At 64.6% G+C, this 57,671-nt stretch carries 46 protein-coding genes (1 of these 46 running past the window's edge); 20 read left to right on the top strand and 26 right to left on the bottom strand.

Annotated features, from left to right (window positions below; translation table 11 throughout):
- Positions 1-1,402 carry the 3' portion of a thiamine pyrophosphate-binding protein gene (locus RF638_RS10275; protein WP_368841970.1) on the top strand. The gene continues 227 nt to the left of window position 1, outside the view, so 1,402 of the gene's 1,629 nt are visible here — the last part of the coding sequence; its start codon lies off the left edge, out of view; its stop codon occupies positions 1,400-1,402.
- Between the two features lie 182 nt (positions 1,403-1,584).
- On the opposite strand, the gene fdhA is transcribed toward RF638_RS10275, so the two are convergent.
- The gene (fdhA, locus tag RF638_RS10270) at positions 1,585-2,808 is read right to left on the bottom strand and encodes a formaldehyde dehydrogenase, glutathione-independent (protein WP_129702315.1); all 1,224 of its coding nucleotides are present in this window, start codon (positions 2,806-2,808) and stop codon (positions 1,585-1,587) included.
- A gap of 211 nt (positions 2,809-3,019) precedes the next feature.
- Between fdhA and RF638_RS10265 the strand changes: the two genes are divergently transcribed.
- Both RF638_RS10265 and RF638_RS10260 read left to right on the top strand, forming a co-directional pair.
- Positions 3,020-3,442, top strand: coding sequence for a hypothetical protein (locus tag RF638_RS10265; protein ID WP_315277197.1), 423 nt, complete (start codon positions 3,020-3,022; stop codon positions 3,440-3,442).
- 37 nt (positions 3,443-3,479) lie between these two features.
- Positions 3,480-5,957, top strand: coding sequence for an alpha/beta fold hydrolase (locus RF638_RS10260; protein ID WP_368841969.1), 2,478 nt, complete (start codon positions 3,480-3,482; stop codon positions 5,955-5,957).
- Here RF638_RS10260 and RF638_RS10255 read toward each other — a convergent pair.
- Complete coding sequence (locus tag RF638_RS10255) at positions 5,914-7,221, bottom strand: acyltransferase (protein ID WP_368841968.1); 1,308 nt, start codon at positions 7,219-7,221, stop codon at positions 5,914-5,916. The two genes, RF638_RS10260 and RF638_RS10255, sit on opposite strands and share 44 nt — an antisense overlap.
- A 194-nt stretch (positions 7,222-7,415) precedes the next feature.
- Here RF638_RS10255 and RF638_RS10250 point away from each other — a divergent pair, with 194 nt between their 5' ends.
- The 5 genes from RF638_RS10250 (at position 7,416) to RF638_RS10230 (ending at position 13,414) form a co-directional block, all read left to right on the top strand.
- On the top strand, positions 7,416-8,999 hold the full coding sequence (locus tag RF638_RS10250; protein ID WP_129702316.1) for a sensor histidine kinase: 1,584 nt from the start codon (positions 7,416-7,418) through the stop codon (positions 8,997-8,999).
- A gap of 4 nt (positions 9,000-9,003) precedes the next feature.
- Positions 9,004-9,660: a response regulator transcription factor gene (locus RF638_RS10245; RefSeq protein ID WP_129702317.1), complete on the top strand. Its 657-nt coding sequence runs from the start codon at positions 9,004-9,006 to the stop codon at positions 9,658-9,660.
- Positions 9,661-9,669: 9 nt separating this feature from the next.
- Positions 9,670-10,875, top strand: coding sequence for a DUF4097 family beta strand repeat-containing protein (locus RF638_RS10240; protein WP_129702318.1), 1,206 nt, complete (start codon positions 9,670-9,672; stop codon positions 10,873-10,875).
- Positions 10,876-10,977: 102 nt separating this feature from the next.
- Complete coding sequence (locus RF638_RS10235) at positions 10,978-12,162, top strand: MFS transporter (protein WP_238663302.1); 1,185 nt, start codon at positions 10,978-10,980, stop codon at positions 12,160-12,162.
- Between the two features lie 253 nt (positions 12,163-12,415).
- Positions 12,416-13,414, top strand: coding sequence for a hypothetical protein (locus RF638_RS10230; protein ID WP_259915860.1), 999 nt, complete (start codon positions 12,416-12,418; stop codon positions 13,412-13,414).
- 103 nt (positions 13,415-13,517) lie between these two features.
- Here the strand turns inward: RF638_RS10230 and RF638_RS10225 are convergent, their stop codons facing one another.
- The 3 genes from RF638_RS10225 to RF638_RS10215 form a co-directional block, all read right to left on the bottom strand.
- Positions 13,518-15,632 carry a peptidoglycan DD-metalloendopeptidase family protein gene (locus RF638_RS10225; protein ID WP_368841967.1) on the bottom strand — a complete coding sequence of 705 codons (2,115 nt, stop codon included), beginning with the start codon at positions 15,630-15,632 and terminating at the stop codon, positions 13,518-13,520.
- A 140-nt stretch (positions 15,633-15,772) separates the two neighbouring features.
- Positions 15,773-16,297: a DinB family protein gene (locus tag RF638_RS10220; RefSeq protein WP_315277183.1), complete on the bottom strand. Its 525-nt coding sequence runs from the start codon at positions 16,295-16,297 to the stop codon at positions 15,773-15,775.
- 119 nt (positions 16,298-16,416) lie between these two features.
- On the bottom strand, positions 16,417-17,961 hold the full coding sequence (locus tag RF638_RS10215) for an MFS transporter (RefSeq protein WP_368841985.1): 1,545 nt from the start codon (positions 17,959-17,961) through the stop codon (positions 16,417-16,419).
- Positions 17,962-18,158: 197 nt separating this feature from the next.
- On the opposite strand from RF638_RS10215, the gene RF638_RS10210 reads away from it, so the two are divergent.
- Positions 18,159-18,698, top strand: coding sequence for a TetR/AcrR family transcriptional regulator (locus RF638_RS10210; protein WP_368841966.1), 540 nt, complete (start codon positions 18,159-18,161; stop codon positions 18,696-18,698).
- 156 nt (positions 18,699-18,854) lie between these two features.
- Here RF638_RS10210 and RF638_RS10205 read toward each other — a convergent pair whose 3' ends face one another.
- Entirely contained in the window at positions 18,855-20,048 is a 1,194-nt protein-coding gene (locus RF638_RS10205; RefSeq protein WP_368631093.1) for a M20 family metallopeptidase, read from the bottom strand.
- Positions 20,049-20,193: 145 nt separating this feature from the next.
- On the opposite strand from RF638_RS10205, the gene RF638_RS10200 reads away from it, so the two are divergent.
- Positions 20,194-20,979 carry a VOC family protein gene (locus RF638_RS10200; RefSeq protein WP_315277179.1) on the top strand — a complete coding sequence of 262 codons (786 nt, stop codon included), beginning with the start codon at positions 20,194-20,196 and terminating at the stop codon, positions 20,977-20,979.
- 213 nt (positions 20,980-21,192) lie between these two features.
- On the opposite strand, the gene RF638_RS10195 is transcribed toward RF638_RS10200, so the two are convergent.
- The 3 genes from RF638_RS10195 to RF638_RS10185 all read right to left on the bottom strand — a co-directional run bounded on the left by RF638_RS10195 (position 21,193) and on the right by RF638_RS10185 (position 25,270).
- On the bottom strand, positions 21,193-23,469 hold the full coding sequence (locus tag RF638_RS10195) for an FtsX-like permease family protein (RefSeq protein WP_129702326.1): 2,277 nt from the start codon (positions 23,467-23,469) through the stop codon (positions 21,193-21,195).
- Entirely contained in the window at positions 23,469-24,326 is an 858-nt protein-coding gene (locus RF638_RS10190) for an ABC transporter ATP-binding protein (RefSeq protein ID WP_238663304.1), read from the bottom strand. The genes RF638_RS10195 and RF638_RS10190 overlap by 1 nt, the downstream gene beginning before the upstream one ends.
- Positions 24,327-24,460: 134 nt before the next feature.
- Complete coding sequence (locus tag RF638_RS10185) at positions 24,461-25,270, bottom strand: PaaX family transcriptional regulator C-terminal domain-containing protein (protein ID WP_095798487.1); 810 nt, start codon at positions 25,268-25,270, stop codon at positions 24,461-24,463.
- Positions 25,271-25,495: 225 nt separating this feature from the next.
- Between RF638_RS10185 and RF638_RS10180 the strand changes: the two genes are divergently transcribed.
- The gene (locus tag RF638_RS10180) at positions 25,496-26,827 is read left to right on the top strand and encodes an MFS transporter (RefSeq protein WP_129702327.1); all 1,332 of its coding nucleotides are present in this window, start codon (positions 25,496-25,498) and stop codon (positions 26,825-26,827) included.
- 75 nt (positions 26,828-26,902) lie between these two features.
- On the opposite strand, the gene RF638_RS10175 is transcribed toward RF638_RS10180, so the two are convergent.
- Together RF638_RS10175 and RF638_RS10170 are read right to left on the bottom strand one after the other, a co-directional pair.
- The gene (locus RF638_RS10175) at positions 26,903-27,691 is read right to left on the bottom strand and encodes a response regulator transcription factor (RefSeq protein ID WP_095798485.1); all 789 of its coding nucleotides are present in this window, start codon (positions 27,689-27,691) and stop codon (positions 26,903-26,905) included.
- The gene (locus RF638_RS10170) at positions 27,688-28,911 is read right to left on the bottom strand and encodes a sensor histidine kinase (RefSeq protein ID WP_129702329.1); all 1,224 of its coding nucleotides are present in this window, start codon (positions 28,909-28,911) and stop codon (positions 27,688-27,690) included. The genes RF638_RS10175 and RF638_RS10170 overlap by 4 nt, the downstream gene beginning before the upstream one ends.
- Before the next feature lie 162 nt (positions 28,912-29,073).
- Between RF638_RS10170 and RF638_RS10165 the strand changes: the two genes are divergently transcribed.
- Complete coding sequence (locus tag RF638_RS10165; protein ID WP_129702330.1) at positions 29,074-30,555, top strand: hypothetical protein; 1,482 nt, start codon at positions 29,074-29,076, stop codon at positions 30,553-30,555.
- Between the two features lie 3 nt (positions 30,556-30,558).
- Here RF638_RS10165 and RF638_RS10160 read toward each other — a convergent pair whose 3' ends face one another.
- The 7 genes from RF638_RS10160 to RF638_RS10130 all read right to left on the bottom strand — a co-directional run bounded on the left by RF638_RS10160 (position 30,559) and on the right by RF638_RS10130 (position 38,702).
- Entirely contained in the window at positions 30,559-31,134 is a 576-nt protein-coding gene (locus tag RF638_RS10160; RefSeq protein WP_311198964.1) for a DUF3817 domain-containing protein, read from the bottom strand.
- A gap of 121 nt (positions 31,135-31,255) precedes the next feature.
- Positions 31,256-32,326 carry a hemolysin family protein gene (locus tag RF638_RS10155; RefSeq protein WP_259915852.1) on the bottom strand — a complete coding sequence of 357 codons (1,071 nt, stop codon included), beginning with the start codon at positions 32,324-32,326 and terminating at the stop codon, positions 31,256-31,258.
- Entirely contained in the window at positions 32,323-33,873 is a 1,551-nt protein-coding gene (locus RF638_RS10150) for a hemolysin family protein (RefSeq protein WP_259915850.1), read from the bottom strand. Before RF638_RS10150 ends, RF638_RS10155 begins: the two co-directional genes overlap by 4 nt.
- Positions 33,874-34,496: 623 nt before the next feature.
- The gene (locus RF638_RS10145) at positions 34,497-34,985 is read right to left on the bottom strand and encodes a pyridoxamine 5'-phosphate oxidase family protein (protein ID WP_016997640.1); all 489 of its coding nucleotides are present in this window, start codon (positions 34,983-34,985) and stop codon (positions 34,497-34,499) included.
- A gap of 107 nt (positions 34,986-35,092) precedes the next feature.
- A complete protein-coding gene (locus RF638_RS10140; protein ID WP_368841963.1) occupies positions 35,093-36,505 on the bottom strand; it encodes a TIGR01777 family oxidoreductase in 1,413 nt (470 codons plus the stop codon).
- A gap of 83 nt (positions 36,506-36,588) precedes the next feature.
- On the bottom strand, positions 36,589-37,710 hold the full coding sequence (locus RF638_RS10135; RefSeq protein ID WP_016997641.1) for a Gfo/Idh/MocA family protein: 1,122 nt from the start codon (positions 37,708-37,710) through the stop codon (positions 36,589-36,591).
- Between the two features lie 191 nt (positions 37,711-37,901).
- On the bottom strand, positions 37,902-38,702 hold the full coding sequence (locus RF638_RS10130; RefSeq protein WP_368841983.1) for a carbon-nitrogen hydrolase family protein: 801 nt from the start codon (positions 38,700-38,702) through the stop codon (positions 37,902-37,904).
- A 40-nt stretch (positions 38,703-38,742) separates the two neighbouring features.
- On the opposite strand from RF638_RS10130, the gene RF638_RS10125 reads away from it, so the two are divergent.
- Complete coding sequence (locus RF638_RS10125; RefSeq protein ID WP_368841962.1) at positions 38,743-39,912, top strand: MFS transporter; 1,170 nt, start codon at positions 38,743-38,745, stop codon at positions 39,910-39,912.
- Between the two features lie 3 nt (positions 39,913-39,915).
- On the opposite strand, the gene RF638_RS10120 is transcribed toward RF638_RS10125, so the two are convergent.
- On the bottom strand, positions 39,916-40,308 hold the full coding sequence (locus RF638_RS10120; RefSeq protein WP_016997644.1) for a hypothetical protein: 393 nt from the start codon (positions 40,306-40,308) through the stop codon (positions 39,916-39,918).
- A gap of 79 nt (positions 40,309-40,387) precedes the next feature.
- On the opposite strand from RF638_RS10120, the gene RF638_RS10115 reads away from it, so the two are divergent.
- From RF638_RS10115 to RF638_RS10105, 3 genes are all read left to right on the top strand, one after another.
- Positions 40,388-41,206 (top strand): sulfurtransferase, encoded by an 819-nt coding sequence (locus RF638_RS10115; RefSeq protein WP_368841961.1) that lies wholly within the window; start codon positions 40,388-40,390, stop codon positions 41,204-41,206.
- Between the two features lie 75 nt (positions 41,207-41,281).
- Positions 41,282-42,283: a hypothetical protein gene (locus RF638_RS10110; protein WP_368841960.1), complete on the top strand. Its 1,002-nt coding sequence runs from the start codon at positions 41,282-41,284 to the stop codon at positions 42,281-42,283.
- A 182-nt stretch (positions 42,284-42,465) separates the two neighbouring features.
- Entirely contained in the window at positions 42,466-43,086 is a 621-nt protein-coding gene (locus RF638_RS10105; RefSeq protein WP_344225566.1) for a hypothetical protein, read from the top strand.
- Between the two features lie 136 nt (positions 43,087-43,222).
- Here RF638_RS10105 and RF638_RS10100 read toward each other — a convergent pair whose 3' ends face one another.
- Positions 43,223-44,872 (bottom strand): AbgT family transporter, encoded by a 1,650-nt coding sequence (locus tag RF638_RS10100; protein ID WP_344225567.1) that lies wholly within the window; start codon positions 44,870-44,872, stop codon positions 43,223-43,225.
- 201 nt (positions 44,873-45,073) lie between these two features.
- On the opposite strand from RF638_RS10100, the gene RF638_RS10095 reads away from it, so the two are divergent.
- Positions 45,074-46,369: a hypothetical protein gene (locus RF638_RS10095; RefSeq protein ID WP_368841959.1), complete on the top strand. Its 1,296-nt coding sequence runs from the start codon at positions 45,074-45,076 to the stop codon at positions 46,367-46,369.
- Between the two features lie 159 nt (positions 46,370-46,528).
- On the opposite strand, the gene RF638_RS10090 is transcribed toward RF638_RS10095, so the two are convergent.
- The 6 genes from RF638_RS10090 to RF638_RS10065 all read right to left on the bottom strand — a co-directional run bounded on the left by RF638_RS10090 (position 46,529) and on the right by RF638_RS10065 (position 53,294).
- Positions 46,529-47,362 (bottom strand): HpcH/HpaI aldolase/citrate lyase family protein, encoded by an 834-nt coding sequence (locus RF638_RS10090; protein ID WP_368841958.1) that lies wholly within the window; start codon positions 47,360-47,362, stop codon positions 46,529-46,531.
- Positions 47,347-48,132, bottom strand: a complete 786-nt coding sequence (hpaH, locus tag RF638_RS10085) for a 2-oxo-hept-4-ene-1,7-dioate hydratase (protein WP_344225577.1) — start codon at positions 48,130-48,132, stop codon at positions 47,347-47,349. Before hpaH ends, RF638_RS10090 begins: the two co-directional genes overlap by 16 nt.
- Before the next feature lie 102 nt (positions 48,133-48,234).
- Positions 48,235-49,401: a 3,4-dihydroxyphenylacetate 2,3-dioxygenase gene (hpaD, locus tag RF638_RS10080; protein ID WP_368841957.1), complete on the bottom strand. Its 1,167-nt coding sequence runs from the start codon at positions 49,399-49,401 to the stop codon at positions 48,235-48,237.
- Between the two features lie 111 nt (positions 49,402-49,512).
- Positions 49,513-51,024: a 5-carboxymethyl-2-hydroxymuconate semialdehyde dehydrogenase gene (hpaE, locus tag RF638_RS10075; protein ID WP_368841955.1), complete on the bottom strand. Its 1,512-nt coding sequence runs from the start codon at positions 51,022-51,024 to the stop codon at positions 49,513-49,515.
- Positions 51,025-51,064: 40 nt separating this feature from the next.
- Positions 51,065-51,742, bottom strand: coding sequence for a GntR family transcriptional regulator (locus tag RF638_RS10070; protein ID WP_368841954.1), 678 nt, complete (start codon positions 51,740-51,742; stop codon positions 51,065-51,067).
- A 40-nt stretch (positions 51,743-51,782) separates the two neighbouring features.
- Entirely contained in the window at positions 51,783-53,294 is a 1,512-nt protein-coding gene (locus RF638_RS10065) for a fumarylacetoacetate hydrolase family protein (protein ID WP_368841953.1), read from the bottom strand.
- A gap of 442 nt (positions 53,295-53,736) precedes the next feature.
- Between RF638_RS10065 and RF638_RS10060 the strand changes: the two genes are divergently transcribed.
- From RF638_RS10060 to RF638_RS10050, 3 genes are all read left to right on the top strand, one after another.
- The gene (locus tag RF638_RS10060; RefSeq protein ID WP_368841951.1) at positions 53,737-54,756 is read left to right on the top strand and encodes a thermonuclease family protein; all 1,020 of its coding nucleotides are present in this window, start codon (positions 53,737-53,739) and stop codon (positions 54,754-54,756) included.
- A gap of 257 nt (positions 54,757-55,013) precedes the next feature.
- Positions 55,014-55,424: a rhodanese-like domain-containing protein gene (locus tag RF638_RS10055; protein ID WP_368841950.1), complete on the top strand. Its 411-nt coding sequence runs from the start codon at positions 55,014-55,016 to the stop codon at positions 55,422-55,424.
- Positions 55,425-55,670: 246 nt separating this feature from the next.
- On the top strand, positions 55,671-57,551 hold the full coding sequence (locus RF638_RS10050) for an FAD-binding monooxygenase (protein WP_368841949.1): 1,881 nt from the start codon (positions 55,671-55,673) through the stop codon (positions 57,549-57,551).
- Positions 57,552-57,671 lie beyond the last annotated feature (120 nt).

Genomic DNA, 57,671 nt, shown 5'->3' with positions numbered 1-57,671 from the left:
GTTGCCCGGCGTGGTCATCACGACCTCCGGGCCGGGGCTGCTGAACTCGCTGTCCGGCGCGGCCACCGCGTACGCCGAATCGCGCCCCATGATCCTGCTGTCACCCCGCCGCCCGGTGGGTCAGGACTTCCGGGACATCGGTTCGCTGCACGAGACCAAGAACCCGTCCGCCGCGGTCAACGCGATCGTGGGTCAGTCCCGCCGTGTGACGTCCGGGACCGAGGCCGTGACCATGATTCACGACGCCATGCGCGACTTCGCCCATTCCCGCCCCCGGCCCATCCACATCGAGATTCCGCTGGACATCCTCGAGGGCCCGGCGGACGTGCCTGCGTCCGCGACGGCCCCGCGTCCCCTGGGAGCGCCCCAGCCTGCACCGGCGTCCGACGTCGCCGCGGCGGCTGCTGCTCTCGCCGCAGCTTCTCGTCCGGTCGTCCTGGCCGGTGGTGGCTCGTTGGCCGCGGGTTCTCAGTTGTTGGAACTGGCCGAGCTACTCGAAGCTCCCGTCATCACCACGACCAACGGCAAGGGCGCGATTCCGGAGAAGCACCGGTTGTCCCTGGGCGCGGATCTGAGGTTGACCACGGCACATTCATTCCTGCGCACCGCCGACGCGCTCTTGGTCATCGGCTCCAAGGTGGGCGAGGCCGAGCTGTGGGGCGGCGACATCACACCCCAGGGGCCGATCATCCGCGTGGACATCATGCGCGACCAAATGCTGTGCAACCTCACGCCGGACATCGAGGTACCGGGCAACTCGGCCGCCGTGGTGGCGCAGCTACTGGAGGCCTTGCGTGCGGACGATGGGAGCGACGTCGGCGATCGAGAGGCACCGGACCTACGCGAAGTCTTCGACGCCATGGACAACGAGGGGCGCCAGTGGGCGCCCGACCTGGCCGCGCTCAACGAAACCATCATGGACGTGGTCCCGGACAACACGATCATGGCCGGCGACTCGTCCCAGGTGACGTACATGGGATCCACCACGTTCTTCCGCGCACCCACCCCGCACTCGCTGCTTTACATGGGCACGTACGCGACGCTGGGCTACGGCTTGCCCGCGGCGATCGGCGCCAAGTTAGCCGCACCGGACCGCCCGGTGGTGTGTCTACTGGGCGACGGCGCCCTGATGTTCAGCATCCAAGAACTCATGACCGCCGTGGAACTCGAGCTGGACCTGCCGATCATCTGCGTGGACAACGGCGGGTACGGCGAAATCCGACAGGGCATGGTCGACCGTGACATCGACCCGCTGGCCGTGGACCTCAAGCAGCCGGACTGGGTGCAGCTCGCGGAATCCTTCGGCGCGACCGGGTTGTCCGCGACCATGGACAGCCTGGCTTCCACCGTGGAACAGGCGCTGAGCATCTCCGGGCCGAGCCTGGTGCACCTGCGGATCTGAGGCCGGGCCCGGGGCGCAGCCTGGTCGACGTTACGACCACCTGCCAACACTGCCCGCAAACTGATTGACGTTAACGCCTTGGAACCCGGAAATCCGGGTCCCAAGGTCGATCAGATTGCGAGGTGGCGCACGCAAGGGTCGTAACGTCGATCAGCGTGCGACCGCGAGGTTCTGGCGGCTCCCTATGCCGCAGACGCCCCCAGGTATCCGTTGGGATCCAGAACGAACTTGGTGGCCGCGCCGTGGTCGAACTCGGCGTAGCCCTTGGGCGCGTCCTCTAGCGGAATCGCCTTGGCGTTGACCGCCTTGGCGATGTGGATGCGGTCGTACAGGATGGCCATCATCAGCTGACGGTTGTACTTCATGACCGGACACTGACCAGTGGTGAAGGCCAGGGACTTCGCCCACCCGGTGCCCAACGACAGTGACAGGGAGCCCTTCTGCGCGGCTTCGTCGATACCGCCCGGATCGCCGGTGACGTAGAGCCCCGGGATACCGAGTTCACCACCGGCCCGGGTGATCTCCATGAGGGAGTTGAGCACGGTTGCGGGCGCCTCTTCAGCATCCTTGCCGTGGCCCTTCGCCTCGAAACCGACAGCGTCAATGGCACAGTCCACCTCGGGCACGCCCAGGATCTGCTCGATCTGATCCTGCGGGTCGCCTTCCGTGAGATTGATCGTTTCGCACCCGAAGCTGCGCGCCTGCGCCAGGCGGTCATCGTTCATGTCAGCCACGATGACCACGGCCGCACCGAGCAGCAACGCCGACGCCGCCGCGGCCAGTCCCACGGGTCCCGCGCCGGCGATGTAGACCGTGGAACCAACCGTCACTCCGGAGGTCACGGCACCGTGAAACCCGGTGGGCAGAATGTCCGAGAGCATGGTCAGGTCCAGGATTTTCTCAAGGGCTTGCTCCGGGTCCGGGAACTTCAACAGATTCCAGTCCGCATAGGGCACCAGCACGAACTGCGCTTGACCACCTACCCAGCCACCCATGTCGACATACCCGTAGGCGGAACCGGGGCGATCCGGATTCACATTGAGGCAGATGCCGGTTTTGCGTTCCTTACAGTTGCGGCACCGACCGCAGGAAATGTTGAACGGGACGGAGCAGATGTCGCCGACTTTGATGAATTCGACGTCCGGCCCCACTTCAATGACTTCACCGGTGATTTCGTGGCCCAGGACCAAATCCTGAGGCGCCGTGGTTCGACCGCGCACCATGTGCTGATCGGAACCACAAATGTTGGTGGCGATGGTTTTCAGAATGACTCCGTGGGGGACTTTGCGCCCCACGTTGGCCGGATTCACACCCGGACCATCCTTGAGTTCGAACTCCGGATAAGGAGTGTCGATGACTTGAACTTTCCCTGGACCTTCGTAAGCAACGGCTCGATTGTCGGCCATGACGGATCATCCTCCTGATGAGCTACGCATGTGCTTCTAAGTGACTTGGATCACATAAGGTCCACTTCATGCTAGCAGTCACGTCCGCGGTCCCGGCGGCCTCATGCAAACGTATTGAGGCATCGCTCCTAGTTGGGTAACACTTGACGAATTTGCCTTCACAAACGCGAACAGTGCAGACAAAGGCATGGATGTCGGTCATGGTTAATTCATGAACCGTCCGTTCACATCCATCCTTGAGAAGATTCTCAACTTCCGCAGTAGCTATCCCGAGGCATTCCTGGTCTTCCAACAGCACCCGGAGTCTTCGGACGCTCCACTCGTGGCGGTGACCCGCACCGAGTTCGATGCGCGCTCCATCGAAAAGCAACAACTCTCTGTTCGTCCCACGTACCGCGTCATGTGGGAACGATTCACCGTTCCGGACGCGCCCGCCGTGGGGGACGGCGATCAGCTCTTCATCGTGTTCGAGGGCAAACGGACTCGCCACTCCCACGTCTCCGCGGATCGCAATCCGGCACCCCTGGGAGTCTTCGCCACAGAGAAGGCTGCCCGTGAGGTCAAGGGAGCCAAGTACCTCCGCACAGTGACAGTCGGCTGGCAAGACCTCAGCGTATGGGACCACCTGGACTGATCATGTAAATCGCAGGAACACTTGCTATTCATGAACCATGTCCACGGACGCTGAGCACTTCGACATCCTGATCATCGGTGCAGGTCTGAGCGGAATCGGTGCTGCGTGCAAACTCCGGCAGGAGCATCCGCACAAGACCATCGGCATCCTGGAATCCCGTGATGCCACCGGCGGCACGTGGGATCTGTTCCGCTACCCGGGGGTGCGTGCGGATTCGGATCTGTACACCTTCGGGTACGAGTTCCGACCGTGGACCGGACCGCAGTCCATTGCCGAAGGCCCCGCCATCCTGCAATACATCCGCGACACCGCTCACGAATACGGCGTGAACGAGCTGATCCGCTTCAACCAGCGCATGGTCGCTGCCGACTGGTCCTCCGAACACAGTCACTGGTGCGTCACCGCGGAACGCACCGCCCGGGCGGCGCCCACGCAAGGTGACAGTGCGGCGTCGTCGGCGAGTAATGAACCGAGCGGGACGGGCAAGTATCGGGAGGTCACCGCAACGTGGCTGTTCAATGCGACCGGTTACTACCGCTATGACCAGCCGAACGAACCCGACATCACGGGACTGAGGCAGTTCGGCGGCACCGTGATCCACCCGCAGCTGTGGCCCCAGGACACGGAGGTGACGGGCAAGAACGTGGTGATCATCGGCAGCGGCGCCACCGCCGTCACCCTGCTTCCGTCGCTTGTGGAGCGGGGCGCGAACGTGACCATGGTGCAGCGCACGCCCAGCTACATCATTCCCGTCCCCAAGGAGAATCAGCTGGCCAAAGCGCTCAAGCCGAGACTCGGTGAGGAGCGGACCTCGCATCTGGCGCGCGCGGTGGCCACGCGCCAGCAGCGGTTCCTGTGGAAGACCAGCAAGATCGCGCCGCACCTAGTCAAGGGCGCAATTGCTGCGGTCAACAAGTCGCAATTGCCCGACGACGTCTCCGTGAAGGAACACTTCAACCCGCCCTATAAACCGTGGGATCAGCGCGTGTGCGTGGCACCGGGCGGGGATTTCTACCGCGCCCTCAAGTCCGAGGCGGGACACGTGGTCACGGGCACCATAGACGAAATCACCGAGACCGGCGTGCGCATGGAGAGCGGTGAGGACATCTCCGCGGACATCCTGATCACCGCCACGGGATTCAACGTGTTGTTGTTCGGTGGGGCCCGCTTCAGCTTGGACGGCGTACCCGCGGACCTCACCGAGAAAATCGCCTACCGCGGGGTGATGCTGAGCGACATGCCCAATTTCGCGTTCGCGATCGGGTACACCAACGCGTCCTGGACGCTCAAAATCGGTTTGCTCGTGGATTGGTTCTCGCGCTTGCTCGCACACATGGACGGAATTGGCGCCGCCTCCGTGCGACCGCTCGCGCCGGAGGGCCTCAAGACCAAACCACTACTCGACTTCGACGCCGGGTACGTCCAACGCGCCCTGGACGGCCTCCCCAAGCAAGGCACCCGCAGCCCATGGCTCATGTCCATGAGCTATCTGGCGGACCGTCGCGAACTTCGGTCACGGCCCGTGGTCGACGAGTTCTTGCGGTTCGACGACGCCGCCGCCCCCGTTCTCCAGGAACTGCCCACCTTGCTCGCGGGGCCGGGAGATTCGGGCGCGGAGGAAATCACTGATCTCGGTGACGGCCGCACCATGTGCGTTCGCATCGATGGGCCCGTGGACGGCCCCGCGGTCATCATGATCACCGGCCTGGCCTTCGACCTCACCGCGTGGCCCATCTCGTTCGTGAAGTCCCTGGTCACAGAGGGGTTCCGCGTGGTGCGCATCGACAACCGGGACGAGGGCAGGTCCTTCCGTGCCACCTCCAAGGCGCCCTCCGCGCGACAGTTGCTGAGCGGCGACCTCCCCGAAGACCAGTACACCGTGGAGGACATGAGCGAAGACGTCGCGGACACCATGCGAGCGCTGAACATCGAGCGAGCGGACCTGATCGGTTTCTCCCTGGGCGGGATGATCGCGCAATCCTTGGCCGCTCATCATCCGCAGCTGGTGCGCCGGCTCGTCTCCATTTGTTCAACCACCGGCGATCCCGAAGTCGGCACCACCGCGACCTCCACCGCCGCGATGCTGATGCTCCCCGGAGCGCCCAATCGTTCCGTGTACATCAGGGGCCGCACGATCATCGGACGGCACCTGGCGGGGCCGGGGTACCCCATCGATGAAGCCTACGAGGCCCAGTTGGCCGCGGCCCACTGGGATCGATCGCTCAACCCGCACGGCGAATCGGCGGCCATGCGGCGTCAGATCGGAGCGATCCGTGCGTCAGGAAACCGTGCGGAGGTGCTCTCGGACATCACCGCGCCCACACTGGTGATTCACGGTGACAAGGACAAGATCGTGCGCCCTGATGGCGGGCCCGCGACCGCGGAGGCCATTCCGGATGCCACGTTCATCGAGATCCCCGGCATGGGTCATCAGTTGCATCCCGCGCTGATGCCCACCCTGCTCGGGTACGTCAACGAACACCTCGTGGCCCCGGCACAACGCCCCACTTCATGATGACCAGGCACACCACGGATCCCGCAGCACCCCAGAGCACCAGGGCCGGAGTCAACAGAGTGACGATCTCCAGCAGCGGCGGGACCACCGCGCAAATCAACCCGACGAGGACGGCCAGCGGTGTCAGCCGTAGCTTGCCCCACGGCTTGGCCGAAGCTCGCTCCACTCGGAGCAACGCCGTGGCCACGACCAGCACGGCCACCCAGCACAACACAGCGAGCGGGATCCGCAACAACCACCACTGCGCTGAACCGGGAACCGGATCGTAACCGCCCGCGAAGAACCACGCGGCCATCACCAGGATGATCACCGGCAGGTGCCACAGGTAAATGGTCATGGCACGGGTTCCCACCACATACGTGACCGCCTGAGCGGGCCGCCAGTGCATGAGTCGGTTGAGGGCCGGGGTGAACACCTGCAGCAGGCACGCTTGGGCCAGCCCCAACAACACCATGCACACCGTGGGCGGGTTCAGGTTGGTGAGCATGTCCGGGGCATAACGCCCTGAGAACACGCACACGGCCAGCAGCGCGTAGCAAGCGGCGACGATCAGGAGCAGCGTGAGCGTGCCGCGGGTCGCAAACCATCCGTCCGCCCGGAAGAACCCGAGTTGCTGAATGAGCGGCCACACGAACAGCATGTTCAGCAGCCCCCACCACTGCTGATCCGTGGCCATCCGCAAGAGATCCACTGCGACCATGCACGAGAGCAAGAACCAGCACCACACCCAGCCCATGCGTTCGTGCAATTCCAAGAAGGCGGGCGCCAGCGCTTGCGCGATCAGATACGCCGCCAAGAACCACAGGGACATTCCCATGCCGGACAGCGCGAACGTCACGAGCTCTTCGCCTACCCCGAGCGCCAAGGCCGCCATGGCGCTGATCGCGAAGACCAGCCACAGCACGGCCGCCGGTTGCATGAGTCGCAGCGTGCGTTCCCGCACGTATTCCGCCGGTGCGGCTCCCCTGGCTCGACGCCGCCGCAGCGCCCCCGCCGTGGCTACGCCGCCCACCACGAAGAACAGCGGCATGACCTGCAGGATCCACGTGGCCCACCAGTACCAGGCCTGTTCCTCGGGGACCAGCACGGAAACGAGTTCGTCGGTGTCCGGATCCGCAGTGAGAGTGACCATGAGCAAATGAATGAACACCACCGCGATCACGCATCCCACGCGTGCAGCGTCCGAGGCGAGGTCACGGTCCGCGAGCGCCACGGAGCCATTGGCCCGGGTGGGGGCGGAGTGGGTCTGAACGCCGTCGCTCATGAGCATCAGTGTATGCAGGTACACACGTGTGTTGGAGGAAGCCGCGCGTTGGTGGAGTGAGATGACGCCGCCCGCTTCGACTTCACTGGCCGCCTCCAACGCGAGCCCGAACGCCGGAGGTGGGGAAAACCCCACCCCGACTCGGTGGCTAGCTCTGGCGCGGAAAACAGGGGCAGAACCGTAGCGTTATGGACATGACCACTCCAGACCCGCGCCCGACTCCACCGTGGGAACCCACGGAAGCGATTCCGGCAGACACGCAGCACACCCGCCCCTTGCCGCCGCACGGAACTCCGCAGCCGCCACAGCCGCCGCAGTCTCCGGCTCCTTCACGCGGCTCTTCTACCGTCTCCCAGGACTCCGTACGCGAGTGGAGCACCTTCTCTCCCAAGACCATGTTCTTCGGAGCCACGGACCTGGTCATTGACGCACTACTGAACTTCTTCTGGATCATCGTGATCGGCACCCTGATCTTCACGGGTGTCGCCATGATCCCCGCGGTGGGTCTGGGCCTGCTGGTCCTGGCCGGAACCGTGTACGTGATCTGGGCGGCGGTGTGGCTGGAACGGCGGCGCTCGGCGTCGTCGTTCGGCCTGGACCTGCGTGACCCGCAGCGGCGCCGCACGCCGCGCACGGACTGGGTGCGCGTTCCCCACCAACTGTGGTTGGACGCGACCGACAGCTCCATGTGGCTGGGTTTCCTGCACCTGATCCTCACGTTCATCCTGGGTGCGCTGGCCGTGTTCTCGCTCGTGACCATTGGCGCGGGCATCGTGGGCGCGTTCTCGCCGCTGTTCGCTCCGGAGAACTCCATTGCGCAGCGCTTCTTCACCCCGGTTCAGGGGTGGCCCGAATGGACCGGCGTGCTGGCAAGCATTCTGGGCCTCCTGATCGGCGTAGTCCTACTGGCCCTGCTCACCCTGGCCCACCGCGGCCTGTCCGCTACCCTGCTGCGGATGAGCGAGTCGGCAGCTCTCCGCCGCGAGGCCGCCGAGGCTCGCCGCCAGGTCGAATACGCGACCGAGGCCCGCGAATCCGCGGTCCGCGGCGCCCACACCGAACGCTCCCGCATCGAACGCGACCTGCACGACGGCGTTCAGCCCCAGCTGGTGTCGGTGGCCATGAACCTCTCGATGGCCAAGTCGCGCATCGACACCGACCCCGCCTACGCCAAGGAACTCGTGAGCGAGGCGCACGGAACCACCAAGGCCGCTATCACGGAGCTCCGCCGCCTGGCGCGCGGTTTCCACCCGGCGGTTCTGGAGGATCGCGGGCTCGACGCCGCCATCTCCGCGGTTGCCGCTCAGGCCCCGTTCCCGGTCAACGTGAACGTGAACGTCCCCCGACTGACGCCCGAGACCGAGGCCGCCGTGTACTTCGCGGTCTCCGAGTCCCTCACCAATGCCATCAAGCACTCCGGTGCCCGCACCGCTGACGTGGCCGTCTCCATCCAGGACGGTGACATCCCAGGCACCTCCACCGTGGTGGCGGGAATCCGCGACTACGGCCGCGGCGGCGCACGGGTGGTACCCGGTGGTGGCCTGTCCGGCATCGAAGACCGGATCCGCTCCGCGGGCGGCCAGTTCTTCTTGAACTCCCCCACGGGTGGGCCCTCCGAGGTCATCGTGCAGCTCCCGCTGAACACACCGGCTCGCACCGGCACCAGCGCCAACGCCAACCAACCGGACCGTCACGACTCCGACAGCAACGAGTCCGACCGCAACGTGCGGTCGGGCAGCCGGGCCGCGAGCGACGTCGTCGAAAATCAAGGAGCGTGACCCCGTGCGTATCGTGATCGCCGAAGACGCCGTGCTGCTGCGAGCCGGCCTGGTCCGTCTCCTCACCGACGCCGGCCACCAAGTGGTCGCCGAAACCGACACCGCCGAGGGTCTCGTGAAGGCCGTGGAGGAACACCGGCCGGACTTTGCGCTGGTGGACGTGCGGCTCCCACCGTCCTTCACGGACGAGGGCATTCGCGCCGCGGTCCTCATCCGCTCCGCGCACCCGCAGGTGGCCGTGCTCGTGCTCTCCCAGTACGTGGAGGAGCGTTACGCGTCCGAGCTGATTGCCTCGCGCCGCGAAGGCCTGGGTTATCTACTCAAGGACCGTGTGGCGGACGTGGACCAATTCCTGGAATCCGTGCAGACCGTGGGCGAGGGCGGAACCGTCCTGGACCCCGAGGTGCTGACCCAGATTCTGGTGCGCTCCCGCCAGCGTGAGGACCTGGAACTGCTGTCGCCCCGCGAGCGCGAGGTCCTTGGGCTGATGGCGCAGGGCCTGTCCAACGCGTCCATCGCCACGAATCTGTACCTGACCGAATCGGCCGTGGAAAAGCACATCGGCTCGATCTTCACGAAGCTCGGGGTGACGTCAGCGTCCGGCAACCGCCGTGTGCTGGCCGTTCTCAAGTACCTGGGCTACCCGGACCACTCCCTTTAGGACACCGCCATGAGCACACATTTTCCTCCCTCCCAGCCCGACGGCGCTCCCCACGGATCGCCCGAACCCTCACCCCGGGTGCCTTACGATTCCTCGCGCGCTGCGGGACCGCACCCCACCAACCCGCCCATCAACCGAGGTCAGCGCCGCGGCTGGAACACAGCGACCGGCATCATCGGCGGATTGGGTGCGCTGACCCTGTTGGTGGGCGGCGCGGGTGCCGCAACAGCCGCGGTGATGACCCAGGAACGCACCGACACCTGGACCGCTTCCTCCGAGGCCTCGAAGATCGTGGTGGATTCGGACAGCGCCAACGTTCGCGTCCTCACGAGTCCCACGGTCGAGAACGTTGAGGTCAAGTGGCAGGAATTCGGCTGGGGCCTGGGCGACCAGCGTGCGCCCCAGGAATCCGACGGCGTGATCCGCGTGGACGCAGCCGAGCAGACCTCGCGGTGGAACAGCGCCATCAACAACATCGAGATCACGGTGCCGGAGAGTGACACTGACACCTCCCTCGACCTCACCGCGGAACACGGGCTGGTGCATGTGACCGGTGCGTTCGATGAGATCACCGCCACGTCCAAGTTCGGCTCCGTGAGTGCGGATTCCGTCAAGGCCTCAGTGATTGACGCCCGAACCACCAACGGTCAGGTGCTGCTGGACGGCATCGAGGTCAGCGACCGGTTGGACGCCCACACCCGCAACGGCTTCACCTCGGTGCGGGCAACCGGCGAGGCACCGAAGCAGAGCTCAGTGACTGCCGAGTCCGGGGTCTACGAGCTCAAGCTGCCCACCGCCGACTACTGGTACCCGGCCAGCTCCCAGCAGGGCTTCGACGACCCGCGCTCCCCGGAGACGGTCACCCCCGATCGCAGGCAGTGGAACGATTCGTTTGACTCGCGCTTCGACAACGACGCCGCTCCTTCGCCTTCCGTGAGCCCGTCGGCTTCCGCGAGCGCGTCGCCGAGCGCCGGGGCCTCGAGCAAGGCCAGCGCGGCGCCGTCGAACTCCGCGCGTGACGAGAACGGAATCGCAACCGCCTGGACCAGCCAGGACGCCTGTGAAACCGCGCCCGATGGCCGTCCGTGCTTGTTCGTTGCGGGTGAGCCGGCGAGCGCGCAAGACAGCGCGGACATGCGCTACTGGCGCGAAGAGTGGAGCTCCGCCTACGACGAGGCCATGTCGGAGAACCCCTGGGAGTTCCGGAACAACTAGCTCGTTACCGTCAGCACCCCGCACGGCCAGCGGGCCCGTTCCTCCAGGTGAGGTGCGGGCCCGCTTTCACGTCGTATTGACTCAGGCCATACGCTGGTTCCCGTGAGTCCATCGCGCATCCTCAAAGCCCGCATCGCCGTGTCGCTGCTGTTCCTGACCAACGGTGCGATTTACGCGAACCTGCTGCCGCGGCTTCCGGAGATCAAGGACATGTTCGAGCTGACCAACGCGATGTACGGGCTGGTGCTGATCGCGCTGCCCATCGGTGGTGTGGTGGCGGGGCCGTTACCCGCGCCGATCATCCGACGCTTCGGAACCGCCCGAGCTGCCGCCGTGGGATCCGTACTCCTGGCGGGTTCAGTGTTTTTTGCGGCCTCCATTCCACACGTGGCGGTGTTCTTCGTGGGGCTGCTGCTGGCGGGTGCGTTGGACGCCGTTGTCGACACCGCTCAAAATGCCCAGGGTCTGCGGGTGCAACGTTTGGCCGGAGTCTCGATCATCAACTCGATGCACGCCCTGTGGAGTGTGGGTGCCGTGCTGGGCGGGCTCATGGGCACCGCGGCGATCGCGCTGCACTTACCGCTGCCTTTGCACCTGGCGCTCAGCGGCGTCCTGTTCGCGGCGGTGGCCCTGGGTGCCATGCGGTTCTCCCTCCCGGACAGTCACGAAGTTCCCGCGGAGGTCATGACGGATACCGCTGGTGTGCCCATCATCCCCGCGGGTGCGGGCAAGGCGCTGCTGGCGCTCGTGCCTTTCGCTGTGATTGCGATGTCCGGGGTGCTGGTCGAAGACATCGGCAACAACTGGGGTGCCGTGTATCTTCGAGACACTCTGGACGCTCCGGTGACCGTGATGGGTTTCGCCTACGTGGTGATGGTGAGTGCGCAGTTCATCGGACGGCTGCTGGGCGACCGGATGATCAATGCCTTCGGGGAAGTGAACATCACGCGCTTCGGTGGTGCCCTGATCTTCCTGGGCATGGGCACCGTGATCATCGCGGCCAACGTTCCCATGGCCCTGGTGGGCTTCGGCCTGGCCGGTTTCGGTTGCGCGACCCTGGTGCCCAGCGCCTACGCCGCGGCAGACCGCGCTCCCGGGCTCAAACCCGGAACCGGACTCACCCTGGTCAGCTGGAGCATGCGCGTGATCTTCCTGATCTCGCCTCCGCTGGTGGGTGCTCTGGCGGACTCCGTGGGGTTGCGACTGGCCATCCTCTTCGTGCCTCTTATGGGCCTGTTGGCGATCGTCTTCGCCCGGTCGTTGCGGATCCGCGGCAGGGGCCGCTAGCTCCCCGCCGCTAGTCCGCTCTCCCCACCGCGCCTCCAGCCTCTAGCCTCCAGCCACCAGCCACCAGCCACCAGCCACCAGCATGAGTTAAGGTTCCCTATTACGTTTTCGGAGGCGAAATTCGGTAATACGGAACCTTAAAACTTCACCAATGTCCAGACACAGTTCCGTCACGGAGGTCCTGAGAGACAGGGGAACCGCAGCCTGTGGATAACGAAATCCGCGTCGGCGGGTATTCGCGTAGGTTCCAGGCATGAAACGTGTTCCCGCTCTTGACCTGGGTGAGCGTCCAGTGGTGAAGTCTTTCGCCGACTGGGGTCGCCGGAATGAGCAGCTCATTCGAGACCCCACCATGCAATTGCTCGCCAGAGGGGTCTGGGCGCAAAGTTCCGAGCCGTTGTCTCCCCTCCAGAGAGCGGCGCTTCTGCAGCAGCACCTGCGGACGCGCGATAACCATCTGCGTGTCACCGGACTGAACGCACTCGAACTCTTGGATCTGCCCATCGGGGAAACACAGAGCTGGGTCAATCCGCTGCTGGGCCACCGGGCGGGAGAGAGGGAGTCTGAGTTTGAGACGGCAAAGTTGACTCCCCATCTGTCGTGGCACGGAACCCGCGTTCGGACTTTCGCCGGTCAGCTTCGGATGACCAAGTCCCGCGGTCTCAGCCGTTATTACGGCCCTTGGGGATGTTTTGTCGCGCATCCGGTCGAGGCTCTGGTCGTGGCGGCTCCCTATCTGTCGGTGTGGAGACTCATTGCGTGTGTTGACGCTTTACTGTCACGCAGAATCGTTGTCGATGAAAAAGTGACCCTGCGAGACTTCACCGCGGACGTGATCGAGGATGCACTCGAGTTGTTCCCACCCACTTCGCCGTCGGTACGTCGCGTCCGCGCCGCTCTTCGAGCTGCATACGACCAGGTGTGGTCACCCAACGAAACGCTCACCCGGCTCATCGCGCTACGCCACGGGTTCCCACCACCCAGGACGAACTATCATGTGACGCCGCAAGGACGACATTTCTACATCGATCTGGCCTGGCCCGATTCAATGACCGCGATCGAGTACAACGGGGAAGTCCACTACAAGAAGCGATCTCATTACGAGGACGAAAACTACCGGATCCAGCTCATCCGCGATTCCGGCTGGGACGTGCAAGTGCTTGTCTGGCGCGATCTTTGGGAGCCCGAGCGGCGTCGAACATGGCTCAACTTTCTGGCCAGGAACCTGGGCCCGCCTACGCGAAAGTTTTAAGGTTCCCTATCCCCGATTTTCGTGCCCGAAAAGGGAATAGGGAACCATAAATCCACTACGTGGGTCGGTCAGGCCGATCAGCTGAGCGTGCCAGTCGGGTGGGTCAGCGAGCCGGTGATGAGGCGGGGTCCACGTAGGTGGGGACCTTAGCGAGCATCGTCTGCAACTTGGTGAGTTCCACTGTGGCCGCGTCCGTGAGCTTCTTGTCCTTCGGGGCGGCTGCGGCCTTCTCGACCGCCTCCTGCGTTGCAGTCAGCTGGGCCGTGAACTTCGGATCCTGCTGATCCACCTTGACAGTGACCAATTGCTGCGACAACAACGGCAGCTGAGCGTTTAACTGCGAACCCGTGCCGAACTGCTGCTCCGGAGTCAGCCTTAGCTGCTGATTCACGAACACCTGAGTGCGCTGCTGAAGCTGCTCGAGTGTGGTGAGCGTGGTGATATCTGCTTCGTACGGGTTGACCGTGGGCTTTGCGGGCTTGTCGTTTGACGGAGTATCGCCCTTGGGGTCTTCCGGCGGGGTTCCCGGTTCGACCGGCGCACCGGGGACGGCCGGCTTGGTGGTCTCGGGCTTCGGAGCCTTCGGCGGATCGGCCGGTTGGGTCGGTTCTGCAGGCTTAGTGGGTTCGACCGGCGCCGGCTTCTTCGTGTCAGTAGGCGTCGGCTGCGGCTTGGGCTTGCCAGTGTCAGTAGGCGTCGGCTGAGGCTTCGGCTTGCCGGTGTTGGCGGGAGCGGGCTTGACCGGGTCGCCCGTTGACGCAGGTTCGCTGGGCTCGGAGGTCGTGGCAGGCTGACTCGGCTTCGGCTTCTTGGTCGCGTCGGGCTTCTTACCGTTGTCCTTTTCAGCCGTGTTCGACGACGCGCCGGAGCCGCTTCCCTGCGACGGACCGCCGCTCGGGCGGGACTTCGTGGCATCGGAGGTAGCGCCGGACGGGCTGCCCGCGTTCACCCGACCCTCGGCGTCGTCGTTGGAGCTGGAGGAGCTCCGAGACGGGCTGGGCTGAGCGGAACGGGACTCAGTCGAGGGAGACTGCGAGCCGCCACTCTGATCGGGTCGTGCGGAATGGGATTGAGTGGCCGAATCCCCCGGTTCACGTGACTGACTCGGCTGTGCCTCTGCCGCGCGCCGCTCCGCGACCGGACCAGGCTCAGCACCAGCACCGTCGCCGGAACCGGCACCCGCGCCGTCGCCATCGCCGGAATCAGAGACAGATGACTCTGCCGGCACATCCTCCGCCGGAGCCGTTTCCCGGCTCAGCGCGATGATTCGTTCCTGCTCATCCTCGGGGACATCGGACATGGGGCCGTTGTCGGTGCCGGGTACGGAACCGTTGTCGGTGGTGGCCTGATCGGTCTGGGCCTGATCTTCCAGGGAATACTTGGGTCGGGAGGCGGGGATGATGCCTTCTCCGGTCTCCCAATCGAAGGACTGTGCGTCCACTGCCTTACCCTCGACCCAGGTCTCGAAGTGCAGGTGCGGGCCGGTCACCCGCAGGCCGGTCTGACCAATGGTGCCGAGCTGCTCGGATGCCTTCAAAGGGTCGCCCACCTGAACCATCACGTCTTTGAGGTGGTTGTAAGTGGTCTTCACTCCGTCCGCATGGGAAACCTCAACGCGGTTACCACCCCATTCGTCCCAGAACACCGCGGTGACGGTGCCTTCCAGGGCAGCGACGACCGGGGTGCCCTCAGAGGTGGAGATGTCCGTGCCGTTGTGGAACTCGCGTTCCTTGGTGTCCGGGGCTACGCGCCAGCCGAACTGACCGCCGTCCAGCACCGTGGGCGGCTGGGCAGGGGCAATGATCGTGTTGAAAGGAAGTTCGCCCTCGAACGTGGCGGGGGCCCGTTTGGCAGGAGCCACCGACGACGGCGCGGAACCGGTTCCGCGGTCGGACACGTTATGCACCTGGCTGGCCACGTAATCCTGGGGGGTGTCCTGAACGTCCGAAATGAGTGCGTCATCGGGCACGGCGGCAAACAAGGAGGGCCGGGATTCGCCCTGTTCATCGGCCTGGGGCTGGCCGAACGTACCGCGATCTTGCGGGTTTTCGGACGACTCGCCCGAGGACTCGTTGGCGTACGCGGATTCCCACGGTGCCGGCGCTGAGCCGTTGCTCAGCGCAACGCTGACCGCCACCAAGGCAGAGAACGAAGCGAAAGCGGTCAAGGCCATGGATGGGCGCTTGGCCGCCGTGTGACGTGCACGTGAACGAGCCATAATCAGTTGTAATCTCCCCAGATTCTTGACCTCGATGACGTTTGCCCTCGACACCGATAGTCAGTACAGCAATCCTAGATGAATCCAGGGTTGATAAACAGTGTCGCCTTGCCCACTTAACCGCTTAATTCCGCGACATTTCAGTACTTTCCGTGCCAGGTGTCCTGCACCAGCCCGCGAACGTACGCAGCCTGGCCGAGGTGCTGTGCGGCGTCGTCGATCGTGGAGACGATCCGCACCCCGCGCGTGACGGGCGGATCCCAGGATTCGTCGATGATTTCGTCCAAGTCCGCGTCACTCAGGAGACGCAGATAGTCGACCGTTGCCGCGGTGACGGAGTCCAGATAACCCTGCAGCAGATCTGGGTCGGTCACGTGGACGCGCGCGACGTCCTCCGGGGTGTCACCGAAGCCGAAATCGTCCGCGCCCCGGTCCAGCTCGAACTTCCGCTCCCAACCCTGCGCGGTCCAGACCTGCTCTGCCCCGAAAAGGTGAGCGATCTGCATATCCTGCTGCCGAGCGGCATGCCAGATCAGCCAGGCAATCGAGTTGTGTTTACCCTCCGGCATGCAATTGAGCACGTCATCCGTGATGCCGTCCAGTACCTCGCCTCCCACCTGCGCGGGTCGCTGCGCCGCATCCACCAACAGTTCGTTCGCGCTCATAATTCGCTGCCTTTCCCTCGACGTTTCCGCTGGTCACTTTACGACGACGCCGCTCGCCCCGTAAGGGGTTTCGGTCCCGTGACAGTCGGGGCAGGTCGGCCGGACCCAACGAATCCAGATCAGTTGAACTCGATGCGGTCCGTGGGCAGGGGTTCGTGGAATCGGACCTTTCGGTCCGCGCGAAGGACCCGGAAGATCACGACAGCGACCAGTACCATCGCAATGCCTCCCACCAGGCTGCTGCCCTGCATGCCGTAGGAGAAAGCCGCGGTCGCGCTTTCCATGACGCTTTCCGCCCACGGTCCGCTCTGGGCCACCTCCACGGCGCCGCCCAAGGTCTGGTGAGCGGCGTCGGCCTGCTCGGGGTTGAGTGCCTGGGGAAGGTCCAAGCGCGATTGGTAGAAAGCTGTGGTCAGACCGCCGAGCACGGCGGTGCCCAGAACGGCGCCCACTTCGTAGCCGGTTTCGGACACGGCCGATGCCGCACCACTCTTGGACTCGGGTACCGAAGACACGACCAGGTCGGTCGACAGCGTGGTGGCCAGTCCGCCACCGGCGCTCATGGCTGCAAAGCCCACCAACACTGGAACCGCAGAGCTTTGCTGATCGGTGAAGGCCACGATCATGAAACCGCCCGCGATCAGCAACAGTCCCGCGACGATCGCCGCGCGAACACCGAACCTCACGGCCAGTTTCGCGGCAGCCATACCGGTCACGATGGCCAGCAACAGCCCGGGAACCATCAACAGACCCGCGGTCATGGGGTCCTTACCGCCCACCAGCTGAAGGTGCTGGGTCAGGAAGAACAGGAAACCGAACAGCGCGATGCTGGCCATCACATTGACGGTGAGACCACCGGAGAAGCGCGAACTGCGGAAGAACCGGAGGTCGAGCATCGGGTAGTTCTTGGCCACCTGGCGGCGGGCGAACAGCAGTCCGCTGAGCACACCGAACGCCATGATCAACAGCCCCTGCAGTACGGAACCGCCGGTGGCCATGGACTTGATGGCGTAGACGACCGGGGCCATGGCGAGGATGGCGAGAACGATGGACAGCGGGTCCACCGGCCCCGGGTTGGGGTCACGGGATTCCGGCAGCAGCAAAGGCCCCGCGACCAAGAACGCCACGAGAACCGGAATGGCCAGCAGGAACACCGAGCCCCACCAGAAGTGATTCAGCAGGAAGCCACCGGCAATGGGGCCCAGGGCGGCACCCGCGCTGAAGCCGGCGGTCCAGATCGCAATGGCCAGGCGTCGTTGGTGGTCATCGCGGAACACAGTGCGCATCAAGGACAAAGTGGCCGGCAACAACATGGAACCGAACACGGCGATCCCCACACGGGCGGCCACCAACCACCCGGCGGTGGGCGCGAAGGCGGCCAAGGCAGAGATGACCCCGAAGCCCGTGGAACCAATCATGAGGATCTTGCGCCGTCCGATCCGGTCCCCCAGGCTGCCCATGGGAATCAAAAGGGCCGCCAGGATCAGCGGATACACATCCACGATCCACAACAGCTGCGAAGCCGTGGGGTGCAGGGCCCGGGAAATGGCCGGCAGCGCGAAGCTGAGTGCCGTGTTGTTCACGGATACCAGTAGCACCGGCAACATGAGGACGGCCAGAGCGCCCCACTCTCGGGCACCAGCTTTCTGTCGCTGATCGATCATGGTGGACACGATGAAGACCTCCTCGGTTCTCTGCTGCCGAATGTTCGACATTGATTCGCGAAAAGTACTTCGTCGTACTGCGCGGGCGGTGCCGTAGTCGGCACGGGCCATTTACTTACTGTACCGACTAGACGGTACAGTTAACAATGAAAGCGGGGCAATATTCCCCGGATCCGTTGGGGAGAGGTTTTGCTCACATGCCACGCAAACCACTGGCTCGGGACAAGCTGCTCGAGGCCTTCGAGCGCATCGTCCTCACGGACGGCGAGCGCGCCGCGACCCTCGACGCCGTCGCCGCGGTCGCCGGGGTCTCCAAGGGCGGCCTGCTCTACCATTTCCCGCACCGGCAGGCCCTGGTGGACGCCATGCTGGTCAACCTCGAGTCACTCGCGACCGAGGACCTCGAGCGTCTAACCGCCTCGCCCCGGGGTGCCGCGCGCGAGTTCCTCGCCACCTCGCTCTACGAGGACAGCGCGCTGGACCGCGCCCTGATCGTCGCCTCTCGCCTCATCCAGGCCGGCGACGACGCCGCTCGCGCCGCCTATGCGCGCATCGAGAAAAACTGGTTGGCCGCGGTCCTTGAGGATGTTGGCGACCCCGTAGTCGCTACTGCAGTGGTGTGCATGGGCGATGGGCTGTATCAGCAGGCGTCCATGGGTCTGCTGCCGGAGAGCTCGGCGGAGAAACAGAAGACGCTCGAGCAACTGATGGCCGCGCTGGAGCGCTTGACTGCGTAACTGCCTGGCCCCACGGACATATCTGGCACAGGATTGCGCCTGAACCCCCTCGTTCGCAGCAACCCCGTGCCAATAATGTTCGCGGCCGTGACTCGCTGCCTGAGATGTAGGGCCGCTCGCCCGCCACCCCTCCGGCGGGTCAGTGGCGCGGCCGACTCACTCCGCGGTGTCGGGACCCAGTAGGTCCAGGATCAGCTGGACCTCCAGGGCCGTACCGATGGCCAGGCAGTCCTCCCGCACGTTGAACTTGGGATGGTGGTTCTGGAAGGGGAAGCCCTGCTCCGCGTCGCCGCCGCCCAGGATGATGAAGCAGCCCGGCACCTCGTTGGCGAAGGCCGAAAAGTCTTCGGAGCCGGAGGAGATCTCGCCCTCCCAGGCGTTGTCGTCCCCGGCCACCTTCTTGGCGGACTCGAGCGCCTGGGCGGCCAGAGCGGCGTCGTTGTAGACGATGTCGTAGGCGTCCACCCACTCGTACTCGACCGAGGCGCCGTACGCGGCGCAGATGCCGTTGGTGAGTTCCTCGATGCGACGGAAGGCGAGGTCGGTGTCTTCGGCGGTGCGGGTGCGGACCGAGACGCCAATGGTCGCGCTGTCCGGAATCACGTTGGGTGCCTGACCCGCCTGGATCATGCCGGGGTTGATCACCATGAAATGCGAGGGGTCCACGCTGCGGGACACGATCGTGTTGAGCCCCACGACCACCTGTGCCGCGACGAGAACGGGATCAATACTGTTCTGCGGCATGGAACCGTGCGAGCCCTGGCCCTTGATGGTGATCCAACCGCCACCGGCCAGTGACGTCGCGGGGCCCGGGCGCACCTGAATGGTCCCCACGGGCGCGTTCATCACGTGCAGAGCGAAGATCCCGTCCAGGCCCTCCATGGCACCGGCCCTGACCATTTCCTGCGCGCCGCCGGGATTGAGTTCTTCCGCGTGCTGGAACACGAAGGTCACCGTGCCGCCGAACAGGTCCGTATTCTCGGACAGCACCTTGGCCGCGCCCAACTGCATCGCGGTGTGGGTGTCGTGACCGCAGGCGTGCATCACGCCGTCGACCGTGGATGAGAATTCCTCGCCGGTTTCCTCCTGAACGGGCAGCGCATCCATGTCCGCGCGAAGCCCGATGTTCTTGGCTGGACCCTGACCGGTGCCCTTGAGCACACCCAGCACGGAAGTCGGTGTGGGACGGGAGGTCTCAATGCCCATACCTTGGAGCAGGTCCTCGACCCACTGGGATGTGTTGACCTCCTTGAACGACAGCTCCGGATGGGCATGCATCTGACGCCGCCACTCGATGATCTGCTCGTTGGGAACCGTGAACGACAACTGGTCGTTGGGTCGAACTTCCATGATGAACCTCCTGGGCGCGCCATCGCGCCGCGTTGCCGTTAGCTTGCTCGGAATCTACTCAATCACCCTGGTGGCAACTTTCAAGTGGTCCTAGGCTCGGCAGTGCACGGGCGCGCCAAGCGCCCCACGTGAAAGAAGTACGGTTATGAGCACTCAACCCGCTGGTTCACCCACGTGGATCGACCTGGGAACCCACGACCTGGACGGTGCCGCAGCGTTCTACGGCGAAATGTTCGGCTGGAGTTTCGATGACCAGGGTGAAGACTTCGGCCACTACAACATGATCACCAACAATGGCGCCCCGGTGGGCGGCGCCATGAGCAGCCTGATGGGTCCGGAGGGTCCCACCGAGGAGCCCCAGAACCCCACCGCCTGGACCGTCTATCTGCACTCGGACGACATCGAATCGACCCTGAACAAGATCACGGAGCAGGGTGGCAAGATTTACTACCCCGCCATGCCCGTGGGCGAATTGGGCTCCATGGCGATCGTCGAGGATCCGTCAGGCGCCGCCTTTGGACTGTGGCAGCCCAATCAGTTCGACGGTTTCGAGTTCACGGGCAAGCACGGTTCGCCCGTGTGGTTCGAAGCCATGGTTAGCGATTTCGACGCCGCCCTGCCTTTCTACCGCGAGGCCCTCGGCTGGGATACGCACGCCATGGGCGGGGACGAGAACGAGGAGTTCCGATACGTGACCAACGGTGAGGACCGCGCTGCCACCGCCGGTTTGTGCGACGCCTCCCCGTGGGGCGATATGCCCTCCTACTGGCGCCTGTACATCGGCGTGGACAACACTGACGAGTCGCTGGAGAAGCTCAAGGAGCTCGGTGGCACCGTGCTGGACGGCCCCGAGGACTCACCTTTCGGCCGCCTGGCAACTGTCCAAGACCCCCAGGGGGCATCCTTCCAAATCATCCAGATACAGGAGTAGTGTGCTCCGCGGCGGTGCCGGTACACACGCTGCCGCCAACACCCCACCAGATGGGGAGCAGGGCCCGTCATCCGATGGTCGGTCGGATGACGGGCCCTTGTTCTTCGCGGCCAGTCACGGCCGGTCGCCGCCGGTCACAGCCGAGGACGAACCGGCTGAAATGAATCGGTGAGTCCGTTGCCGGCGAGAGACGAACCGGGGCGACGGGAGCGGCTAGTCCACCCGGGCCATACCCTCCACCGGAGAGACTCGGGTGGCCCGGCGCACCGGGGCGGCCGAGGCCAGCACCGCCACCACCACGGCGGCCAGGATGATCGCCAGGAAGCCGGCCCACGGAACCGTCAGTTCCACGGTCATGTCCTCGGTCACCAGGGACATCACGCCCAGTGTTCCGAAGGCCCAACCGATCACCAGGCCCACGATCGTGGCCACCAGTGAGATCACGAGTGCCTCGCGGCGGATCATGGCGGCCAACTGTCGGCGGGTCAGGCCCAGCGCCCGCAACAGGGAGTTCTCGCGGACGCGTTCGAGCACCGACAGGGACATGGTCGAGGCGATACCGAGCACGGACACGACCACCGCTGCGGCCAGCAGTCCCAGGGTGACCGCGAGCATCACTTCCAGGATGGATACGTAACTGGCCTTTTCTAGGAGCGCGCCCTGGAGATCGCCCGGGGTCACGTTCAGGATGCCGGCGACCTTTTCCTGCAACTGCGCGGCGGCAGACGTATTCAGGGACTGAACAGCGTCGATCTGGGCGACTGCACCGTCCGCGGCGGCCGGGTCGGTGGTCTTGACGCCCAGCACGCCGTCCAACTCCGAGATCTCACGAATCTGATCCGGGCTCACCTGTCCCGCCCCTGCGGGAACGGAGATGTCCACGGGACGTTGCTGATCCAGTTCGCTGAGCAGGTTGGCCCTGGCTACGTGTTGGCCGGTGAGTACGGTGGCCACCAGCAGCACGCCGATCAACAACGCGGTGGCTGTGGTTGCGGTGCGCGCCGGATAGCGGGCGGCGTTCACCGCGGCCAGGCGGGAGGGCTGGCCACCGGGAAGGATTCGTCCCACCCCCTGCACGAGCGGGGGTAGGTACAACCGCGCGGTCATCACTACGCCCAGGAAGCTCGCCAGACCGCCGGCGATGCCTAGAAGGGGTTCATGCACAGCCACCCCGAGTACCAGGGTCCCGGCGCCGGCCACGAGAATCAAGGCGCCCAGGACCACGCGAACGCGGGGAACGCCGTCGGCGGCACGAGAACCACGCAAGCCGTCCAGTGGCGAGGCCCCGTGGGCGCGGCGGGCGGGACCGAGCGAGGCAATCATGGTGAGCACGATGCCCGTGAGGAAACCCACCAGGAGGTCACGAGGAGCCACCGTCACGGTCACCACACTGATCAGACCGGATGCTTTCAGAACCACGGCGAGCCCCCAGACGACGGCCACGCCGATCAGGGCACCCACGATCCCCAGGACCAGTCCTTCGGTGAGCACCGAGCGACGCACCTGCTTGCTCGTGGCACCCACGCACCGCAGCAGTGCGAGTTCACGGGCACGCTGGGCGGTCAGCACCGAGAGCGTGTTGGTCACGACCAGCAGGGCGACCAGGATCGACAGCCCCGCGAAAGCCAGCAAGAACATGGTCAGAACGTTGGATCCTGCCGCGAGTTGATCGATGGTTTCTTCGGTCAACTGCTCGGGGGTAATCACCCGGAGCTCTGGCTGTTCCCCCTGACCGGCCGCCAGAATCCTGGCCACATCGGTGTTCAGTCCCTGGATTCGGGCGTCGTTAGCGGAACCATCCAGCGTGAGTTGGATTGCCTGCAACGGGCGGTCCCCCATCATCTGACCGGGCGAGAAACGGGTCAGGCCGTCGTTGGTGAGCCACAGGCTCGCGAACGCTCCCGTGGCCGAATTTTCGCTCAGGCCGCTCACCGAATATTTCTTGGCCGCCGACGGCGCTCCCACACCTTGGCCGGCCGCCTCACCGTCCCCAGCGGGTGCGCCGGCCAGTTCCTGGAGGGAAACGGTGTCCCCCACTCCCACCTTGAGCTTTTCCGCGAGGGACTCCGAAACCAGCGCCTGGTCAGCTGAGTTCGGAAAGGTTCCCTGCTCGATCTTTGCCGGGAGTAGCGACGGGTCATCCGGCAGGTTGGCCACCGGCGCGGCCGAACCGTCAGCGGCAACGGTGGAGGAGCTGGGGATGGCGATCGTCGAGTACTGGGCCCACACGGAGTCCACCCCGTCCACGCGGGAGATTTCATCAATCTGCTGGGGGGTGGCGCTGAAGCTGGAAGTCGCGTCTGTCTTGGTGGTGACTACGGCATCCGCGTTCTTGTATTGAGCCACCACATCATTGGTCATGCTGGCGGTCAGCGTGCTCGACAGGCCGAGTGCGGCAGTCATGAATCCGGCGGACACCGCCACCACAGCAAGAACCATCAGGTAGCGAGTCCACTGCAGGCGGAGTCTGGACAGGACGACGGCGCGCATCAGTGATCACCCGTCGCGGCGTCGTCGGCCTGGATGCGGCCGTCCCTGACCCGGACCACGCGGTCGGCGGCCTTGGCGACCTCGGGATCGTGCGTCACGATGACCACGGTCTGGTTGAACTCGTCCACGCTGCGGCGCAGCATGCCCAGGACCTCGTGGGAGGTGGTGCTGTCGAGAGCGCCGGTGGGTTCGTCCGCGATGATCACCGACGGTTCGGGAAACAGCGCACGCGCGATCGCCACGCGCTGTTGCTGACCTCCGGACATCTCGTCCGGTCGATGCTCCAACCGGGAGCGGATGCCCAGTGTGTCAGCCAGTGCCTCGAGCCGTTGCGCGTTGACCTTCTTGCCGGCGAGTGACAGGGGAAGTTCGATGTTCTGCCGCGCGGTGAGCGTGGGCACCAGGTTGAATGCTTGGAACACGAAACCCACGTGATCGCGGCGGAAGCGGGTGAGCTGATCGTCCGACAGGCCGGTGATGTCCTGGCCGCCCACCACGATGCGCGTGTTGGGGTCCTTGTCCGGAACGTCCAAGCCGGCCAAGCAGTGCACCAGGGTCGATTTACCCGATCCGGAGGGACCCATTACGGCCACCAGGGTGCCCGCGGGGATTTCAATGCTCACTCGGTCCAACGCCTTGACGGAGGCCTCACCGGTTCCGTAGGTGCGGGAGACGTTCGCGGCGACCACGGCCAGCGAGCGGTGTTGCTGGTGCTGGCCTTGCGTGTGCCGCGCAGAATTCTGGTCCGTGGGTGACGATGCGGTGGAGCCTGCCTGTGTCTGGCCGGTCGGCTGCTGGGTCTGCTGCCCCCACGGCAGGCCCTTCGAGTGCTGGGTTTCGGTGCGAGTCGTGTTCATGCTTCAACTCTGTCCAATTCAAGACACGAGCACATCGGGCGGGGGTACCGAACCCGCAGGTCATCCCCTCATCCTGGGGTCTGAGACAGCCGCGCCAAACCATGCTCGGGAATGAGAATTCAGCCTCGCAGCAGTCAGGAGACCGCGGACTTGATGTCTACGGACGTCACTCGGTCCACTTCGGTGAAGACATCCTGCGCTGTGCGCGCCGGCCAGTCTGTGGGTACGAGCGCCGCGGGAAGCATGGGGGTTCGCCGGGTGATCTCCAACCATTCCGTGTTCACCAACAACCGGCGGTGCAATGATGCGTTGTGGTCCATGACGAAGGGACTCCAGCGTTCGATGAACTCTTCGTAACCGCGCGAGATCTCGGCCAGATCGAAAGCTTCCCGCAGGATCTGGTCATGGGTCGTGGAACCGGCCGGAACACTGGTGAACGCACGGACGCACTCGCTGCCCTCGATGGCACTCACCAAGCGGTCCACGTCCAGGACACCCGGTGCGACCCACACGCCGTTCTGCAAGCGTCCAAACCCGCCCCATTCGAGCGCGGATTGCAATTGCCGCCGCAGATTTCTGGCCTTTTCGGGGAGCGAGTAGAACACATGGGTCCATTGACCGTCCCAATCCTGCATCAGCACATCCGGGTCGTGCACGCGCACGTATCCCTCCTGCAGAACCGGCATGCCTCGAGCGCCAATGGAGTACACCGTTTCCCGGCCCAGACGCTGCTTGGTCATGAACCCCTTCTTGGACATCCGAGCCAAGGTCATGCGGGTTGCGTCCTCGGAAACGCCCAGAGGTTTGAGTACTTCGATGATCCCCTTGGTCGTAAGCCACAAGTCCTCGACCGCCACGTACATGCCAAACAGCGCCATGATGGCGGTCTGCGCCGTGGGTCCTTCGAACTCCGGGAGGTCCGAGGGCGCGGTGTCAGTGCTCATGAAGTCCTTCTGGCAGCGGGGGCGGGCATTCCCGAGGACAGATGAACGCCCACGTTCGTGCGGAATCAAGCATATCCATTTCACGACTTTTGACAATTGATTGACTTAACGGACGATAGTTGTCTAACGTGATGCGCACCACAGATTGCGTCAGTCATGGCTCGATCCGCAGACCTTTTCCAGTTCCCGCTGCCGTGGCGCATTTGCCGCCTTCTAGGAGTTCACATGTCCGCAACAGTCACCCCTCAGCTGAACCAGCTGAGCGTGCAGGAAAAGCGCAAGGAAGCGCGCCGCGTGGTCCTGTCCAGCTACCTGGGCAGCACCATCGAGTTCTACGACTTCCTGCTGTACGCCACCGCCGCCGCACTGGTCTTCCCGCACGTCTTCTTCGCCGGCCTGGATCCGCTGGCCGCAACCGTTGCCTCCTACGGCACCTTTGCCGCGGGTTACATCGCCCGCCCTCTCGGTGGCGTCATCTTCGGTCACTTCGGCGATCGCCTGGGTCGTAAAAAGATGCTGATCCTGTCCATGCTGATCATGGGTGTGGCGTCCACGTTGATCGGCCTGATCCCGTCCGGTGCCGTCATCGGCTCGTGGGGCGCCATCATCCTGGTGACGCTGCGCCTCATGCAGGGCGTTGCCATCGGTGGCGAGTGGGGCGGTGCCGCGCTCATGGCCCTGGAGCACGCAGAGCCCAAGAAACGCGGATTCGCGGCGTCCTTCGTCAACGCCGGCGCACCGACCGGTTCCGCACTGGGCACCTTTGTCATGGGCCTCTTCGCCTCTCTCCCCGAAGATCAGTTCCTCTCGTGGGGTTGGCGCGTACCGTTCCTGCTTTCGGCCGCCCTGCTGATCGTGGGCCTCGTGATCCGCGCCAAGATCTCCGAGAGCCCCATTTTCGCCGCAGCCGTTGAGGCAGATGAGAACTCGCCTAAGAAGGCCGCTCTCCCCATTTGGAGTGTCATCCGCCGCCCCAAGAACTTGCTGCTGGTGATGTTCGGCGGTGCGGCCGGTTTCGCCCTGCAGGTGGTCATGGCCTCGTTCGCCGTGACCTACGCGGTGTCCCACGGTGCCGAGCGTCAGCCCGTCCTCTACGCGTTTGCCACCGCTTCACTGTTGTCCGTTGCCGTGGTGGTCGTGATGGGCAAGGTGTCCGACCGCTTGGGTCGCCGCCCGGTGATGTTGATCGGCATGGTTGCCTTCATCGCCCTGCTGCTCCCCATCTTCAACTGGCTTGCATCCTCCAACATCCTGTTGATCTTCTTCGCCTTCATGGTGGGCCTCACTTGCCACAGCACCATCTACGGTCCGCTGGCGGCGTTCATCTCCGAACAGTTCGGCACCGCGGCTCGCTACACCGGCGCCTCCGTGGGTTACCAGATGGCCACCCTGCTGGGTGCGGGCTTCACGCCCTCGATCCTGGCCACCCTGTACGGCGCCGACGGTCAGATCAGCCGCGTGCTGCTCTACCTGGGCATCCTCACGGCCATCAGTGGCATCGCCATCCTGCTGACCAAGGAGTCCAAGAACATCGACCTGCACACCTACGAGCACTAAACCCATAGCTCCACGAAACGCCCCGCGAATCTCGAATTTGCGGGGCGTTTCACATGAGCGTTTCAGGCGGCACCGTCAGGCAGTGACCACTCCGGTTTCGTAGGCAATCACCACGGCCTGCACCCGGTCGCGGGCACCCAGCTTGGCCAGGATGTGGGACACGTGCGTTTTCACGGTCGGCTCGGAGAGGAACAGTTCGGACATGATCTCCGCGTTGGACAGCCCCCGCCCCACGAGCTCGAAGACTTCTCGCTCGCGCGCGGTCAGCGATGCCAGTCGCGGGTTCTCCCACGGATTCGACGCCGCCGCGGGCACCTGCCCCGGGCTCGTTGCGTTCCCGGCCACCCCCGTAGGTGACGCATGCGCGGCGTCTGCGGGAGCGGCGTCGTCGTTGGAGGAATCGGCAATCAAATGGTCGAGCAAGCGACGCGTGGTGGAGGGCGCGATCACCGCATCCCCGCGGGCGACGGTGCGAATGGCTTCGAGCAACTCCTCGGGGCGAGCGTCCTTGAGGAGAAACCCGCTGGCCCCGGCACGAATGCCGTCCAGGGCGTATTCGTCCAGATCGAACGTTGTGAGCACGATGACCTTGGTCTGTGAGTGCGCCGCAAGGATGGCCTGAGTGGCCTCGATGCCGTTGAGCCGGGGCATGCGTACGTCCATGAGCACCACGTCCGGCACGCGGTCCGTCCCCAGAGCAGCCGCGACGAAGTCCACGGCTTCCTGACCGTCACCGGCCTCGCCAATGACCGTGAGATCCGGCTGGGAATCCACGAGCATGCGGAAACCGCCGCGCACGAGAGGTTGGTCGTCAACGATGAGCACTCGCGATGCGGCGGTGGGCTCTGCGGGGGTGGAACTCACGCGTCCTCCGTGGGGATGTCCGTGGGAATGGTGGCCTGAACGACGAATACGTCCGATCGAGTCGCGTGTGGACCCGCCGTCATCTCCCCACCGTACAGAGCCACACGCTCACGCAAGCCCTGCAACCCGTGACCGGCGCCCGGCGCGCGGGGTGAATCGTTACCCCCCGCGCCGTCATTGATGATTTCCACCCACGAAAAATCCGGGCGGTGCTCAATGGACACGCGCACGGACGAAGCCTGCCACGCGTGCTTCAGGACGTTGGTGAGCCCCTCTTGCACCACACGGTAGAGGCTCAGCTGCGCTCCGGTGCTGAGTGCGGGCGTGCCCTTCTCAGCGAACTGCACGGGGAGACCCGCGGCCTTCACCGACTGAACCAGCTCGGGAATGTCGCCGAGCTGCGGCACGGGTTTGGTCTCGGTCTCGTCATCGGTACGCAGCACGCCCAGCAATTTGCGCATCTCGGTCAACGACCCGCGTGCAGTTTCGGCGATCGTCTCCAGAGTCTGCGCGGCCACGTCCGGGTTCGACGCCGCCGCGTACCGCGCGCCGTCCGCCTGCGCAATCACCACGGACAGCGAGTGCGCGACCACATCGTGCATTTCCCGGGCGATGCGCGTGCGTTCATCCTGGGCGGCGATCCGTACTTCTTGCTCGCGCTCCACCTCGAGGCGGCGGGCCCGGTCCTCGAGTTGTTCACGACGGCGCCAGCGGTTTCGCGCCAAATCTCCCGCGAGGAACGCGACGATCACGAACAACGCACTCACCACGAAGAACATCAAGGACGCCAGCACCCATTCCAGGACCGTGCCGTCTTCGAAGAACACGAAGAACCATCTGCGGCACATGAGGGCGAACACCAAGCACCCCAACAGCGCGGCGATCAGGACCGTGCGTCGCTTCTTCTTGGACGCACGCACCGCCACCGTGTACATCAGGCACGGGACGGCCCACATGCAGAGCCCGATGGCGGCGACATTGAACAACACCAGCACGCCGAGGGCCAGAACCCCCACGGCGAAGGCCGTTGCCACGGGTGCCGCTCGCCGGAAGAACAACGGAAGTGCCACCACCGCGGCACACCAAAAACTCTTGCCTGCGTCCAGCGCTCCGGCAGTCATGAAGAACAGCGAAAAGATGATCCCACCACCCATCAGCAGGGCATTACTGAGGTGGGGGTGTTCTTCTGCCCAGCGCGCGAGCCGTACGTGGAGTGCCATCGATCCGAGGGTAGCGAGCTTTCGTGCCAAGGGTCGTCGTGCTCGAGTATGAGTGACTTGATGAAGGGCTCATTGAGCTTTCATCAGAATGCGTACTAAAGAGACATCCGCAACATACCTGCTAGTCACACCCATTCGTTACTGTTTCGTTACATTTTTGGCATGCGATTCAGATCCCAACATTCGCGTACTTCGCGCCGATCCCTGTCCATTGCCGGAACCATGACCGCCCTGCTCACGTTGGTGGCAACCACCATGCCCGCTCAGGCCGCTCCGGTTCCGACCACACCCACCGCGCCGACACCGCCCTCCGGCACCGCGCCGGCCTATCTGCACGGTTTCCAACAGCCACAGCAGCTGTGCCCCGGTGGCCAGCTCGTCGGCAAGGTCTCCGACGCCATCGTCGATCCCACCGTTGCGGTGGCCGGTGGCCGCGGCGAGTGCACGCTGGCCGATATGAAGGCCGCCAACCCCGGCACCACGTTCTACGCCTACATGAACCTGGGCGCCATGTCCGAGCGCAGTCCCGAGAACGGCGCCTTCCAACGCACGTGTGCGGACCCCTCGTCGGACGGCCGCAAGTTCGGCGTTATTCCCCGGAACTCCCGCGTGGCCACCAACTCGATGGGTATGGCCACCTACCCCGGTTGGAACTACTCGACCATTTCCAACCTCTCGAATGGGTACGCGGACGCGTGCGCAACCGCCGCGGCCAAGCTGCTCCAAGCGCCGTCGTTGCCCGGTCGTGTGACCAAGGCGCGCCCGGCCAAGTTCGACGGTGTGTTCTTCGACGACGTCGCGATGACCGCCGGACACGGCCAGGACATGGATTACGTGGGTAAGTGGGGTCCGTGGGCGGATGACAATGCTTACGCGCGCCGTGCAACCGCCGTGGTCGACAGCGTCAATCGCCAGCTGGACAACCGCCTCAAGCGCGATGTTCCCCTGGCCGTGAACCTCGGCATCTACCCTGAGAAGCCCTCCAACGTGGCCCGCGCCAATGAACTGGCGCGCACCGGTGCGGTGGACTTTGCGATGCGCGAGTTCAGCACGCAGGACCGCAATGGCTCTCCCCTGTCCACCGCATACCTGAGGAAGTCCGCGGACGTGAATCGCCAACTCACCGCCGCGGGCATGCCGATCCTGAACCATGACTACGCAGTCTCGAAGCGGGCCGTGGGTGCCGCAGGTTACGGCCAGGGCAAGGCCATCAACGGTGGCGCACAGTGCCTCAAGGCGGGAAATACCGCGGTGGCCAGGGCAGCCGATACTCGCCGCGAACGCGACTACCGGATGCTGCTGGGGCAGACCCTGCTGACCCGCGACTCGGGCGCGCGCGGCGTGAAGGCCGTGATCCCGCAGGTCGAGAACTGCCAGGACCAGATCGCTCGCAACACCGGCCTGGCCGAGAGGGTCACGGACCGCTCCGTGAACCCCAATGCCGCTGGCGTCCGTGAGCTGCGGGACGCCGTGAACAACGGGGTCTACGGAACGGGTGCGCGCTCCACCTCGAACCAGGTGCTCGTGCGCAAGCTGTCCAACAACCGCTACGTACTGGTGAACCCGACCAACACCCACCGCAGCGTGTCGCTCAACGGCAAGTCGTGGAGTGTGCCGGGCCGCTCAGCAGCTCTGGCGGGGTAATCCCTAGTTGAACCACTCGGTGGGCGGGCCTGCGTTCAGCAAGATCGTGAACAACAGGGCCACGAACACCACCAAGATCACGGCCGAGAGAATCGGCCAGCGCAGGATCACGGCCAGGAGCCGCTCGGCAGCAGTGCGAGCAGGTTCCTGGCCGTTCTGCGGTGCGCCACCGGCCGGAGCCACACGCCACTGCGACGACAGCAGACCCTTACGGTCCACGTGACGTTCGAAGGGAACCGTTGCGAACGGAACGGCCGCCAGGAGCAGGCCCAGAATTCCCTTGGGCGCAGGCCAGCGCTGATCCGTCCACACGACCACGGTGGACACGCAGTAGGACAGGAACACGAAGCCGTGGATGCTGCCTGCGATCCGCATGGTCCAGTCCGGTGCACCCAGTGCGTACTTGCCGATCATGGCCGCGATCAGCAACGCCCACGTGATCATCTCCGAGGTGGCCACCACGCGGTAGAGACCCCGGGGGCTCACGCGCGGCGTGTCGGTCGGAGACGTGCTGGTGTTCGGATTCGCGGCGTTGTTCACGCGCTCTCCGGATGCTGCTGAAGCTGACTGGCTGGGCATGTTTCTCCCTGGGATCACAGAACTGATGTCACACCATTATGGAAGTGCGGTTGCGGACGGGTCATCCACCGATCGATTGATTCGACTGCCCCGGTTGCTCGGATTGCTCTCGAGTGGCAGGTCAGTCCGCGACCGGCTTGCTCGTGGCATCTCGGACTTCACCCACGAGCTCCTCCAACACGTCCTCGAGGGCCACGATGTCAACCGACTCGTCCGTGGTGCGGGAATCCCTGGCGACCTCGCCCACCAGGGCGAAGTGAGCGCCGTCGGCCTGCATGGTGCGGGTGACCTTGCGCAACTTGTCCTGCGGGGCCACGCGCGCAAACCGACGGATCGATGCGGCCGGGATGGGTACGTGACGCATCTGCTCCGGCAATCCCAGAATGTCCTTGGTGTGGATGTAGCCCATGAGGCGCTCGTTCTGGTCCTGCACCGGGAATCGCGAGAAGCCGGTCTCCGCGCACATCAACTCGATACCCGCGGCGGTGATGTCGCTCGGAACGGTGCGCATGCCGCTCAGGGGCAGCGCGACATCCTTGGCGGTCATGTTCTCGAAGTTCAACGCGCCGGTGAGCAGTTGGATCTCGTCGTTGTCGAGCAGACCCTCGCGGCCGGATTCGGCCACGAACCCGCGAACTTCCTCGGACGTGAACGACGACGCGACCTCGTCCTTGGGCTCCACGCGGAAGAACCAACGAACCAGGTGGTTGGCCGTCTCGTTCATGATCCAGATAAACGGGCGGAACACCATGACGAACCCGTGCAGGATGGGCCCGAGCACCATGGCCGAGCGGCCCGGTACAGCAATCGCGATGTTCTTGGGAACCATCTCTCCCAGCACCATGTGCAGGAACGTCACGATCAACAGCGCGATCACCAGGGCAATCGGGTGCAGCAACGCTTCGGGCACACCGAAGTACTCGAGCGGTTGCTCGATGATGTGCGCGATCGCGGGCTCGCCCACGGCACCGATCAGCAGTGAACACGCGGTGATGCCGAGCTGGGTGGCCGCGAGCGCCGTCGACACGTTTTCAATGCCCTTGAGGGCATATTTAGCGGTCTTGGAGCCTGCCGCGGCCTTGGGTTCCAGCTGGTCGCGGCGGGCCGAGACCATGGCGAACTCACTGGCCACGAAGAATGCGTTGCCCGCGAGCAACAGGATGAGAACGATAATGGCGGTGCTGGTGGTCATCGCTGCTGCTCCTCTCGGGGATCCTCGACCGAGACGTCGTCATCGCGACGGAACGAGGGGTTGCCTTGCAGTCCGGCCTGCGCCGCCTGGAATTCCTCGGCGGTTTCGGGCTGCCGCGGTTCGCCACCCAGAGGATCATTCCTGCCCGCCGGGGGTTTCCACTCGGTGGAGGTTGTGGAGCCACCTTGCTCGTCCGGGTCGCCACCTTCACGGCGCACCAGGATCCGGTCCACGCGGTGCTGATCCATGCGGACCACTTCCAGATGGATGTTGGCCTTGGTGGGCAGGTCGTCCTCGTCACGGTGTGTGTGGTCGACAGCTTCCAAGGTCAGGGTGTCCCCCACGTGAGGCAGCCGGTCCAACTCTTCGGCCATGAGCCCGCCCAGGGTGTCCGACTCTTCACCTTCGGGCATGTCCAGCCGCAGCACGTCGCCGAGTTCGTCGGGGCGCAGCAGACCGGAAACCACCAGGCCGCCGTCACGGGTGCGCCGGAAGCGCTGGATCCGGGTGTCCTGCTCGTCATCGATCTCGCCCACGATTTCCTCGATGAGGTCCTCCAGGGTCACGATGCCGGCGGTGCCGCCGTATTCGTCCACCACGATGGCCATTTGCAGACCCTTGCCGCGCAGCTTGCGCATGAGGGGGTCCAGGGTCATGGACTCCGAGACGACATCCGCCGGGGCGGCAATATCGGCCACGCGCTTGGTCGAGCGCTCCTCGAACGGCACGGCCAAGGCGTGGGTGTAGTGCACGATCCCCACGATGTCGTCCACTGACTCACCCATCACGGGGAAACGGGAGTGACCGGTCTCCGCTGCGGTGAGCAGCATGTGCTCCACGGTGTCATCGGATTCTAAGAACGTCACTCGCGGGCGCGGGCGCATCACGTCAGCAGCGGTGCGCTCACCGAACTCGATGGAGCGGGCCACCAATTCGGCGGTTCCGGCTTCCAGGGTGCCTTCGCGGCCAGAGCGGTTCACCACGGCTGCCAGCTCGGCGGCGGTACGGGCGTTGGCCACTTCTTCCGTGGGTGTGAAGCCCAGGAAGCGCAACACGGCGTTCGCGGATCCGTTCAGGACCTTGACCAACCAGCCGAGCAGGACCATGAAGATTTTCTGCGGGTACACCACCACGTGGGTCACGCGCATCGGGTCCGCAATGGCCCAGTTCTTGGGGACCAGCTCACCGAACACCATCTGCGTGAAGGTTGCCACGATGAACGCGGCCGTGGTGGCGACACCGGTGGCCGCGGCGTCGGGCATACCGGCCCAGCCGAGACCACCACGTAAGAGCTCACCGATGCCGGGGCCGGTGATGAAACCGGCCATCAAACTCGTCACGGTAATACCCAATTGGGCACCGGAAAGGTTGGTCGACGTCTTCTTGAGGCTGCGTTCGATGACGACGGCGCGCTTGTCACCTTCCGCTTCGGCGCGCTGAACCGCTTGCCGATCGACGGTGAGGAACGAGAACTCCACGGCCACGAACAATGCGTTGGCCAGAACCAAGAGAAGGAAAACGAGAAGGAGGAACCAGGCTGTCAGCACCAGCCCACCTCACTCGACATGGGTGCTGCAATGCAGCGCGGGCTGGGGGCTGTGCCGGATCGGGGAAGAGGACTGAGCCTCTTCGGACTGTCCGACTCCTTGTCATCGGCGGAGGCGGGTACACCGAAGTACGCCGCGTGCCGGGAGAGTTGAGATGTCACGGAGAAAAGAATACAGAAACTCGCCGAACCATGCCGAGTGACGTTGGTCAAGTGGGTGAGGCGGGGGCGGCCTCGGGGGATGGGGCATGGTGTAGGGGGCCAGCCATGGGGCTTGGAACCTCTGGCACCGGGTCGCCGGGTTCCGAGCTCGCGTACAAGTCCTCACGTATCGGCCCGTGAACATCCGGGGCAGAGGTTAGCGCTCCTGGCTTCCAGGTGAACATCTGGGGTAGAGGTTAGCGCCGTTATCGGTGCCCTGAACATTATTGGCAGAGGGACGTAGATTCATCCCCGGTTTCGCTGCGAACCTCTACCCCAGATGTACAGCCATGTTAACCTCTGCCCGAGATGTCACAAGGCACCCCCGGGCCCCTGACGTCACTGGCCCCGGACGTCACAAGGCCCCGCGGTCACGGACTCAAAATCCGTAACCGCGGGGCCTCGCTCGGCACAACTGGTGAGTTACAGCTGCACAGTGTCGTTCTGGCCAGCGTCCGGGCGGTCGCCGGTGACGCGAGCCTTGATGATTTCGAGCACGGTCTTGGCGCCCTCGGAGCTCCAGTACTCACCGGCTTCGGTGTTGACCTGGATCAGCGCTGCCTCCGGGGACTTGGGGTCCGTCTGCAGGAACGCACCGGTCAGGGCGCTGGCGAGTTCTTCCTTGCGCTGCGGATCCTCGACCAGCTCGGCACGTCCGCGCAGGGACACCCAGGTGCCCTTGCCCACGAACGTCACATTGACCTGATCGTTGGCAGTGATCTGCTCCACCAGGTCCGAATCGCGGGAGGTCATGAACCACAGATCGCCGTCGAAATCCTTGTCCTGCACGCCCATGGGACGGGTCACGATGCCGCCGTCCGCGGTGTGCGTGGCGATGACGCACGTGCCGATTCCGTCGATCAGTTCCTTGATGGTCTCTACAGCCTGGGTCTTGCCTTCGGTGTTTCCCATGTGTTCCTCCATTGCGTATCTGATGGTGCTGACCCGATCTCACGTCTCAGATCAGCGGTACTAAATCCTGCGTCTCTCAAGGGGCTGAGTGCCTCGTCTCAAGCGGCTCAGTCCACCCGCCCCAAAATGTGCTCCGCGCAGTCCCGCAGGTTCTCGTGCCGGAAGCGATAGCCGGCGCTCAGGAGCTTGGACACGTCCACCCGGTGGCTTGCCGCGATCAGTTCCTCCGTGGCTTCCTTACCGAGTAGCGCACGCGGGCCGGCCAGCGGGGTGGGAACGATCGCTGGGCGGTGCAGTACTCCCGCGACGATGCGCGCAAAATCCTTCTGCCGCACCGGGTTGGGCGCGGCCACGTGGTACGGACCGGAGGCATCCTCGGACAGCACCAGGTGCGCAACCGCTCCGGCCATGTCGTCGATCCCGATCCAGCTCTGCCACTGCTTGCCCCCGCCCAGCGGCCCGGACAGTCCCGCGGTCATGAGCGGCAATTGGGGCCGCAGCAGACCGCCGCTGGGCGTCAGCACCAGCCCCGTGCGCACATTGACCACGCGCACGCCGTAAGCCTCCGCACCGTGCGCGGCTTTCTCCCACTCGTCGCACACGTGGGCCAGGAATCCCTCACCGGGGGGTTGCTGTTCGGTCAGGATCTCGTCACCGCGATCAGTCCCGTGATAGCCCACGGCCGATCCGACCACCAGGGCCCGCGGCCGTTGATCCGCCGGAACCTGCCCGATCGCCCGCACCAACAACTGGGTGCTCTCCACGCGTGAGCGCAGGATGTCGTCCTTGTTCTTGTCCGTGAAGCGGGTGGCGATACTCGACCCGCCCAGGTGGAGTACGACGTCGATCCCCGCCAAATCGTGTGGGTTCAGTCGACCTTTGGCCGGGCCCCAGCCGATGACCCCGGGGCCGGATGAAGCGCCTCGTTTGAGCCGCAGCACCTCGTGTCCACCGGTTTCCAGGAGCGCGCACACCTGCGAGCCGATCAGCCCGGAGGCCCCGCCCACGGCAATGCGCAGCCGGGGGCCGCGATGCTCATCGTGGAAGTCGAGGTCTCCGCGCAACTGGCGTTCCCGGTAGGCGAAGATGCGTTCCAACTGACCGCGCATCAGTTTGTCGCTCGGACCGCTGGCGTTCTCCAGCGATTGAGGCAGGGTACGCACCGTCACCTGATCGCGGACGACCGTGCCGCCCTCGGGACTCTCCTCGAAGTTGTGCCGGTGTTCCCACTCCCCCAACGGCCCGCGTTCCATGCGATCAGTGAAGTAGTGCGGGGGATCCCAGTCACCGTGGCGCGCGGTCCACGGCACGTGCACGGTTCCGAAGGTTCCCGGAACGGACACCCCCAGTTTCACGCGCGAGCCGGGTTCGATCCCATCCGTGGGGGCCTCCGTGACCTTGTCCGGCCCACCGCCGAATGGCGGGGTGAGCCTCGTCAGGGCGCCGGGGCGCTGATGCCACGCGAAGACGTCATCACGAGGCTGGGTCAGACGGGTTTCGTACTCGAACTGCTGGGCCATGGTGGGCGTCCGTTCTGTGGGCCGAGTTCTTGGGGCTGGATTCCGGAATCCTGTATTCCGGAGACTGGGACGGCTCGGGTTGATCAGCCGTTCTGGGGAACTTGGTCCACGATCTCGTCATCCTCGGGTTCGTCGGCCGGGGTGACCCTGCGGACCTGTTCCGAGGTGACGCGTCGGTCACGCTCGTACGGGTCCAGAGTGACCGTCTCGCCGGTTTCCAAGGAACGGAGCACGGCCTCGTGGACGCGGGTGTCCAGAAGGCCTTCTTCACCGGAGGGCTCGGGCTGTTCACCGTTGCGGATGCAGTCCACGAAGTACTGTGTCTGACCGCCGAACTGCTCCACCGGGTCGTGGGTGAAGCTCTCCGAATTACCGTCCTTGGTGAGGGTGTAGGTGATACCCACGCCGGGGCCGAAACCGAAACACGGTTCCGCGGTGATTTCACCCTCGGTGCCGGCGATCGTGAACCGGTCCGCAGCTTCGGATGCGTACGAGATGGTGAACTGGGCGACCCGATCTTCCGGGAAGCGAAGGGTCACGGCCACGGTGTCATCAAAGTTGAACTCGCGGCCCGGGGTGCGAACGCCCATGGCATGTACGGAAATGGGTTCGGAGTCGAACAGGTGGCGCACCTCGTTGAGCGGGTAGGTGCCCATGTCCGGGATCGGTCCGCCCCAATATCCGGAGTGCCCGCGGTGGTTTTCCTCCGTGATGTCCTGGGAGAACACGGACGAGAAGAAACGCGGGTTTCCAATGGCCTTCTGGTCCCGAACCTTTTCGATCATCTCCACGGTGCCCGGTTCCTGGTGCAACCGGTAGGCGACCATGAGCGTGGCACCTGACTTCTCCGCGGCGTCGATGATGGCCTGGCAGTCCTCGACCGAGGTCTCCATGGGCTTCTCGAGCAGCACGTGCAGGCCAGCGTTCAGGGCCGGTTCCGCGAACTCTCGGTGCCGGAACACCGGGGTCGCAACGTAAACGGCGTCGATGTCTCCGGAGGACAGCAACGCCGGGTATTCCTCGTAGGAGTAGGTGGCCACGCCGAATTCCTGGCCGAGCTCCTCCGCTTTCTCCGCGCTGGACGTCACCAACGCCGCAAGTTCAGCATCCTCGATCCGGGAGAGCCCGGGAATGAATGCCTGCTGGGAAATCTGACCGACGCCCACCACGGCAAAGCGCACGGGGCCGTTGTTCTTCTGGGACATGTGAACCTCCAAGAGTGGTGTTGCTCCCACGCCGAATCACTCAGCGTGCTTATCAGGACAACTGTTTCCACCCTACGCGCGGCTCTCAGCCTTGTCAGCGGTCGTTCACCCAGCGCGCACATCACCCGTGATTCCTGGTTCCCTATCCCGTTTTCGCGCATGGATTTCAGTCATAGGGAACCTTAAAACCGCTACGAGAAGTCGCGAGCGTTCTCCAACACCGGAATGGCCTTGCGGGTCTTCTCCACCAGCTCCAGATCCAGGTCCACCACGCGGTAATCGGGTGCATCCTCCAAGGACGCGATTACCGAACCGTTCGGTGCGGCCACCAGGCTGTGCCCCACGCCCAGCGGTGCGTTGCCCTCGACCTCGCGACCCACCGACGCCGGGTTTGCCTGCCCCACGGCCACCACGTACGACGTCGCGTCCAGGGCTCGCGCTCGCGCCAACAGTTCCCACTGCTCGACCTTGCCGGGGCCGTCACCCCAGGAGGCGCCGAGCAGAACGACCTGAGCGCCGTCGGCGGCCAGGCGGGTGAAAAGTGCCGGGAAGCGAATGTCGTAGCAGGTGGCCACGCCCACGGTCACGCCACCCAGATCGAAGGTCACCGGTGCCGCACCGGCCTGCACCGTGTCCGATTCCTTGAATCCGAACGCATCGTAGAGGTGGGTCTTGTCATAGCTGAGCACACGGCCGTCCGCGAGCGCTATGACCGCGGTGTTGCGCACGCGGCCCTCGTCTCCGGGGCTGAACATGCCCGCCACGATCGCCACACCGTGCTCCTGAGCGGCGGCCGACACTGCCTGAGCCCACGGCCCGTCGACCGGCTCAGCAACATTCTTGAGGCTGCGGCCGAAGGCGAACATGGTGGCTTCCGGCAGCACCAGCACGTCCGCGCCGTCCTGCCCGGCGCGAGCGGCAAGCTCTTGGACCTGCTCGAGGTTCTCCTGCGGATCGTGCGAGCTGAGGATCTGTCCGATGGCGATGCGCATGTTTTCCAGCGTATCCGGATCGGGGTGCAGGATGGAGAGCATGAATTCACCCGCGAGCGCCGGCAAACCCGCACAGGTCCCCACGTGGACGCTGGGCGCTGTGGGGTTCGTGTCCTTCTTCGACCGGTTCGGCACCCCGCCCATGTTGCTGATCATGTCCAGCGACACCGGCCTGGATGTGCGCCAGGTGGTCCAGTTGTTCACCGTGTACTCGCTGCTTTACGCCCTGGGGCAACCGCTGTGGGGTGTGCTCAGTGACCGCTGGGGGCGTCACATCGTGCTGCGGGTCGCGTTGATCGGAGTGGTGCTCGGTTCGATCGCCAGCGTTCTGGCCAGTGGTTACGCGTTGCTGTTGATCGCCCGCGGCTTCACCGGCCTCACCGTGGGCGCGCTGTATCCCACGCTGCTCACGCTCATCGGGGACACACGCATCGGCCCGGCCAAGGTACATGCGCTTTCGGACTTACTTGCCTATTCATCGATCGGCAATGCCGTGGCCACGCTGACCACCGGCGCGATCGCGGCGTGGCTCAGTTGGCGTGTGGTCTTCGGCATCGTGGCCGTGGCGTGCCTGGCGTTGCTGATCCTGTTGCGTCACGTGCGCGCCCCCAGGCCCGCGCGAACCTCAGCGGCCAAGGGAAGCGCGTTCACCAAGTGGCCGCTCATCGTCTACGCGGTGGCCTTCACGGAGGGCATCGTGCTCGTGGGCATCCTGACCTACGTAGTTCCCGCTCTCCAGAGCGCGGGGGTGAGCGTGGCACTGGCCGGAGTGCTCGGCGCGACCTACGGCCTGGGCGTGGTGGCGGGCGCCCCCATCATGCGAGTGCTGTCCCGACGCTTCACACGCACCCAATGCATGGTGTGGGGAGGCGTGATCATGGTGCTCGGTATGGGTGCCTCCGCCATTTCCGCCACGCCGGTCCCGCTGACCATCACGGCCGTGTGCATCGGGCTGGCCAACGCGGTCCTGCATTCCTCCGTGCAGGGCTGGGCCACCGAGGTCTCCCCGGAGGCCCGCGCCACCACCATCTCGTTCTTCGTCACGTCGCTGTTCCTGGGCGCGGCCGCCGGCACGTTCGTCACGGCCGATCTCGCCGACGCCGCTCAGTTCGGCACCATTTTCAGCATCGGGGCGGTCGCGGGGCTGGGGATCTCAGTGTTTGCCAGCACGGCCCACTCTCGGTGGGTACGCGCCTCGGAGGCAACCTAACCGTCAGGCGTACTTGGCGATCTTGACCGCGCTCGCGATCATGGGGATCTGCAACGGCAGGCGCCCCAGGGAAATCAGTTGCTTCTCGATCGGCCGGTGGCGCCAGTCCCACGCCATTTTCATGTTGCCCGGCCACACCCCGATAAACAGCGCCGTGGCCGCGATACCGCCCAGCTTGCGGGTTGCGGGGACCAGCAGGAGCCCGGCAGTCGCCAGTTCCGCATACCCCGATCCGATCGCCCAGTCCCGCGCAGTTCCGGGTAGCTGCTCGGGAATCAACCGCTCGAACGGTTCCGGCTTCACGAGGTGCAGGGCACCCATTCCGGTGAGCGCCAGACCCGTGAACAGTGCGGACTTGTGAGCGCTTTTGCGTCGCTGCAACAGATTTTTAGTCATACCAAACGGTAACGTGCGGGCATTCCGGCGAGCTGAGCGGCGTCGTAGAGTGGCGATACACGCTCGAAGGGAGACCCTCATGGAACCGTTCGTCACCGCCGACTGGCTGCAGGAACATCGGGATTCCGTGGTCCTTGCGGACGCCCGCATGTACCTGGACGGCCGCAGCGCCCGCGCCGCCTACCTGCAAGGACATCTGCCCGGTGCTGTGTTCGTGGACGTTTCCGAGGCCTTGGCCGCGCCCCCATCCCCTGAGGGCGGCCGCCATCCGCTCCCCTCACCAGAGGACTTTGCGGCGGCCATGTCCGCCGCGGGCATCGGTGATGACTCCACGGTGGTCGCTTACGACGACGCCGGTGGAGTGATGGCAGCACGTCTCGTCTGGATGCTGCGCACCACGGGTCACGACGCCGCCCTGCTGGACGGCGGCATCGACGCCTTCCCTGCCGCCTCGCTGGAAACCCGTTGCGTCACTCCCGACTCAGCCCAGTTCACACCCGTGCCGTGGCCCCGCGAGTCACTGGCCACCATCGACGAAGCAGCCAGCGGCGGCGCGGTGGTTGATGCTCGCGACCGCACTCGTTTCGACGGCCACGGCCCGGACCCCGTGGACCCGCGTTCGGGGCACATCCCCGGCGCCCATAACGTGCCTGCCCGCGAACACCTGGCCGCGGACAAGACCCTGCAGCCCATTGAGCAATTGCGTCAGCACTTCGAGGCCGCAGGAGTCACGGATGCGAGCGACATGATTTCCTACTGCGGCTCGGGCGTGACGGCGTGCCACAACCTGCTGGTGGCCGAGTTCGCGGGGCTGGGTCGCGGGCGACTGTTCCCCGGAAGCTGGTCCCAGTACGCCCACACGGACCGCCCGGCCGAGACCAGCCCGTTACCGAACTAAGCCCCAGGTCACAGCTTGATAACTTAAGCAAATTCGCTATTGCAAAGAAGCGCATGGTAGCTCAGGGTAGGTGACATGACTCACATGAAAGCCCGGTTTTGGGCTACCTCCCTCGGACTCACCGCCGCTTTCGCTCTCACCGGATGCGGGGCCCTGTCCGCCGCTCCGCCGTCGAATCAGGGGGACGGCACATCAGTCGCCGCACCCGCCGATTCCACCCCGAAAAAACCCGCCAATACCGCCCCCAGCCGCACGACCGAAAACCCCGCCCCCGCTCGCACTTCCGACACCCAGCCCGCTATTACCGCTCCCGTTTCTTCCATTCCGACGACCGCAGCACCCGCGGTATCCGCACCGGTGGCAGCTCCCTCAACGGGCGCCGACGGCACTCCAGCACCGGAGATCCCCGCCGTGACGGAACAACCTCCACCTGCCACGGAAGCGCCACCGGCCGAGAACCCCGGAACCCCCGCGACCGAGGCACCGGCAGCGCCGTCGGCCCCGACAGTGGAATCCCCGGCGCCGGGAAGCGGTGGTTACCCCGTGGTGGCTCCGGAGAACTCACCCCAGGTGGGTCTGGACACCAACGGTAAGTACGCCCCGGGCATGAAGTTGGTCGCGATGGATCAGGGGCGATTGTTCTTCGCATACCCGGAGCATTGGAACGTTTTTGCCACCTCCGATACGTCCATGAGCATCACCAGTACGGACAACTACATCGAGGGTGGAATCAACATCCGTGAGGCGGGCGCCCCTGAGCCCGCGATGACGCACACCCGCACCGTCTACGGCCAAGCCCAGGGACCGGATCACGCCGCGAACGTGGTGGTGGGACGTACCGATGGCCCATTCAACACCGATCGGTTGAGCTGGCGCCTTCAGGACCCCACCACCGGCGCATCGGGGTTGACCCTGGGGGACGGGCGCGTGGTCGACATCCAGCTGTACTCGATCATTGGCGAAGGGACTCCCCCGCTGACCGGCGAGCAGATCGAGCAGGTACTCGACGAAATCCCCAACCATCCGGACCACCTGGCGGCCCAAAACATTCTGGGAACCGTCCACCACCTGGGCTGACACCGCGCTGACGGGGAGAGGTTAGCGCCGGGAGAGGGCCGGGGATCGCATACGCGGTTCCCGGCTCTTCCTCGTGCCGTCCTGGGGACCACCCCCATCAGGATGCTTACGTTTTGGACGGTTCAGTGCCAATATTGAAATTAACGAGTGTCATCCGTGACACCCCTGATGAGGAGGCAGCAATGACAAAACGACCCGAGAATTCCGACCCCATTGCTTCGGCCGGCCAAATCGACGACCCCGATCAGCCCGTGAGCCGCGACGACGATCACGAGACCGGCCGTCGCGCGAAGTCCGACGATGACGCGGACAACCCCGCGCACCACGCCCACAATCGCAACACAGACGGCGCCACCAGCGCCGAGGCCGCGCGCTCGGACGAGAAAGCCGCCCGCGGCAGCGGCAGACCTCCCAAGGCTGTCAAGGAAACGGGCTTCCCCAACGTGGATGCCGCAGAAGTCGAGGCGCAGCACGGTCACGACGTCAACTCGTCCGATATGGCGGCGGGGCGCAAATTCCAACCGCCCGCAGGTCGACATGACCCCAATGTTCCCAACTTGCCGACCGCCGGAGGGGACATGAACTCCCCACAAGGCCGCGATCTCAGCGAGGCCGCTCGCGCCGACCGCGACGGAGACAGTTCAGAGGCCGAAACCTACGGCACCCCGGAGAACACGGGCGGCCCCGAGCCGATTACCCATTCGCGCGCCGTCGAGGACCGCGTGCAGCAACAAGAGCGCGACTACGACCTCGAGGAAACCGAGCACGGCGAGCGCTACATCACCCCGCGCGAGGAGCGCTGAGTCACCTCAGGGCTTAGCCGTCCAAGCGTGATTTAAGGTTCCGTATCCCCGATTCCAGCGCTGGAATCGGGGATACGGAACCTTAAATCGCTGTGGCCTCACGCCGACGACGCCGCGGGGGCGCCTCCGTGGGCGGTCAGCGGGTGGGAGAACCCGGGCCCAGCGGAATACCCAGACCCCACCATGCGAGGAAGAACAGGAACCAGACCACCAGCATTGCGATGGACACCGGGATGGTCAGGGACATCAGCGTGCCGATGCCTGCCTTGGGGTACCACCGCTGCATGAAGCCCAGGGTCATGGCGAAGAACGGGTTCAACGGGGACACCACGTTGGAAGGCGAGTCACCGATACGGAACAGCATCTGCGTGGTCTCCGGCGGGATCGACAGGTACATGAACATGGGCACCACCACGGGCGCGGTCAACGTCCACTGCGCGGAACCGGAGGTGATCAGGATGTTGAGCACCGCCACGATGAGCACCAAACCGGCGAACAGCACCACGGTCGGGACACCGGCATCCCCGAGGAACTCCGAGCCCTTGATGGCCAGTACCGTGCCCATGTTGGACCAGCCGAACCATGCAATGAACTGGGATGCGGCAAAGAACAACACGATGAGCGGGGCCACCTGAGTGATGGCCGAAGCCATCATGGAGGGGATCTCCGAGAAGTTCTTCAGCGTGCCGGCAACCCAGCCGTAGACGGCGCCGCACAGGAAGAACAGCAACGCGATCGGAACGGCCACACCACTGATCAGGACCGATGTGAGCGGTGTCCCGTCCTCACCGGGGAACGGCGTATTGGGCATGAACATCAGCGTGAAGTAAATGGCCAAACCGATCGCCAGGGCGATCAACGCCGCATAGAGCCCCTTGATCTCACGCTTGGAAGTCACCGTGAGATTTTCGGAGGTCATCGTGGCGGCCTCGTCACCCGAGCTCTGTTCGGCACGGTCGCTGGCCTCGTCCTCGCTGAGTTCGTGGGTCTCGAAGCGCTTGGCGAGCTTGGTCAGAACCAGTTCGGACACCAGCGTGATGGTCAGCGCCAACACCACGGCAGATGCCGCGGAGAAGAAGTAGTTGGCAATGGGCGAAACCGTGTACTCCGGATCCACCAGTTGCGCGGCAGACTGCGTGATTCCACCCAACAGCGGGTCGGTCAGATTCACGAGCAATGACGCATTGAAGCCGGCCGATGAAGACACGAACGCGATCACAGCACCCAGCACTGCAGAGCGCCCAGCGGCCTTGAACGCCGCAGCACCCAGCGGGATCAGCACCACCACAATGGCGTCGGAGGCAATGGAACCCGTGACACCGGCGAGGGCCAGGACGAAGGTCAACCAGCCAGCCGAGACACGTGAGACCACGAGCTTGACGGCCGTGTTGATCAAACCGGTGCGTTCGGCAACGGCCACGCCCAGAAGCACGGTGATCACCACGCCCAGTGGCGGGAACGTGGCGAAATTCTCGACAGCCTCCCCCAGCATCCGCTGGGCACCTTCTGAGGTCAAAAGGTTCTGAATGGCTACTTCTTCACCGTCCGCGGGATTGACGGCGGTGACCCCCAGGTTGGCCATCAGCGAGGACAGCGCCACGACGATACCCGCAAGGATCACGAACAACCAGAACGGGTCCGGAAGCTTATTGCCCAGCACCTCCACCACGCTGAGCGCCCGGATCACAGGCCCGTCGCGCCGCGGCTGTTCCGCAGAATCTGATGCGGTGCTCGGTGCTGAGCCGGACGGTTTATTCGCCGTGTTATTGGCCTCGGTATCAGTCATGGGAATCTCTCATTGGCTGTCAGGTCGTGGGGCGCGGCGCTTGTGCCCGAGTGCTTCACGACACTATCAAGATGGGGGTTTCACACGCCTCTCAAGAACGTTCAACCATGTCAACTAACTTTTTGTGGTTCACATCACAGGTCTATTACGATCCGCCGTTTACCATTGCAAACCACCGGCAGTCTCGGAAGACTCGAAGACATGGCACAGAGAAAAGCCCGCAACTGGGCTATAACCCTTGGAATATCCACCACTATCGCCTTGACCGGGTGCAGCACTTCAACCCCGGCAAGCACAGCGTCCGAAACGCAACAAACCACGGCGCTGGACGCGTCCGGGACCACGCCGAGCGCGGCGTCGTCGACGGCGCACAGCGGAACCGCACAACCCGCCGCGACCGGTGCGGAACAGACAACGGGTGCCCTCACGGAGACCTACACGGCTCCCGACGAGAGCTACTCCGTGAAGTACCCGTCCTCATGGAAAGCCACGACCGATAAGGGCTACCTGGAACTGACCAGCCCTGACGGCACCGTGACCGGCCACGTATCCGCAACTGGCACGTACGCCCCGGGTGAGGAATGGTTTACGGATCGCCACCTCGACCACAAGAACTCCTATCCCGCTGAGCGTCTCACCGAACTTCTGGGCACCACGGTGAGCCTCTACTCCGGCTTCAAGGCTGGGGACAGTCCCGAACAGGATGTCGTGGCGCACGGACTGACTCAGGTCAACGCCAGCGGCATGGTGGGGTTGGGCAAGACCAACAGCAAGGAAGAGCTGTGGGCCTCCTTCGAGCAGACCGGCGTGAACACGACCGGCAAGGCCCTGACGGACGCGGAGGCCGCGGAGGCCACCGAGAAGGCGGTGACATCGGAGAACGGTGCGACGACTCAGGCCATCCTGAAGTCCGTCGAGATCACCCCGGAGGCCTCCCCCGAGCCGCCCGCTCAAGGTGAAGCGGAGGCGTTGACGGAGACCTACACCGCTCCCGACGGACGGTACTCGCTGAAGTACCCGTCGTCATGGACGGCGAAAACTGACCAAAGCTACTTGGAGCTGACGAGCCCCTCGGGCGAGTTCACCGGCCGCGTTGCCACCACGGACATGCGACCGGCCACCGAGGAGTGGTTCACCTCCACCAGGACCATGGGAGATGGTGGAGTGGAATCACCCATCACTGAACAGCTGGGTAGCCCGGTGAACACCTACTCCGCGTATGTTCACAGCCCCGAGTCCGCAGACAAGGATCAGGCGCTGTATGGGCTCACGCAGGTCAACTCCTCCGGCATGGTGTCACTGCTGAACGGCTCCGGCACGGGTGAACTCTGGGTTGAGTTCTTCGCAACTCCGCCCACCGTGACCAACCAGGCACTGTCGCATGAGGAAGCAAAGGAGATTTTGCACAAGGTCGACACGACCTACACGGACGTCCCCACGGTCAAGGCCATCCTGCAGTCCATCCGCCTCGGCGACACCGCGGTGTCCGGTGGCTAATCATCCCGTCCAGACTTTGGACGAACCCCGACCCGGCCCCGAAAGGACCGGACATCGAAGGCCCGGGTAGCGAGCGCTACCCGGGCCTTCTCCGTGTCCCTCGACCTGGGTCAGTTCAGGAGCTGAACTGAGTTGCCATGACGTCAGCCTAAACAACGCCTACTTCTGAAAAGCCTCCAACAGGGCCCGGCTGCCGTTGGCGAGCAGAGCGACGTCGGCGCCCACGTTGACGAAGTCCGCCCCCGCGGCGAGGTAGTCCCGCGCCTGGTCCTGGGCGAAGGCGTTGACGCCCACGAACTTGCCCGCGGCCTTGACCTCGGTGATGACGTGTTTGACGGCGGCGACCACGTCCGGATGAGTTTGTTGACCGATCAGCCCCATGGAGGCGGCCAGGTCGGACGGGCCGATGAACACGCCTTCGACGCCCTCGACCGCCGCGATCTCGGTGATGTTCTCCACCGAGGCCGCGGATTCGGCCTGCACGATCAGCGTGATGGTCTCGCGCGCTCGCGCCAGGTAGTCGGGGATGCGGTTCCAGCGCCCGGAACGGGCCAGTACGGAGCCGACGCCGCGCACGCCCTCGGGCGGGTAAGCCACCGCACGCGCGGCGGCCTGGGCTTCTGAGACCGAATCGACCATGGGCACCACCAGGGTCTGAACGCCCAGGTCCAGGTACTGCTTGATGATGACCTCGTCGTTGACGGGGACCCGCACCATGCCCAGCGTGGGATAGGCGGCCATCGCCCGCAGCACCGACTGAATGGTCTCGAGCGACAGCGGCGAGTGCTCACCGTCGATCAGCAGGTAGTCGAAACCGGTGCCGGCAAGGATTTCGGCGGCGGTGGGGTCACCGGACGAGTGGAAGATTCCCACGACCGGTTGCTCGCCGTCAGCCAACGGAAAGAGGTCCTTGAGGCTCGGCAGCGCACCCGGCAGGTTCGCCGCGTCCTCCGCTCGGAAGGACTGAATCAGGTTGTTCACTCGAAGCGACATGTAATGGCTCCCAAATCTCCGTAATCGGCATGCACGGTGTCACCGGGATGGACCCACATGGGCTTGGTGAACGAGCCGGCCAGGATGATGCTCCCGGCGGGCAGCGAATCGTTGTGGGCGGCCAGCTTGTTGGCCAGCCACACCACACCGTTGGCCGGGTGGTTGAGCACGGCGGCGGCCACGCCGGTGTCCTCAATGGTCTCGTTGCGGTACAGCAGCGCGGAGACCCAGCGCAGGTCCACGGCATCCGGGGCCACCGGGTTGCCGCCGTAGACCATGGCGCCCAGGGCGGCGTTGTCCGAGATGGTATCGACGATGGTGCGACCCTCCATCTCGATGCGCGAGCTCAGGATCTCCAGGGCAGGAACCACGTATTCGGTGGCGCGCAGCACGTCGAAAATGCTCACGTTCGGACCCTTGAGCTCGTCCTTGAGCACGAACGCCAATTCCACTTCAATGCGCACGTTCGAGTACTGATCGTGCTTGATCACGGAGCCGTTCTCGTAGACCTGATCGGCGAAAATCGCACCGTAATCGGGTTCGCTGATGCCCGTGGCCTCCTGCATGACCTTGGACGTCAGCCCGATCTTGCGGCCCACCAGACGGCGCCCGGATTCCTCACTGCGGCGGCGCCACTCGTTCTGCACCGCGTAGGAATCCTCCACGGTCATCTCCGGGTACTGCTGCGTGAGCCGCGGAATCATGGTGCGGTCGCGTTCGGCCGCGGCCAGATCGTCCGCGATCTTGGTGATGCGTTCCTGCTCCAGCATGGGGTCTCCCTCGCGTTGGTCGGGTTTCACTGGCGACGACGCCGCTCGGCCGCCCGCGTGTGGAACGGCCCGGCGTCGTCGTCAATCACGAAAGTCGAGTGGTCAGAGCTGGTTGCCCAGCTTGTACTCGCCCTTCTTCCAATCGGGCATGGACTCCTCGCCCTCGGAGGCGCGGGTGTAGGAGAAGCCGTCCGCGCCGATGGTCGCGGCCATTTCGGACTCGTCCGTGCGAGCGACGACTTCCTGCGGGTTGCCGTCCAGGTCGAGCACCAAGGAAGCCTCGGTGTACCAGGACGGGACCACGGGCGTGCCCCACCAGTCGCGGCGCTGATTGTCGTGGACATCCCACGTGACCACGGGGTTGTCCGGGTCGCCGGTGTAGTAGTCCTGGGTGTAGATCTCCACGCGGTGACCGTCCGGGTCGCGCAGGTAGAGGTAGAACGCGTTGGACACACCGTGGCGGCCGGGACCGCGCTCGATCTTGTCCGACTGGCGCAGGGCACCGAGCTTGTCGCAGATCGCCAGAATGTTGTGCTTCTCGTGGGTCGCGAAGGCTACGTGGTGCATGCGGGGGCCGTCGCCACCGGTCATGGCGGTGTCGTGCACGGTGGGCTTGCGGCGCATCCACGCGGCGTAGACGGTGCCCTCTTCGTCCTGGATGTCCTCGGTCACGCGGAAGCCCAGGTCCTGCATGAACTTCGTGGCGCGGGGAACGTCCGGGGTGACCTGGTTGAAGTGGTCCAGTCGCACCAGGGCGCCGGGGGTGTAGAGGTCGTAACGCCAAGCCAGGCGTTCCACGTGCTCCACGTCGTAGAAGAACTCGTACGGGAAGCCCAGCGGGTCCTCCACGCGCACCGAATCACCGATGCCCTTGGTGAAGCCTTCCTTGTTGCGCTCCACGCGGCAGCCGAGTTCCTCGTAGAAGGCGACGGCCTTGTCGAGTTCCTCCGGGCTGCGCACGCGGTAGGAGAATGCGGCCACGGCGGCAACCGGGCCCTTGCGCAGCACCAGGTTGTGGTGGATGAACTCCTCGATGGAGCGCAGGTAGATGACGTTCTCGTCCTCTTCGGTCACCGTCAGACCGAGCACGTCCACGTAGAAGTCACGGGAGCGCTTGAGGTCGGTGACCACGAGTTCCATGTAGGCGCAGCGCAGGATGTCCGGCGCGGGAACCGAAGGGGTTTTGATCGGGTTGTCGGTGGAGATCGGGGCTTCCTGGGATACATAGAAGCCCGAGGACGTCATTGTCCGGTCTGCGGGATTCGTCATGATGGTTGTCCTTCGTGATGAGGGTGATCAGGTGGTGGGGTTCGAAAGTTTCACGTGCAGTGTGCTTGCGTAGCCGCGGGCCGGTCGCACTGACCGACCCGCAGCGCAGAGTCAGTCCTGCTTGCCGAAGACCGGGTTGTGGACCTCGCCCAGGTTGATGTGCACGGCCTGCTGGTCGGTGTAGAAGTCGATGGAGCGGTAGCCGCCCTCGTGACCCAGGCCGGAGGCCTTCACGCCGCCGAACGGGGTGCGCAGATCACGCACGTTGTTGGAGTTCAGCCAGACCATGCCGGCCTCGACGTCCTGCGCGAAGTTGTGGGCACGCTTCAGATCGCTGGTCCACACGTAAGCGGCCAGACCGTACTTGGTGTTGTTGGCCAGCTCGAGTGCTTCCTCATCCGAATCGAACGGAGTGATCGCCACGACCGGACCGAAGATCTCCTCCTGGAAGATCCGGGCCTCCGGCTTGACGTCCACGAACACGGTGGGTGCCACGTAGTTGCCGGTCTCGAAGCCCTCGGGGCGACCACCGCCGGCCACTAGACGGGCCTCGGACTTGCCGAGCTCCACGTAGGACATGACCTTCTCGTAGTGCTCCGGGTGCACCAGGGCGCCCACCTCGGTCTTGGGATCCGAGGGCAGGCCCACCTTTACGCGCTTGGCCTGAGCCGCGTAGCGCTCCACGAACTCGTCGTAGATCCCGCGCTGAACCAGGATGCGCGAACCGGCGGTGCAGCGCTCGCCGTTGAGGGAGAACACACCGAAGATGGTGGCGTTGATGGCGGCTTCCAGATCGGCGTCGTCGAAGACGATGGCCGGGGACTTGCCGCCCAGCTCCATGGACAGGCCCTTGAGGTAGGGGGCCGCGTTGGCAAAGATGATCTGGCCGGTGCGGGACTCACCCGTGAAGGAGATCAAGGGGACGTCCGGGTGCTTGACCAGCGAGTCGCCGGCGTAGCCTTCTTCGCCATAGCCGTTGACCAGGTTGAACACACCGGCCGGGACGCCGGCTTCCTCGAAGATGCCCGGCCACAGGGAGGCCGAGAGCGGAGTGAACTCTGCGGGCTTGAGCACCACGGTGTTACCGGTGGCCAGCGCGGGACCGAGCTTCCAGGACTCGAGCATGAACGGGGTGTTCCACGGGGTGATCAGACCGGCCACACCGATGGGCTTACGGTTCACGTAGTTCACCTGGCGGCCGGGAACCTTATAGGTGTCATCGCTTTGGGCGACGATCAGGTCCGCGAAGAAACGGAAGTTCTCCGCAGCGCGGCGCGCCTGGCCCAGTGCCTGGGTGATCGGCAGACCGGAGTCGTAGGACTCCATGGCCGCCAACTGGTCACCGCGGGACTCCACGATGTCCGCGATTTTGTGCAGCACCCGCGAGCGCTCGCGGGGCAGCATCTTGGGCCAGGGGCCCTCTTCGAACGCGGTCTTGGCGGCGGCAACAGCGGCCTCGATGTCCGCCTTCTTACCGGAGGCGGCCTTGATGTAGGGCTCGTTGGTGACCGGATTCAGAACGTCAAAGGTGTCTCCGTCAATGGAATCCACCCATTCGCCGTTGATGTAGTGACGGATGGAATCGGGCAGGCCCTGGGGCTTGGCATCGGTGTTCGAAGTCATGTGAGTACTCCCAATGTGTGTGCTGGGTGTGGACGGTTGGTCAGTTGGTTCCGCGGCTGTTGAGGTAGCTGCGCAGCGTGGCGGTGCGGTGTTCGCGCACTGCCTTCTCCACGGCGTCCGCGGGGGCGTGGGTCTCGATCAAGTGCAGGATCTGGTAGTGCTCGTTCACGGAAGCGCGAGCGCGGTTGGGCACGAAAGAGAATGTGGAGGTGCGCAGGTGATTCAGGCGTTCCCATTCCACGGCGATCATGTCGTTGAGGCGCTGGTTGGGGCACCGGCACGCCAGAATCTGGTGGAACTGGTGGTTGACCGCGGTGAAGGTTTCCGGGTCGAAGTTCTCCAGTGACTCCTCGAGCTTGGCGTTGAGTTCGCGGGCTTCGGCGAGTTCTTTCGCCGTGAGGTGCGCCGCGGATTGGGCGGTGGCCGCACCCTCCAGGATCCCCAGGGCCTCCATGGAGTAGCGGTACTGCTCACCGTCCACCATTGCCACCCGGGCGCCCACGTTGCGTTCGAACGTCACCAGCCCTTCGGCCTCCAGCCGACGGATCGCTTCGCGCACCGGCACCACGGACATGCCCAGGGTTTGGGCAATGTTCGCGAGCACCAAGCGGTATCCGGGCGTGAACGCCTGCTCCAGGATCTGCACCTTGATCCACTCGTAGGCGTACTGGGCCTTACCGAGTTTCTGAGTTGCTTCCGTACGAGCCGGGGTGGTCATGGGGTTGCCTCTGTCCTTGATCAGTTCCGTGTCAGCCGGTTCAGTTACCCGGAACCGGGTTCTCGGCCAGCCACTGCTGGAACTTTTCTTTCCACTCGCCGGTGGGCGGGAACAGGCCGTCGACGGGGTTGCCCTCGGCCACGCGCTCGGCCACCCAGGCATCCTCGTGTTCCTTGGCCAGTGCCGCGTCCACGACCTCCTGGGCGATGTCGCGCGGGATCACGATCACGCCGTCGTCGTCACCCACGATCACGTCGCCGGGCAGAACGGTCGCGTTGCCGCAGGCCACGGCGATGTCCTGGTCCCACGGGACATGACGGCGCCCGAGCACGGCGGGGTGTGCGGTCTGGGCGAAGACCGGCAGGCCGATCTCCTTGACTGCCTCGTAATCGCGCACGCCGCCGTCGCTGACCACACCTGCTGCACCGTTGAACTGCGCGCGCAGGGCAAGGATGTCGCCGAGTGTTCCAGAACCGGCCGATCCGCGGGCCTCGATCACGATGACTTCACCCGGGCCCACGGCGTCGAAAACTCGTTTCTGGGTGTTGTACCCACCGCCGTGGGATTTGAAGAGGTCCTCGCGATTCGGGACAAAGCGCAGCGTCTTGGCCGTGCCGACCATCTTGGTGCCGGCCTTCTGCGGGTAGACACCCTCGATGACCACGTTGTTGAGGCCGCGCTTACGCAGCTCCGCGGACAGGCCAGCGGTGGGCGCCTGCTCGAGCTTGGCACGTAGGTCCTCGGGCAGGCCCTTGCTATCTTCGGCCGGGAGACCTGCCTCCTCGCGGGAGCCCCATGCTTCTTCGCGCTGCTTATCGTCCACCGCGGGCATTGCGCCCAGGTTCGAATCGAAGCTCGCGGTGCCCTCGGTGACGCGACTGATCAGGCGGCCGGTGCTCGGAGCGCCGTCGGCCTGCGGTGCGTCAACTTCAATTTCGACGACGTCGCCCGGCTGGGCTACCGACGATCCCGCCGGGGTGCCGGTCAGGATGACATCGCCCTCTTCGAGCGTGACGTGCTGGGAGAGGTCCGCGACGAACTGGGCGAGCGGGAAGATCATGTGGTCGTCGGCAGTGACGTCGTCCTGAACCAGGTCGCCGTTGACCCAGGTGCGCACGCGCAGCTGGTCCGGGCTGACCCTACGGGCGTCAATCAGCTCGGGGCCGACCGGGGTGTAGCCGTCGCGACCCTTATTGCGCAGGTTGGATCCCTTGTCCGCGGCGCGCAGGTCGTAAACGCCCCAGTCGTTGGCTGCGGTCACAGCGGCAACGTGGTCCCAGGCGTTCTCGAGGGAGACGTTCTTGGCGGGCTTGCCGATCACCAGGGCGATCTCGCCCTCGTAAGCGAGCAGCTCGGTGCCCGCGGGTCGCTCCACTTCTGCGCCGGAGCCGGCCAGGGAGCTGAAGGGTTTGATGAAGTACGAAGGAACCGCCGGCTTGCGACCGCGCTGTGCAGCACGGGATTCGTAGGCCAGATGCACGGCGATGATCTTGCCCGGCTTCACCGGAACTGCCGCGACCTGGGAAGGAACGTTCTGAGTGCTCTCAGTCATGGAGCCTCCTCTGGTTATCCTCGGATGTTATTCGAAATCGTATATTATCTGCGGCGGGGCGACAAGGGTTGATCGCGCTGTTTGCTCACGAGACGGGCGTGGAGTAACTGAAAATCGCTGGAACTACGCGGTTTGATCGTATCCAACTTGTACACGCTTTGACTAGTTGTTGCGGGGGTCTTCTTCGCGGCGTGTATGACATGCGCCACTGCACTCGCGTCTTACCGCGTGTTGACGTGTCCAGCGGTTTAAATGATGTTGATTCCCCCGTTTTAGCGACAGGACTGCAATGACGCACCCCCTCAACCTTCGGCAACTGACCGTGTCGGCAGTAGCTTTACTTCTTCTCACGGGTTGCGCGAGCACCCCGGCCGCGTCCAACGACTCAGCTTCCTCAGAACCGGCGACCCAAGCGGTCGCATCCCCCTCCCCCACTGCTGACTTGCGCGGCGAACGCGCCGTGGTGGATCGAGTGATCGACGGTGACACGATTGATGTTCAACTCAACGGAGCGATTGAGCGAGTTCGCCTTCTGAACATCGACACCCCGGAAACGAAAGATCCGAATGAGATCGTTGAATGCCTGGGCCCAGAAGCCACCGAGTACGCTGAGCAGCTTCTAGCCCCGGGCACCGTTGTGGGTTTGGAGTACGACCAGGAACGCACTGATTCCTATGGCCGCACGCTGGCGGGCGTCTTCCTGGAAGACGGCCGCCTGGCCAACGCTGAAATTGCTCGCCAAGGCTTGGCCACACCGCTCTTGATCGAACCCAATGACAAGTTCTTGCCACCGGTGGAGGAAGCCTTCGCCCAGGCGGAACACAAGGGGATCGGGCTGCTGGACCCGGCCATCGGCTGCACACTGCCCACTCAGCTGGAAGAAGCAACGGAGGCAGTGGAGAACGCATCACCAGAGGATCTTGCCGACGCGGCCACTGATGCCGCCGAGGCCGCAACCTTCCTCGCAACGCTCGATCTAATCGACGGAGACGTACACCCGCACATTCGCCACCTTCTTGAAATTCCGTCCATTCATCAGAGTGTGACAACTCTCCGAACCAATGTGGCCGACCTGGAACAACGCGCCGCTCGCCAGCAGAGCGAAACACAGAAGCAGGCCGAGAGGGACTCAGCTCGAAACAATAACGGCGGCTTAAGCGGCTCAAGCGGGTCTGACGGGTCCGGGGATTCGGCGCCACAGGCACCCTCAGCACCGGAACCCCCTCGAGCGCCACAAGCTCCCTCTGCCCCGGCCGCGCCCGCTGTACCGGATGCCCCGGCGGTCCATGCCCCGGCTCCCCCTGCTCCCCCTGCTCCGCCCGCACCTCCGGCACCGGCACCGGCCCCGAAGCCCGCTCCAAACGTGGTTGACCAAGCACCGCCCGGCTATGTTTCGGACCTCCCCGATTACACCGGACCCCGCTGCTACGCGCCCGGCGGCAAGGTATTCAAGCCCTGCTAACCGGCGGTGCATCCTGATCGACGCTGCAGCCTTACCCCCAGTAGATCCGTAATCTGATCGACTGTGCGACCACGAAACCCCGTTTTTCTGGTCGTACCGTCGATCAGACTGCAACGGACCACCATGGAACGGTCGTACCGTCGATCGGACTGCATCCCGTTGTGAGCCGATGGCCGTACCGTCGATTAGTTTGCAGCGGGGATAGCCAACTGCGGTCGTAGCGTCGACCAGATTGCGATGGCAACTAGGATCGCCGCATGGCTCTCGATACGCGCGGCTCCATGTCTATGCTTCAACGTGTCCGCGCGGAACTGGATCGGCTGACACCGGAACAGGCCTTGGCCGAACAGGAACGCGGTGCCCTGTTGATCGACCTGCGCACCAGCACGCACCGGGCCACGAGCGCGATCATCCCCGGCTCGCTGGTGATCGATCTGACCGTGCTGCCGTGGCGCCTGGACCCCACGTTCGAGTACCGCATCCCCGAGGCCACCGGCCGGGATAACCGCTACATACTGTTCTGCCGCCATGGCTACTCGTCGTCCCTGGCCGCATGGAACCTCCGCCAGCTGGGGCTCTCCCGCGCCACCGACATGGTTGGTGGCTACGACGCATGGGTGGAAGCCGGGCTGCCCACCACCACCGATCCGGCTGACGAACGGCCCTGAACGCCACTTCGTCGAGACCCACAGCCAAACGCACATCAGCCCGCCCGCTGAGCAGACCCACAGAAACAGTCCGAAAAACTATTACACTCATGTACTAGTTTGTAGTAACGTGGATCACGATTCGGATGCGACTTAGTGTGCATTCCTGAGACGCCGGCCACATCCAGCCGGGTCCCCTCACCTGAACTTCAACCAGCAGAGCCGCACGCAGCGACGCGCGCCGTCACGTACCTCGAGGAGCAAGGCATGCAGTTTCACCAGTACGGATATGTTTCCGAGGACCCGCGGATTGCAACGCCCCAGGGCTACGGAATCGACCGTCCCGAAGACCTCCCCGATGAAATGGACGTCCTGATCGTCGGGACCGGCCCGGCTGGCGTGATCGCCGCCGCCCAGCTGACCCAGTACCCCGATGTGAACACACGCGTCATCGAACGCCGCCCCGGCCGTCTGGAAATCGGTCAGGCGGACGGCATCCAGGCCCGCAGTGTGGAGACTTTCCAGTCCTTCGGGTTCGCCGAGCGCATCACCCAGGAAGCGTTCCACCTGACCGAGATGTGCTTCTGGAACCCGGATCCGGAAAACCCGGAAAACATTGTGCGCACCGGGCGCCCCGCGGATGACCCGCACGGCGTCTCCGAGTTCCCGCACCTGATCGTGAACCAGGCTCGCGTGCTCGACTACTTCCTGGAGGCTGCAGCCAACGGGCCCGCCAAGATCGAGCCCAACTACGGCATCGAGTTCGTCGGCCTGGAGGTCGGCCAGGACGCCGAGTACCCCGTGTCCGTCACGGTTCGCTACGTGGCCGGCGAGCGCGAAGGCGAAGAGCGCACCATCCGCGCCAAGTACGTTTTCGGTTGCGACGGCGCAAGCTCCGGCGTGCGCAAGGCAATCGGTCGCAAGCTCGAGGGCAAGGGCGCCAACCACGCATGGGGCGTCATGGACGTTCTGGCCAACACCAACTTCCCGGATATCCGTACCAAGTGCGCGATCAACTCCCGCAACGGTTCGATCCTGTTGATCCCCCGCGAGGGTGGTCTGCTCTTCCGCATGTACGTGGACCTGGGCGAGGTCGCCGCGGACGATAACCGCAAGGTGCGCCAGACCCCGGTCGAAGAAATCATCAAGCGCGCCAACCAGATCATCAACCCGTACAGCGTTGATGTGAAGTCCGTGGCATGGTCCTCGGTCTACGAGGTGGGTCACCGTCTGACCGACCACTTCGACGACGTCGACACCGAGGACCGCGGCACCCGCGTGCCCCGCGTCTTCATTGCCGGCGATGCCTGCCACACCCACTCCGCGAAGGCCGGCCAGGGTATGAACGTGTCCATGCAGGACGGCTGGAACCTCGGGTGGAAGCTGGGTGCAGTGCTTTCCGGTCGCGCCAACGAGTCGCTGCTGGACACCTACTCCGAGGAACGCCAGGTCATTGCCAAGAACCTGATCGACTTCGACCGTGAGTGGTCCACCCTGATGGCCACCCCGCAGGACAAGCTGCCTGACCCCAAATACCTGGAGGACTTCTACGTCAAGACGGCGGAGTTCCCGGCCGGGTTCATGACCGAGTACCAGCCGTCCCTGATCACCGCGGGCACCGAGCACCAGGACCTGGCCGCCGGTTACCCCGTGGGCAAGCGCTTCAAATCCGCTCGTGTCATGCGCGTGTGCGACGCCTACGCGCTGCACCAGGGTCACCAGGCCACCGCGGACGGCCGCTGGCGCATCCACGTCTACGCGGACCGCGCCGCGGCAGGCGAGGAATCGGCGACGTCGCGCTTCGCCGAGTGGCTGCAGAACGATCCCAAGTCCCCGCTGGTTGCCTATCGCCGCGAGGGCGACGACGACGCCACCCTCTTCGACGTGGACGTCACCTACCAGCAGCAGTACACGGACATGGACGTCACCCAGGTGCCCCGGGTCTTCCGGCCGCAGATCGGCCCGCTGGAGCTGAACTACTGGGAGCGCGTTTACGCCACGCTGCCGGACGAGGACATCTACGAGGAGCGCCAGATCAGCCGCGACGGCGCCGTCGTAGTCGTCCGTCCCGATCACTACGTCGCCGCCGTCCTACCCCTGGACGCAACCGGCGAACTGGCCTCGTTCTTCGAGGGCGTCCTCACTTAGCCTTGGTCCACCGATGAGCATGCTGGGCTTGGGTCGCAATTAAAGACGGGATGCCCGTCTGACCGGGAAGAATGGGACTTGTTCAGGGTTCCGTTCCACCGCGATGAGAGGGCATCTCGC

Origin of the sequence: Kocuria sp. CPCC 205235, assembly GCF_040980905.1 — a bacterium.
GTDB lineage: Bacteria > Actinomycetota > Actinomycetes > Actinomycetales > Micrococcaceae > Kocuria > Kocuria carniphila.
This window is presented reverse-complemented; position numbering and strand designations above follow the sequence as displayed.

Coding starts and splice junctions, on each gene's coding strand:
- fdhA (WP_129702315.1), bottom strand. CDS start 2,808: ATGGCCGACAATCGAGCCGTTGCTTACGAAGGTCCAGGGAAAGTTCAA.
- RF638_RS10265 (WP_315277197.1), top strand. CDS start 3,020: ATGAACCGTCCGTTCACATCCATCCTTGAGAAGATTCTCAACTTCCGC.
- RF638_RS10260 (WP_368841969.1), top strand. CDS start 3,480: ATGTCCACGGACGCTGAGCACTTCGACATCCTGATCATCGGTGCAGGT.
- RF638_RS10255 (WP_368841968.1), bottom strand. CDS start 7,221: ATGAGCGACGGCGTTCAGACCCACTCCGCCCCCACCCGGGCCAATGGC.
- RF638_RS10250 (WP_129702316.1), top strand. CDS start 7,416: ATGACCACTCCAGACCCGCGCCCGACTCCACCGTGGGAACCCACGGAA.
- RF638_RS10240 (WP_129702318.1), top strand. CDS start 9,670: ATGAGCACACATTTTCCTCCCTCCCAGCCCGACGGCGCTCCCCACGGA.
- RF638_RS10230 (WP_259915860.1), top strand. CDS start 12,416: ATGAAACGTGTTCCCGCTCTTGACCTGGGTGAGCGTCCAGTGGTGAAG.
- RF638_RS10225 (WP_368841967.1), bottom strand. CDS start 15,632: ATGGCTCGTTCACGTGCACGTCACACGGCGGCCAAGCGCCCATCCATG.
- RF638_RS10220 (WP_315277183.1), bottom strand. CDS start 16,297: ATGAGCGCGAACGAACTGTTGGTGGATGCGGCGCAGCGACCCGCGCAG.
- RF638_RS10215 (WP_368841985.1), bottom strand. CDS start 17,961: ATGATCGATCAGCGACAGAAAGCTGGTGCCCGAGAGTGGGGCGCTCTG.
- RF638_RS10210 (WP_368841966.1), top strand. CDS start 18,159: ATGCCACGCAAACCACTGGCTCGGGACAAGCTGCTCGAGGCCTTCGAG.
- RF638_RS10205 (WP_368631093.1), bottom strand. CDS start 20,048: ATGGAAGTTCGACCCAACGACCAGTTGTCGTTCACGGTTCCCAACGAG.
- RF638_RS10200 (WP_315277179.1), top strand. CDS start 20,194: ATGAGCACTCAACCCGCTGGTTCACCCACGTGGATCGACCTGGGAACC.
- RF638_RS10195 (WP_129702326.1), bottom strand. CDS start 23,469: ATGCGCGCCGTCGTCCTGTCCAGACTCCGCCTGCAGTGGACTCGCTAC.
- RF638_RS10190 (WP_238663304.1), bottom strand. CDS start 24,326: ATGAACACGACTCGCACCGAAACCCAGCACTCGAAGGGCCTGCCGTGG.
- RF638_RS10185 (WP_095798487.1), bottom strand. CDS start 25,270: ATGAGCACTGACACCGCGCCCTCGGACCTCCCGGAGTTCGAAGGACCC.
- RF638_RS10180 (WP_129702327.1), top strand. CDS start 25,496: ATGTCCGCAACAGTCACCCCTCAGCTGAACCAGCTGAGCGTGCAGGAA.
- RF638_RS10170 (WP_129702329.1), bottom strand. CDS start 28,911: ATGGCACTCCACGTACGGCTCGCGCGCTGGGCAGAAGAACACCCCCAC.
- RF638_RS10165 (WP_129702330.1), top strand. CDS start 29,074: ATGCGATTCAGATCCCAACATTCGCGTACTTCGCGCCGATCCCTGTCC.
- RF638_RS10160 (WP_311198964.1), bottom strand. CDS start 31,134: ATGCCCAGCCAGTCAGCTTCAGCAGCATCCGGAGAGCGCGTGAACAAC.
- RF638_RS10155 (WP_259915852.1), bottom strand. CDS start 32,326: ATGACCACCAGCACCGCCATTATCGTTCTCATCCTGTTGCTCGCGGGC.
- RF638_RS10145 (WP_016997640.1), bottom strand. CDS start 34,985: ATGGGAAACACCGAAGGCAAGACCCAGGCTGTAGAGACCATCAAGGAA.
- RF638_RS10140 (WP_368841963.1), bottom strand. CDS start 36,505: ATGGCCCAGCAGTTCGAGTACGAAACCCGTCTGACCCAGCCTCGTGAT.
- RF638_RS10135 (WP_016997641.1), bottom strand. CDS start 37,710: ATGTCCCAGAAGAACAACGGCCCCGTGCGCTTTGCCGTGGTGGGCGTC.
- RF638_RS10130 (WP_368841983.1), bottom strand. CDS start 38,702: ATGCGCATCGCCATCGGACAGATCCTCAGCTCGCACGATCCGCAGGAG.
- RF638_RS10125 (WP_368841962.1), top strand. CDS start 38,743: ATGAATTCACCCGCGAGCGCCGGCAAACCCGCACAGGTCCCCACGTGG.
- RF638_RS10120 (WP_016997644.1), bottom strand. CDS start 40,308: ATGACTAAAAATCTGTTGCAGCGACGCAAAAGCGCTCACAAGTCCGCA.
- RF638_RS10115 (WP_368841961.1), top strand. CDS start 40,388: ATGGAACCGTTCGTCACCGCCGACTGGCTGCAGGAACATCGGGATTCC.
- RF638_RS10110 (WP_368841960.1), top strand. CDS start 41,282: ATGACTCACATGAAAGCCCGGTTTTGGGCTACCTCCCTCGGACTCACC.
- RF638_RS10105 (WP_344225566.1), top strand. CDS start 42,466: ATGACAAAACGACCCGAGAATTCCGACCCCATTGCTTCGGCCGGCCAA.
- RF638_RS10100 (WP_344225567.1), bottom strand. CDS start 44,872: ATGACTGATACCGAGGCCAATAACACGGCGAATAAACCGTCCGGCTCA.
- RF638_RS10095 (WP_368841959.1), top strand. CDS start 45,074: ATGGCACAGAGAAAAGCCCGCAACTGGGCTATAACCCTTGGAATATCC.
- RF638_RS10090 (WP_368841958.1), bottom strand. CDS start 47,362: ATGTCGCTTCGAGTGAACAACCTGATTCAGTCCTTCCGAGCGGAGGAC.
- hpaH (WP_344225577.1), bottom strand. CDS start 48,132: ATGCTGGAGCAGGAACGCATCACCAAGATCGCGGACGATCTGGCCGCG.
- hpaD (WP_368841957.1), bottom strand. CDS start 49,401: ATGACGAATCCCGCAGACCGGACAATGACGTCCTCGGGCTTCTATGTA.
- hpaE (WP_368841955.1), bottom strand. CDS start 51,024: ATGACTTCGAACACCGATGCCAAGCCCCAGGGCCTGCCCGATTCCATC.
- RF638_RS10070 (WP_368841954.1), bottom strand. CDS start 51,742: ATGACCACCCCGGCTCGTACGGAAGCAACTCAGAAACTCGGTAAGGCC.
- RF638_RS10065 (WP_368841953.1), bottom strand. CDS start 53,294: ATGACTGAGAGCACTCAGAACGTTCCTTCCCAGGTCGCGGCAGTTCCG.
- RF638_RS10055 (WP_368841950.1), top strand. CDS start 55,014: ATGGCTCTCGATACGCGCGGCTCCATGTCTATGCTTCAACGTGTCCGC.
- RF638_RS10050 (WP_368841949.1), top strand. CDS start 55,671: ATGCAGTTTCACCAGTACGGATATGTTTCCGAGGACCCGCGGATTGCA.